General features: G+C 58.8%; 50 protein-coding genes and 2 pseudogenes (2 of these 52 cut by a window edge). 36 read left to right on the top strand and 16 right to left on the bottom strand.

The window, feature by feature from the left end; all coding sequences use genetic code 11:
• The 13 genes and pseudogenes from DevBK_RS00485 to DevBK_RS00425 all read left to right on the top strand — a co-directional run.
• Window positions 1-33: the 3' portion of an ABC transporter permease gene (locus DevBK_RS00485; protein WP_317184057.1), read on the top strand. Its footprint begins 762 nt before the window's first position; only the last 33 of its 795 coding nucleotides appear in the window; the start codon falls outside the window, past its left edge; the stop codon is at window positions 31-33.
• Window positions 30-779, top strand: a complete 750-nt coding sequence (locus tag DevBK_RS00480) for an ABC transporter ATP-binding protein (protein WP_317184056.1) — start codon at window positions 30-32, stop codon at window positions 777-779. Before DevBK_RS00485 ends, DevBK_RS00480 begins: the two co-directional genes overlap by 4 nt.
• A 3-nt stretch (window positions 780-782) precedes the next feature.
• Window positions 783-1,790, top strand: coding sequence for an ABC transporter substrate-binding protein (locus DevBK_RS00475; protein ID WP_317184055.1), 1,008 nt, complete (start codon window positions 783-785; stop codon window positions 1,788-1,790).
• Window positions 1,787-3,088 carry an LLM class flavin-dependent oxidoreductase gene (locus tag DevBK_RS00470; protein ID WP_317184054.1) on the top strand — a complete coding sequence of 434 codons (1,302 nt, stop codon included), beginning with the start codon at window positions 1,787-1,789 and terminating at the stop codon, window positions 3,086-3,088. The genes DevBK_RS00475 and DevBK_RS00470 overlap by 4 nt, the downstream gene beginning before the upstream one ends.
• A gap of 341 nt (window positions 3,089-3,429) precedes the next feature.
• Window positions 3,430-3,801 carry a PRC-barrel domain-containing protein gene (locus tag DevBK_RS00465; protein WP_061909885.1) on the top strand — a complete coding sequence of 124 codons (372 nt, stop codon included), beginning with the start codon at window positions 3,430-3,432 and terminating at the stop codon, window positions 3,799-3,801.
• 164 nt (window positions 3,802-3,965) lie between these two features.
• Window positions 3,966-4,949: a glutaminase A gene (gene glsA / locus DevBK_RS00460; RefSeq protein WP_317184053.1), complete on the top strand. Its 984-nt coding sequence runs from the start codon at window positions 3,966-3,968 to the stop codon at window positions 4,947-4,949.
• A gap of 463 nt (window positions 4,950-5,412) precedes the next feature.
• Window positions 5,413-6,579, top strand: a complete 1,167-nt coding sequence (locus DevBK_RS00455) for a glycosyltransferase family 4 protein (RefSeq protein WP_317184052.1) — start codon at window positions 5,413-5,415, stop codon at window positions 6,577-6,579.
• 100 nt (window positions 6,580-6,679) lie between these two features.
• A complete protein-coding gene (gene glf / locus DevBK_RS00450) occupies window positions 6,680-8,881 on the top strand; it encodes a UDP-galactopyranose mutase (protein ID WP_317185567.1) in 2,202 nt (733 codons plus the stop codon).
• Window positions 8,882-8,937: 56 nt separating this feature from the next.
• A pseudogene (locus DevBK_RS00445) lies at window positions 8,938-12,049 on the top strand (glycosyltransferase).
• Window positions 12,046-14,268, top strand: coding sequence for a glycosyltransferase family 4 protein (locus DevBK_RS00440; protein WP_317184051.1), 2,223 nt, complete (start codon window positions 12,046-12,048; stop codon window positions 14,266-14,268). The pseudogene DevBK_RS00445 and the gene DevBK_RS00440 overlap by 4 nt, the downstream one beginning before the upstream one ends.
• Before the next feature lie 68 nt (window positions 14,269-14,336).
• Entirely contained in the window at window positions 14,337-14,645 is a 309-nt protein-coding gene (locus tag DevBK_RS00435; protein WP_317184050.1) for a hypothetical protein, read from the top strand.
• A 10-nt stretch (window positions 14,646-14,655) separates the two neighbouring features.
• The gene (gene xth / locus DevBK_RS00430) at window positions 14,656-15,429 is read left to right on the top strand and encodes an exodeoxyribonuclease III (protein WP_317184049.1); all 774 of its coding nucleotides are present in this window, start codon (window positions 14,656-14,658) and stop codon (window positions 15,427-15,429) included.
• Between the two features lie 136 nt (window positions 15,430-15,565).
• Window positions 15,566-15,799 (top strand): DUF378 domain-containing protein, encoded by a 234-nt coding sequence (locus DevBK_RS00425; RefSeq protein ID WP_317184048.1) that lies wholly within the window; start codon window positions 15,566-15,568, stop codon window positions 15,797-15,799.
• 380 nt (window positions 15,800-16,179) lie between these two features.
• Here DevBK_RS00425 and DevBK_RS00420 read toward each other — a convergent pair whose 3' ends face one another.
• The 3 genes from DevBK_RS00420 to DevBK_RS00410 are packed head-to-tail and all read right to left on the bottom strand — an operon-like array spanning window position 16,180 to window position 19,719.
• Entirely contained in the window at window positions 16,180-16,743 is a 564-nt protein-coding gene (locus DevBK_RS00420; RefSeq protein ID WP_317184047.1) for a DUF4142 domain-containing protein, read from the bottom strand.
• 16 nt (window positions 16,744-16,759) lie between these two features.
• Window positions 16,760-17,899, bottom strand: a complete 1,140-nt coding sequence (locus DevBK_RS00415) for an alpha/beta hydrolase (protein ID WP_317184046.1) — start codon at window positions 17,897-17,899, stop codon at window positions 16,760-16,762.
• Window positions 17,900-17,934: 35 nt separating this feature from the next.
• Window positions 17,935-19,719 (bottom strand): YbhB/YbcL family Raf kinase inhibitor-like protein, encoded by a 1,785-nt coding sequence (locus DevBK_RS00410; RefSeq protein ID WP_317184045.1) that lies wholly within the window; start codon window positions 19,717-19,719, stop codon window positions 17,935-17,937.
• Window positions 19,720-20,108: 389 nt separating this feature from the next.
• On the opposite strand from DevBK_RS00410, the gene DevBK_RS00405 reads away from it, so the two are divergent.
• Both DevBK_RS00405 and DevBK_RS00400 read left to right on the top strand, forming a co-directional pair.
• A complete protein-coding gene (locus DevBK_RS00405; protein WP_317184044.1) occupies window positions 20,109-20,333 on the top strand; it encodes a hypothetical protein in 225 nt (74 codons plus the stop codon).
• Window positions 20,334-20,594: 261 nt separating this feature from the next.
• A complete protein-coding gene (locus DevBK_RS00400) occupies window positions 20,595-20,846 on the top strand; it encodes a DUF2188 domain-containing protein (protein WP_062629567.1) in 252 nt (83 codons plus the stop codon).
• A gap of 186 nt (window positions 20,847-21,032) precedes the next feature.
• On the opposite strand, the pseudogene DevBK_RS00395 reads toward DevBK_RS00400, so the two are convergent.
• Window positions 21,033-21,122, bottom strand: a pseudogene (locus DevBK_RS00395) (DUF3606 domain-containing protein); the annotation flags it as partial.
• Window positions 21,123-21,522: 400 nt separating this feature from the next.
• Here DevBK_RS00395 and DevBK_RS00390 point away from each other — a divergent pair.
• A complete protein-coding gene (locus DevBK_RS00390; protein WP_317184043.1) occupies window positions 21,523-22,065 on the top strand; it encodes a nucleoside deaminase in 543 nt (180 codons plus the stop codon).
• A 236-nt stretch (window positions 22,066-22,301) separates the two neighbouring features.
• On the opposite strand, the gene DevBK_RS00385 is transcribed toward DevBK_RS00390, so the two are convergent.
• Entirely contained in the window at window positions 22,302-23,327 is a 1,026-nt protein-coding gene (locus tag DevBK_RS00385; protein ID WP_317184042.1) for an aldo/keto reductase, read from the bottom strand.
• Window positions 23,328-23,555: 228 nt separating this feature from the next.
• On the opposite strand from DevBK_RS00385, the gene DevBK_RS00380 reads away from it, so the two are divergent.
• The gene (locus DevBK_RS00380) at window positions 23,556-23,795 is read left to right on the top strand and encodes a DUF6894 family protein (protein WP_317184041.1); all 240 of its coding nucleotides are present in this window, start codon (window positions 23,556-23,558) and stop codon (window positions 23,793-23,795) included.
• A gap of 404 nt (window positions 23,796-24,199) precedes the next feature.
• On the opposite strand, the gene DevBK_RS00375 is transcribed toward DevBK_RS00380, so the two are convergent.
• On the bottom strand, window positions 24,200-25,033 hold the full coding sequence (locus DevBK_RS00375; protein WP_317184040.1) for an aldo/keto reductase: 834 nt from the start codon (window positions 25,031-25,033) through the stop codon (window positions 24,200-24,202).
• Between the two features lie 156 nt (window positions 25,034-25,189).
• On the opposite strand from DevBK_RS00375, the gene DevBK_RS00370 reads away from it, so the two are divergent.
• The 7 genes from DevBK_RS00370 to DevBK_RS00340 all read left to right on the top strand — a co-directional run bounded on the left by DevBK_RS00370 (window position 25,190) and on the right by DevBK_RS00340 (window position 31,926).
• Window positions 25,190-26,107, top strand: coding sequence for a siderophore ABC transporter substrate-binding protein (locus DevBK_RS00370; protein ID WP_317184039.1), 918 nt, complete (start codon window positions 25,190-25,192; stop codon window positions 26,105-26,107).
• Window positions 26,108-26,168: 61 nt separating this feature from the next.
• The gene (locus DevBK_RS00365) at window positions 26,169-27,128 is read left to right on the top strand and encodes an ABC transporter permease (protein ID WP_317185566.1); all 960 of its coding nucleotides are present in this window, start codon (window positions 26,169-26,171) and stop codon (window positions 27,126-27,128) included.
• On the top strand, window positions 27,121-28,128 hold the full coding sequence (locus DevBK_RS00360) for an iron chelate uptake ABC transporter family permease subunit (protein WP_317184038.1): 1,008 nt from the start codon (window positions 27,121-27,123) through the stop codon (window positions 28,126-28,128). Before DevBK_RS00365 ends, DevBK_RS00360 begins: the two co-directional genes overlap by 8 nt.
• Window positions 28,125-28,883, top strand: a complete 759-nt coding sequence (locus tag DevBK_RS00355) for an ABC transporter ATP-binding protein (protein WP_317184037.1) — start codon at window positions 28,125-28,127, stop codon at window positions 28,881-28,883. The genes DevBK_RS00360 and DevBK_RS00355 overlap by 4 nt, the downstream gene beginning before the upstream one ends.
• A 9-nt stretch (window positions 28,884-28,892) precedes the next feature.
• Complete coding sequence (locus DevBK_RS00350; protein WP_317184036.1) at window positions 28,893-29,681, top strand: siderophore-interacting protein; 789 nt, start codon at window positions 28,893-28,895, stop codon at window positions 29,679-29,681.
• A gap of 213 nt (window positions 29,682-29,894) precedes the next feature.
• A complete protein-coding gene (locus tag DevBK_RS00345; RefSeq protein ID WP_317184035.1) occupies window positions 29,895-30,182 on the top strand; it encodes a DUF6894 family protein in 288 nt (95 codons plus the stop codon).
• A 310-nt stretch (window positions 30,183-30,492) separates the two neighbouring features.
• Window positions 30,493-31,926 carry a PAS domain-containing protein gene (locus tag DevBK_RS00340; protein WP_317184034.1) on the top strand — a complete coding sequence of 478 codons (1,434 nt, stop codon included), beginning with the start codon at window positions 30,493-30,495 and terminating at the stop codon, window positions 31,924-31,926.
• A gap of 133 nt (window positions 31,927-32,059) precedes the next feature.
• Here DevBK_RS00340 and DevBK_RS00335 read toward each other — a convergent pair whose 3' ends face one another.
• On the bottom strand, window positions 32,060-32,239 hold the full coding sequence (locus tag DevBK_RS00335) for a hypothetical protein (protein ID WP_317184033.1): 180 nt from the start codon (window positions 32,237-32,239) through the stop codon (window positions 32,060-32,062).
• Window positions 32,240-33,035: 796 nt separating this feature from the next.
• On the opposite strand from DevBK_RS00335, the gene nhaA reads away from it, so the two are divergent.
• Complete coding sequence (gene nhaA, locus DevBK_RS00330) at window positions 33,036-34,232, top strand: Na+/H+ antiporter NhaA (RefSeq protein ID WP_317184032.1); 1,197 nt, start codon at window positions 33,036-33,038, stop codon at window positions 34,230-34,232.
• Between the two features lie 452 nt (window positions 34,233-34,684).
• Here the strand turns inward: nhaA and DevBK_RS20990 are convergent, their stop codons facing one another.
• Window positions 34,685-34,885: an efflux RND transporter permease subunit gene (locus DevBK_RS20990; RefSeq protein ID WP_410494018.1), complete on the bottom strand. Its 201-nt coding sequence runs from the start codon at window positions 34,883-34,885 to the stop codon at window positions 34,685-34,687.
• Here DevBK_RS20990 and DevBK_RS00325 point away from each other — a divergent pair.
• The 3 genes from DevBK_RS00325 (at window position 34,865) to DevBK_RS00315 (ending at window position 36,880) form a co-directional block, all read left to right on the top strand.
• Window positions 34,865-35,287: an SDR family oxidoreductase gene (locus tag DevBK_RS00325; protein WP_410494017.1), complete on the top strand. Its 423-nt coding sequence runs from the start codon at window positions 34,865-34,867 to the stop codon at window positions 35,285-35,287. The genes DevBK_RS20990 and DevBK_RS00325 overlap by 21 nt on opposite strands.
• Window positions 35,288-35,408: 121 nt before the next feature.
• Window positions 35,409-36,119 (top strand): DUF1428 domain-containing protein, encoded by a 711-nt coding sequence (locus tag DevBK_RS00320; protein WP_317184030.1) that lies wholly within the window; start codon window positions 35,409-35,411, stop codon window positions 36,117-36,119.
• Between the two features lie 608 nt (window positions 36,120-36,727).
• Entirely contained in the window at window positions 36,728-36,880 is a 153-nt protein-coding gene (locus tag DevBK_RS00315) for a hypothetical protein (RefSeq protein ID WP_156351751.1), read from the top strand.
• Between the two features lie 831 nt (window positions 36,881-37,711).
• Here DevBK_RS00315 and DevBK_RS00310 read toward each other — a convergent pair.
• The 7 genes from DevBK_RS00310 to DevBK_RS00280 form a co-directional block, all read right to left on the bottom strand.
• Complete coding sequence (locus DevBK_RS00310; protein ID WP_317184029.1) at window positions 37,712-38,326, bottom strand: hypothetical protein; 615 nt, start codon at window positions 38,324-38,326, stop codon at window positions 37,712-37,714.
• Window positions 38,327-38,602: 276 nt separating this feature from the next.
• A complete protein-coding gene (locus DevBK_RS00305) occupies window positions 38,603-40,267 on the bottom strand; it encodes a Na/Pi cotransporter family protein (RefSeq protein WP_317184028.1) in 1,665 nt (554 codons plus the stop codon).
• A gap of 180 nt (window positions 40,268-40,447) precedes the next feature.
• Window positions 40,448-41,425, bottom strand: coding sequence for a Gfo/Idh/MocA family protein (locus tag DevBK_RS00300; RefSeq protein ID WP_410494016.1), 978 nt, complete (start codon window positions 41,423-41,425; stop codon window positions 40,448-40,450).
• A 15-nt stretch (window positions 41,426-41,440) separates the two neighbouring features.
• Complete coding sequence (locus DevBK_RS00295; RefSeq protein ID WP_317184026.1) at window positions 41,441-43,525, bottom strand: ABC transporter ATP-binding protein; 2,085 nt, start codon at window positions 43,523-43,525, stop codon at window positions 41,441-41,443.
• Between the two features lie 5 nt (window positions 43,526-43,530).
• Window positions 43,531-44,679, bottom strand: a complete 1,149-nt coding sequence (locus tag DevBK_RS00290; RefSeq protein WP_317184025.1) for an ABC transporter permease — start codon at window positions 44,677-44,679, stop codon at window positions 43,531-43,533.
• A gap of 9 nt (window positions 44,680-44,688) precedes the next feature.
• Window positions 44,689-45,681, bottom strand: a complete 993-nt coding sequence (locus tag DevBK_RS00285; protein ID WP_317184024.1) for an ABC transporter permease — start codon at window positions 45,679-45,681, stop codon at window positions 44,689-44,691.
• Between the two features lie 281 nt (window positions 45,682-45,962).
• Window positions 45,963-47,954: an ABC transporter substrate-binding protein gene (locus DevBK_RS00280; RefSeq protein WP_317184023.1), complete on the bottom strand. Its 1,992-nt coding sequence runs from the start codon at window positions 47,952-47,954 to the stop codon at window positions 45,963-45,965.
• A 249-nt stretch (window positions 47,955-48,203) separates the two neighbouring features.
• On the opposite strand from DevBK_RS00280, the gene DevBK_RS00275 reads away from it, so the two are divergent.
• The 3 genes from DevBK_RS00275 to DevBK_RS00265 all read left to right on the top strand — a co-directional run bounded on the left by DevBK_RS00275 (window position 48,204) and on the right by DevBK_RS00265 (window position 51,486).
• On the top strand, window positions 48,204-49,235 hold the full coding sequence (locus DevBK_RS00275) for a LacI family DNA-binding transcriptional regulator (RefSeq protein ID WP_317184022.1): 1,032 nt from the start codon (window positions 48,204-48,206) through the stop codon (window positions 49,233-49,235).
• Window positions 49,236-49,409: 174 nt separating this feature from the next.
• The gene (locus DevBK_RS00270; protein WP_061912025.1) at window positions 49,410-50,660 is read left to right on the top strand and encodes an HAD family hydrolase; all 1,251 of its coding nucleotides are present in this window, start codon (window positions 49,410-49,412) and stop codon (window positions 50,658-50,660) included.
• Window positions 50,661-50,706: 46 nt separating this feature from the next.
• Window positions 50,707-51,486, top strand: a complete 780-nt coding sequence (locus DevBK_RS00265; protein ID WP_061912024.1) for a metallophosphoesterase — start codon at window positions 50,707-50,709, stop codon at window positions 51,484-51,486.
• Window positions 51,487-52,936: 1,450 nt separating this feature from the next.
• On the opposite strand, the gene DevBK_RS00260 is transcribed toward DevBK_RS00265, so the two are convergent.
• Entirely contained in the window at window positions 52,937-53,416 is a 480-nt protein-coding gene (locus tag DevBK_RS00260; RefSeq protein WP_156464186.1) for a hypothetical protein, read from the bottom strand.
• Between the two features lie 257 nt (window positions 53,417-53,673).
• Between DevBK_RS00260 and DevBK_RS00255 the strand changes: the two genes are divergently transcribed.
• From DevBK_RS00255 to DevBK_RS00235, 5 genes are all read left to right on the top strand, one after another.
• Window positions 53,674-53,910, top strand: coding sequence for a hypothetical protein (locus DevBK_RS00255; RefSeq protein WP_061912022.1), 237 nt, complete (start codon window positions 53,674-53,676; stop codon window positions 53,908-53,910).
• 1,118 nt (window positions 53,911-55,028) lie between these two features.
• Window positions 55,029-55,232 (top strand): hypothetical protein, encoded by a 204-nt coding sequence (locus DevBK_RS00250; RefSeq protein ID WP_156464185.1) that lies wholly within the window; start codon window positions 55,029-55,031, stop codon window positions 55,230-55,232.
• 927 nt (window positions 55,233-56,159) lie between these two features.
• A complete protein-coding gene (locus tag DevBK_RS00245) occupies window positions 56,160-56,285 on the top strand; it encodes a hypothetical protein (RefSeq protein ID WP_274532539.1) in 126 nt (41 codons plus the stop codon).
• A 206-nt stretch (window positions 56,286-56,491) separates the two neighbouring features.
• The gene (locus DevBK_RS00240; RefSeq protein WP_156464184.1) at window positions 56,492-57,223 is read left to right on the top strand and encodes a class I mannose-6-phosphate isomerase; all 732 of its coding nucleotides are present in this window, start codon (window positions 56,492-56,494) and stop codon (window positions 57,221-57,223) included.
• On the top strand, window positions 57,220-57,671 hold the start of the coding sequence (locus DevBK_RS00235) for a glycosyltransferase family 4 protein (RefSeq protein ID WP_317184021.1). The gene runs 1,897 nt beyond the window's last position; the window shows 452 of its 2,349 coding nt (coding positions 1-452); it begins with the start codon at window positions 57,220-57,222; its stop codon lies beyond the right edge, outside the window. The genes DevBK_RS00240 and DevBK_RS00235 overlap by 4 nt, the downstream gene beginning before the upstream one ends.

Raw genomic sequence — 57,671 nt, 5'->3', positions numbered from 1 at the left:
CCGTGGGCCCGGCTGACGGAGGCCCGTCCATGAGCCGGCCACGTCTCGACCTCAAAAACTTGCGCAAAGGCTTCGGGCCCACCGACGTTCTCGCCGATATCAATCTCAGCGTTCAGCCCGGCGAATTTGTCTCGATCCTCGGCCCTTCCGGGGCCGGCAAATCCACCATCCTGCAATTGCTGACCGGCGCCATCGCGCCCGATGGCGGCCAGATGCTGCTCGATGGCCAACCGCTCACGCCAGCGCAGCATCGCTTCGCCTTCATGCCGCAAGGCGATGCGCTCATGCCCTGGCGTCGCATCATCGACAACACCACGCTTGGTCTTGAAGTCCAGGGTCTCGGCCGCCAGGCCGCCCGTGCCAGGGTTATCCCGCTCTTTGCAGAATTCGGCCTTGCCGGGTTCGAAAACCATTATCCCGCCCAGCTATCCGGCGGCATGCGCCAACGCGCCGCCTTGCTGCGCACAGTCGTCCAGCAACGCCCAATGCTGCTGCTCGATGAGCCCTTCGGCGCTCTAGATGCCCTCACCCGCGCCCAGATGCAGCGCTGGCTCGCCGACATGTGGACCCGACATCGCTGGACTGTGCTGCTGATCACCCATGATGTGCGCGAGGCCGTGCTGCTCTCGGACCGCATCTATGTGCTGTCGGCCCGCCCGGCCTGCGTCGCCCACCATTTTCAAGTGCCCCTTGATCACCCACGCCACAGCGTCGGGTCACCCGAGCTTGCGGCCCTCGAAGCTCGAATTTTGCAGACCCTGCTCAATCCGGAGGACTAATTCATGCCCATTTCCCGTTTGATGATAGCGCTCGGCCTCGCCGTCAGTCTGGTCGCAACCCCGGCCCTTGCCCAGGGCACACCCGTCTCCATTGCGCTCGACTGGACGCCCAATACCAATCACATCGGCCTTTATGTTGCCAAGGCCAAGGGCTTTTACGAGGAGGCTGGGCTCGCCGTCGAGATCCTGCCCTATACCGATACATCTGCTGGTACGCTGGTCGCCAATCAGGTCGCCGATTTCGGTATTCTGGGCTCTATCGGCCTTTTCACGCAGCGCACCGCCGGGGCCGATCTGGTGGCAACCTATGCCCTGGTCCAGACCGAAACCGGCCGCCTCGTCTTCAATGCCGCCCAGCAGGACATCCAGTCTCCCAGAGATCTCGATGGCAAAATCTATGGCGGCTTCGGCAGCGCATGGGAGAGCGCCCTGATCGACACGATCATCCGTCATGATGGCGGTAAGGGCGAGTTCGAGACCGTCACCCTTGGCACCTCCGCCTATGAAGCGCTTGCCAATGGTGCCGTCGATTTCACCCTCGAAGTCTACACCTGGGAAGGCATTAAAGCCGAGCGCGACGGCCCCGCCCAGCGTTCCTTCCGCTACGCCGATTTCGGCGTGCCCGACCAGCACACCAATTTCATTAGCACCAGCAATGCCTACCTTGCCCGCAACGCGGACACCGCCAAAGCGTTCATCACGGCCAGCCAGCGCGGCTATGACTATGCCATCGCCCATCCCGACGAGGCTACTGACATTCTCGTCGCAGCCAATGCCGATATGTTGCTCGACCGGGACTTTGTCCGGGCCTCGCTGGAGGCCTTGATCGATGGGCACTATATCCGGAGTGAAAATGGCGCGATCGGCACCATCGATCCTGCCAAAATGGAAGCTATTGGCACATTTCTCTTCGATGCCGGCATTCTCAAGGATGGCAATGGCGCTCCGGTAACTGCCAAGCCCGATTTCACCGCCTATTACGCCAACGATTATCTCGACGCTGCACCATGAGCAGAGGCCGGCGCATGGGCCTCAATGCCGTCATCTTCGGCATCGGTAGTCATGAGGCCGGCTGGCGCATGCCCGAAAGCAATGCCCTGGCCTCGACGGATCTCAACTATTGGATCGACATTGCCCGGCGCGCCGAAGACGGTGGCTTCGACGCCTTGTTTCTGGGCGATGTGCTGGCGCTCCAGCACAGTGCGGACCGGCATCTCTGCGATGCCATGGACCCGCTGATTATCCTCTCGTCACTTGCGTCAGTGACCAGCCGCATCGGCCTCATCGGCACCGCCTCGACCAGCTTCGACCACCCATTCCATCTCGCCCGGCGCTTTGCCTCCCTCGATCACATCAGCAAAGGACGCGCGGGCTGGAACATCGTCACCTCCTCCAACCCGCTCGAAGCCCATAATTTCGGGCTCGATGCCATGCCCGATCACGCCGCGCGCTACGCTCGCGCCGCCGATGTCACCCAGGCTGTCATTGCCCTGTGGGATTCCTGGCAGGCCGACGCCCGAATTGCCGAGAAACAATCGGGCCGCTACCTCGATCTCGCCAAGGTGCAGCCTATCGATCATAAAGGTCCCTTTGTCCGCAGCCGTGGTCCGCTTAATGTGCCGCGCTCCCCGCAGGGTCGCCCCATCCTTGCACAGGCTGGCGCCTCCGAAGCCGGGCGAGACTTTGCCGCCCGCTATGCCGACATGGTTTTCACCGTACAGTCCGACCTTGGCGATGCGCAGGCCTTCTATCGTGACATGAAGGCGCGAGCCGTCCAGCATGGCCGAGCCCCCGAAAGCCTTCTTATCTATCCCGGCATTGTGCCCATCGCCGCTCCCACCCTGGGTGAGGCTGAAGACCGCCTTGCGCAGATGAACAGCTTCATGGTCATCGAACACGTCCTCGCCAAGCTTTCCGAATTCCTTGGCACCGATCTTTCCCATGCGGATCTCGACGCACCCTTGCCCGACACCGTTCGCGCTCATGCTGCGCCAACTCAATCGAGCCAGAGCCGTGTCGCTGTGTTGGTCAACATCGCCTGCCGCGGCAGCATGACCTTGCGCCAATTGTTGATGCGCATGGCAAGTGGACGGGGGCACCTGCTCGCAGTCGGCACCGGCTCGGACATTGCGACGACGATGCAGTTGTGGTTCGACAATGAAGCGGCCGACGGTTTCAACGTCATGGCCCCAATTATGCCCGCTGACCTGCAGAGCTTTATCGATCTGGTAGTCCCGCAACTCCTCGAGCGCGCCGTGTTTGCAACAGACGAACAAGCGACCCTGCGGGCCCGTCTACGGCTGCCGTAGGGTAGAGCACTGCTGGAAAAGTCGCTCCATTCTTTAGCACTGACCGGCGCCTTTCGGTCGCTCGACGGAGCTTTACGCGTTCCTGGAAAGGGAGATCACGCGATGGCGCGGTGCGTAGCGGCAGGAGCCCTAACGGCTAATGATCATCGGCTATGGCCCGCGGCCGTGCTGACGGCATGGCGACCCTAGTCGCACGAGACTGAGTCGCGATCAACCATCGTACCTGCCAACGGCCCACGAGCGGCGGCAGGTACACTAGCGGTCGGGAATCGCGACATTTTGCCCGGCAACCATATGCGATGCCTGGGGCGTTCCTCTCCGGTAGCAAACGGAGTTTCTGAATGAAAAAAGCAAATTTCGCCTTGGTTCCTGCCGTCGCTCTGCTCGTTGCAGCACCGGCATTGGCGCAAGCACCGACCCAGTGGGTCGAGCTGGAAGACACTGCGCAGGTAGCTGCATTCAATAGCACGGTCGATCAGATCGAAGACTGGGATCTCTACGACGCAGCAGGGATCAAAATCGGTGAAGTCGAAGCCGTCCTCGGTACCGATGCGACCACCGCGACAGCTCTGGTTGTCGATTTCGAAGAGGCCGCTGGTTACGTTGACGGCGACGTGATCGTTCCAATCGACCAATTTACGTGGGAAGCCAATCGTCTGTCCCTTGCGATCGAACCCACCGCCGCCCAGCAGCTCGAGCTCTGGAACGACTAACACTCAACGCTACAACGCAGAAAAACCCGCGCTACGGCGCGGGTTTTTGATTGGGTCTTACGCTTAGAACGCGTTGGAGCACGCAAAAAGCGTCGACATTTATTCTTCCAATTCTTGTCACTCAAATCTTCGCCGCACGTTGACCAGAAAATGGGAGACTCTGAGTGAAAGACCGTCAGCACAGCGTATTCGAGTTACAAACAATTCTTGATGAGACGGTTAAGGACGTAAAGGACCATGCTGAACGGATCTATATAGACGCAAAAAAGGTGGCAGACGAGCACCACAAACCGGCGCCCCGCAAAGCGGACTTTGCGAAATTTGGTCTGTCTGTGTTTACCCGCGAAGGCGATCTTATAAAGGCCGGCGATGCATCTAATGCATTTCCGATCCAGTCTATTTCCAAAGTATTCGCGCTTGAAGTGGCGCTGCAAAGACACGGTGACAAGCTCTGGAAGAGAGTCGGCCGAGAGCCATCTGGAGACGCGTTCAATTCCATTATTGATCTCGAGCGCTTCAAAGGAGTGCCGCGAAACCCTTTCATCAATGCTGGCGCGCTCGTCGTGATCGACTCGCTTCTCGATGCAAAAGGGGAAGATGCGAATGGCTCGGTGATGAACTTCGTCAAACAGCAAATGGACGACGAAATCGTCACTGTCGACGCGGACGTACTGGAAAGCGATCAGGCTAGGGGTGATCTCAACCGATCATTGCTGTTCATGGCCAAGCACCACGACAATCTGCGCCATGCGGTCGATGACGTTATGAACGCCTATGTGCATCAATGCGCTATTTCCCTCGATTGCATTGGGCTCGCTAAAGCGGGGCGGTTTCTTATGCAGGAGGGTCCAGACGAACGATCGGACCGAGGTTTGCAAGCATCCCGACGCGCCCGGCGCATCCTCTCCATAATGATGACATGTGGTATGTACAACGGGTCCGGAGACTTCGCTTTTCGGGTTGGCCTGCCGGCAAAATCAGGTGTTGGCGGCGGCATCCTGGCTGTCGTGCCGCACATCGCATCCATAGCGGCATGGTCTCCTGCGCTGGACCCGTTTGGGAATAGTTGGCTTGGTGTTCTGGGGCTGGAGTACCTAACGAACCGTACGGATTGGTCCGTGTTCGGAAATATCCTGAGCAAACCCTAGTGGTTAGTTGACCGTCCATATATCTGCGCTGGTTGGATTGGGCCGAGGTTTCATGGTGTTGCGTGAGACACGAAAACCCATCCTAATAATTGGCTATGGCAACATTACCTGCCTGCACCGTCGCCAGGAACGACGAAACGCAGAGCGTTGGTCCCGGTGCGGCCAATCGAAATGCGTGAAACATCACCTCAAATCCTGCGCCCGACAGGGTCGGCAGTAATGTACTCGTCCCGGAGAGTGCGACGAATTTCCAGTGACCTAGCGAGGGCTCGCGCTGGGCTCTTGTAGGGGTGTCCGGGTCCGCTCCCGTCTCTGATCTTCTATGCAACGCGTGACATGTGACGGAACTTAACGCGAAAGGCGCGGTTCATGCAGGCAACCTTAGTGGCTGCTTGGCCATAAAAGCCAAATCTTTTCATAGTTTTGACCCACGCCACTCGTGGCGGGAACGGCGGAGCATAATTTGTTCAGCGAGGGCTTGCGCACGTCCATTGTGGTGATCAGCGACCGCGTCGAAAACAGTCATCGGCCTGGTGAAAAGCCTTTTGACGCCGCGCCGAGGAAGCTTTTGGTTAGCGAACCCGCTCCCTCCGTCGTAGGCAGTTACCTTGAGCGCCTACCGCTAACTGCCATTCGCAGCGGTCTCGTCGAATTCGCCGAAATCTGGCACCACAGCATCGGACACGGCTCCTTCCACGAGGACAGCCCGCACCTCGCGCGCCGGATCTTTCCCCTCAGTGACGACACTGCGCCCTTCCATTCCGAGACCATGCTCGACTTCATCCGCATGCATGGCGCACCGCGCATTCTCTGCATATGGGGTCTAGGGGTCAGCGAAGCGCTGCTCGACGCGTGCCGCGACAGCATCATCATCTATAATTCGATCGACGCCCCTGCCCTGCGCGTACCACCCGAGATCAGCCGCCATTTCGACATTGTGCTGACAGGTGCCGAGTGGCAATCCGATCTCGTCCATGAACGTCATCCCGATTTGATCACCGCGATCATGCCGATCGGCCCGGAATTCGCCTCCCCCGAAACGTTCTTCCCGACCGGCGACCCGAAACAATACGACATTATCTATGTTGCTGCGGCGCAGGCCTATAAACGCCACGACGTGCTGTTTGATGCGATGGCCCGCGCGCCGCGCCGGCTCACCGCGCTCTGCGTCATGGGCTATGGCGAGGACGCGGCAGCGCTTCGCCAGCGCGCGCATGACCTCGACATCACCGTCGATTTCATCGACCCACCCGGCGTGCCCTATGCCGAGGTCAATCGGTTGATGAACGCGGCGCGTGTCGGCGTCGTGTGTGGTGTCGAGGATGGCGCTCCTGCCATCATCACCGAATACATGCTCGCGGGCCTTCCCGTCGTGGCCAATGCCGACCTCGCCTGCGGCCTCCAGTATATCCTGCCGGAAACCGGCATCGCCGCCCCGGCAGATAGCTTCGAGCAGGCCATCATTGCCGCGATTGATCATCCCGAGCGGTTCAGCCCCCGCGAAGCCGTCCTCGCACGCTGGGCCTGGCCCCACACGGCCGGCCGCTTCGAGAGCCTGATCGCTGAGGCCATTGCCAAAAAATCCCGAACAGCCGACCGCCAAGGAGCGTCGTTTGAACCAGCAGCTTAAGCCTGACCATTTCGACGCCCTGCCTGCAGGCCGTGCCGCGCCCCTCATCTGCTTTTCGCACTTGCGCTGGGATTTCGTGCTGCAGCGTCCGCAGCATTTGATGCAAAGGTTTGCCGGTGAGCGGCAGGTCTATTTCTTCGAGGAATACATCCCGACCGACCACCATCTGCCCTATCTCGAATATCACCCTTTCGCCGGCACCGACGTGATTGCCGTCCGCCCGCGCATCCCCCATTGGTGGGTTGAAGCGCAGCGCGAGACAGCACTTAGAGGCTTGCTCGACACCTTGCTCCGCCTCCATGGCGTCTCAAAGCCCGTCCTCTGGTTCTACAGCCCGATGATGTTCGGCTTTGCCAAACACGTCGACGCGGTGGCCATTGTCTATGACTGCATGGACGAGCTGGCCAATTTCCGCTTCGCCCCACCGCAGCTCAAGACCCTCGAAGCAGAACTGATCGACCGCGCCGACGTGGTCTTCACCGGTGGCGAAAGCCTCTTTGCTGCTAAACGCGGGCAGCATGACAATATCCATGTCTTTCCATCGAGCGTCGACGTCGCTCACTTCGCCCAGGCCCGCAAAGGCATGGCGCCTGCCGGCGATCTCAACGCCCTCCCCGGCCCGCGGCTCGGCTTTTATGGCGTGATCGACGAGCGGATCGATCTGGAACTGCTTGAGAAGGTCGCCCGCGCTCGACCCGATTGGTCGCTCATCATGGTGGGGCCGCTTGCCAAGATCGGTCCCGACGATTTGCCCCGCGTGCCAAATCTCCATTTCCTTGGCCAACGAAACTATGCCGATCTCCCGGCCTATCTCGCCGGCTGGGACGTGGCACTCATGCCCTTCGCCATCAACGAGGCGACGCGTTTCATCAGCCCCACCAAGACGCCGGAATATCTGGCCGCCGGCATCCCCGTCGTTTCGACACCTATTGCTGACGTCGTCGCCGCCTATGGCGCGCTCGATGCCGTCAATATCGCTCGGACACCAGCCGAATTCACCGCCGCCTGCGAGGCCGCACTGGCCCTCAAGCCTAGTGACTGGCAGCCGGCCGTCGACGAAAAACTCGCCGCCATGTCCTGGGACAAAACCTTCGATCAGATGTCGCGTCTCGTTGGCGAAGCCATTTGTGGCGATCGCCCCGTCATCCGCTTGCCAGTTATGCGCAGCTCCAAACGCCGCTCGGCCTACGATGTGGTCATTGTCGGCGCTGGCTTTGCCGGATCGGTCCTCGCTGAACGACTGGCGTCCGACAGCAATCAGCGCGTTCTCCTTTGCGATCGCCGCAATCATGTCGCCGGCAATGCCTATGATAGGCACGATGCTGCCGGCATTCTGGTGCATCAATATGGCCCGCATATCTTCCACACCAATAGCGACGCCATCGTCACCTATCTCTCCCGCTTCACCGCCTGGCGGCCCTACGAGCACCGCGTGCTTGCAGCGGTTGGGGACAAGCGCGTGCCTATGCCGATCAACCGCACGACGCTCAATGCGCTCTATAGCCTCGATCTCGCCACTGACGCTGAAGCCCAAGAATTCCTCCGCAGCCGCGCCGAGCCGATTGCCGAACTGCGGACGTCGAAGGATGTCGTGATCAATCAGGTTGGCGCCGAACTCTACCGCACCTTCTTCGAAGGCTATACGCGCAAGCAATGGGGGCTCGACCCCAGCCAATTGGACAAGGCTGTCACCTCACGTATCCCCACGCGCTGCAATGAGGACGACCGCTACTTCCTCGATACGTTCCAGGCCATGCCGCTTCATGGCTATACGGCCATGTTCGAAAACATGCTCGACCACGACAATATCGATCTCGCGCTTGGTGTTGATTATGCCGATATCCGCGCAGAAAACCTGGCGCCCCGCACGATCTACACGGGCCCGATCGACGAATATTTCGGTCACCGTTTCGGCGCCCTGCCCTATCGCAGCCTCGCCTTCCGCCACGAAACCCTGGATCAGCGCCGTTTCCAACCGGTGGCCGTCGTCAATTATCCAGACGAGGCCGTGCCCTATACACGCATCACCGAATACAAGCACCTGACGGGGCAGGTGCATCGCCAGACCTCGATCAGCTACGAATTCCCCCAGGCCGATGGCGACCCCTACTACCCCATCCCGCGACCGGAAAACGCAGCGCTCTATAAGCAATATGCCGATCTCGCCGGTGCACATCCTGAGGTCAGTTTCGTCGGTCGCCTCGGCACTTATCGCTACTACAATATGGATCAGGTCGTCGGGCAGGCGCTGGCCCACTATCGCCGCATGAATGTCTCCACCGATATGGCGGTAGGCTCATGAGACCGGTCCTGGTTTTGGCGACCGATAGCCACCATCCATCGGGCCTTGGCGAACACATGCTGACGCTCGGCAGCGCCTTGTCGGACGAGTTCGATGTCGTGATTGCCGCTGATGGCAATTCGGGCGGTCGCGATTTGCTTGGCCGCGCCGCTGGCATGGGCCTGCGCATAAAGACGTTAGATCTTTCCGCTCTCAATCCCTTCAAAGCGTGGTTGCGAAACAATGCTGCGCTGCTCCATGTCCATGCCGGCATCGGCTGGGAAGGCCACGAACTCGTGCGGCTCGGCAAGGCCGCGGGCCTGCCGACCATCCGCACCGAACACCTGCCCTATGTGCTGACTAGTCCCGTGCAACAGGCGGAATATGGTGGCCTGCTTCTCTCGGTGGATCGCGTCATCACTGTCTCACGCGCCGCCTATGACAGCTTTGCGAGCCGCCATGGCGCATCTCGTTTTGCTCTTGTGCCCAACGGCATCGCGGCGCGCGCGGCCACAACAGACCGTCAAAACACCCGAACGGCCTTGGGCTTGTTGGCGCACGAACAAATGCTGCTGACCGTTGCGCGCTTTACCGAGCAGAAAGCCTATCCCACCTTGCTCGACGCAGTGCCGGCCGTGCTCGAACATCAGCCCGGGGCGCGGTTCGTCTGGGTCGGCGATGGTCCGGATTTCGCCACGCTGGAAACCGCCGTGCGCGACGCTGGGCTCGATCATGCCGTGACCCTCCTTGGCCATCGCGATGATGTTCCCGACCTCTTGGCGGCCGCAGACCTGCTGGTCTCGCCCTCCCTGTTCGAGGGCCTGCCGCTGGTGCTTCTCGAAGCCATGGCCGCCGGCGTGCCGATCGTCACCACCGCAATCGGCGGCAGTATCCAAGCCGTGGGCGAGGCTCACCCCTATCTCGCCGCCTCTGCTGATCCCATCGCTCTGGCCTCCACTATAACCACAGCCCTCGCCAATCCCGACGCCGCGCAGAAATCCGGCGAAGCCGGACGTGAGCGGTTCAACCAGCATTTCCTTGCCAGCCGGATGGCCGCGCAAACCGCGAAAATCTACGCCTCCGCCATGGTACCTTCCTTATCGCAATTACAGGCCCGTTCCGCATGACCAAGACTCGCATAGGCTTTATCGGCGTCGGCGGCATCGCCCAGCGCCATCTCGGTGTGCTCGAACAATTCGAGGATGTCGAACTGGCAGGCTTCGCTGACGTGGATTTCGACCGCGCCGTTGACGCCGCCTCACGCTTTGGCGCCCGCGCGTTCGCCAACCACGACGACATGCTAGCGCACGGCAGCCTTGACGCCATCTATATCTGCATTCCCCCCTTTGCGCATGGCGCCGCCGAACGCGCCGTGATTGCCAAGGATCTACCCTTCTTCGTCGAAAAACCCATCTCGCTCGACCTCGCATTGGCAGAGGCTCTGGCTGGCGAAATCGAGACCGCAGGCCTCATCACCGCGGTCGGCTATCACTGGCGCTATCTCGACACGGTCGATGAAGCCCGGCGCTTGCTGGAAAAACGCCCGGCACAATTGCTCTCGGGCTACTGGCTTGACCAAACCCCACCGCCGCAATGGTGGTGGCACAAGGATCAATCCGGCGGCCAGATGGTCGAACAGGCCACCCACATCATCGACCTCGCCCGCTATCTTGTTGGCGATGTCACCCAGGTTTTTGGCCTTGCCGGCCACAGCAACCGCGATAATTTTCCCGGCCTCGATGTGCCAACAGTCAGCACGGCGAGCCTTCGCTTTGCATCCGGCGCGGTCGGCAATATCGGCTCAACCTGCCTCCTCAATTGGGGCCACCGCGTTGGGCTCCATCTTTTTGCCGATGGCATGGCGCTGGAACTGACCGATCACGATATCATGGTCGATGTCGGCGCTGGCCGCCCCGTTCGCCATGCAGAAGGCGACCCGGTCTGGCGCGAGGATCGCGATTTCATCGATGCCGTCCGCGGTGAGCCGAGCCGAATTCGCTGCTCCTACGGCGAAGCCCTCAAAACCCATCGAGTGGCGCTGGCCATCAACCAATCGGCCGAGACCGGCCAAGCCGTCGATCTGGTGAACCGCTGATGCCTCACCGTCACATCCGCTCGCTCGGTATCGAACGCGAAGGCCAGGCCTATCATTTCGGCTATGACGAAGGACCACCTGGCGACGGTCAGGTGCAGTTGCAAACGCTCTATTCCGGCTTTTCAGCCGGTACTGAGCTGACTTTCATGAAACACACCAATCCCTATTTCTTCTCGCGCTGGAATGGCGAGCGCGGCGTGTTCGAGCCGGGCGAACCAAGTCTTCATTATCCCGTGCCTTTCCTTGGCTATATGGAATCGGCGCGAGTGCTCGAAAGCCGCAGCCCGGCCTTTGCCAATGGCCAGGTCGTCGCTACCGCTTACGCTCACAAGACTGGCCACACAGCTGATCCTTCGCGCGACGTGCTCGTGCCCCTTCCGCCCAGCCTAGACCCCATCCTCGGCGTCTTCGTCGGCCAGATGGGCCCCATTGCGGCAAACGGGATTTTGCACGCCGACGCGGACATTTTCGGCAGCCAGGTGACCCATCTGGGCCAGGGCATTGCCGGTCGCCATGTCATCGTCGTCGGTGCCGGCACGGTCGGCCTGATGACCGCTTTGTTTGCCCAGCGCGCCGGCGCGGCTGGCCTGATCGTTGCTGACCCCTCGCCCTATCGTCGCGGCAAGCTCGAAGCTTTCGGCATTCTCGCCATGGACGAGGCGCAAGCAGCGCAACATGCCAAGACGCAGTGGCATAGCGGCGGCGATCGCGGCGCAGACTTTGTCTTCCAAACCCGCGCTCATGCCGGCAGCCTTCACACCGCCCTTCAGGCGCTAAAACCCCAAGGCACTGTAATCGACCTCGCCTTTTACCAAGGCGGTGCTGACGCTCTGCGATTAGGCGAAGAGTTTCACCACAATGGCCTGGCGCTCAAATGCGCGCAGATCAATCGCGTTCCCCGTGGCCTCAGCCATCAATGGGATCGGCGCCGGCTGGCAAACGAGACCGTGACTCTCCTCCAATCAGTCGGGGACATCGTCAAACGCGAAGTCATTACCCATGTCGTGCCGTTTGAAGATGGTCCGGCCTTCCTCGCCCAACTGGTGGAGAGGCGGCCCGAATTCATGCAGATCATCTTCAAGGTGGCTGAGTGAACACCGAACCCAAGCGCATTCTTTTTGTCTTTGCCTGGCTTGTTGTGGGTGGCGAAGAGACAGAAGTACGCCTTCTCGCCCAGACGCTAGACCCGCTGCTTTATCGCATCGACGTCGTCGCCTGCTTCCACAAGCCAGGCATGCCTGCCCAAACCCACGAGCAATTGCGTGCATTGGGCGTCGATGTCGACACGGTGCCCTACAGCCTCTCGTTTGAAGACACTGTCGCCTATCTCGCGCGCAAGGTCGCAACTTATGACGTCGTCATATCATGCCAGAATGTCGCCGATATTTATCCAGCCCTCGAACGCGCGCATCAGCGTCCGCCACTGATCGAACACGGCGGTCTCGTCTCTGAAGCCCTGGCTGGACCCAAGCACCTCACCAGCCGCTATGTCGGTGTCTGCCGCTCGATCCGCGATGCCGCCGCGGGAAAAATGCCGGGGCGCGAACACGACGCCATCGAAATTCCATCGATGGTCGACCTGAGCGAGTTTCACCATTACGATCGCCAGCGCATGCGCGCCGAGCTCGGTATTAATGAAACCATCCCTGTCATCGGTTGGGTGGGGCGGCTCGACGAAAAGAAGCGCGTTGAAGATTTTATCACCGCCGCAGCCATCGTCCACCAGCGGCGTCCCGACGTGCTGTTTCTGATCGTGGGCGGTCCGGATGCTTTCATGACGGAATATGCGGAAAAGCTCCAACTGCTGGCGCTGAAAAGCCATCTGCAGCATGCCCTGCGCTTCCTTGGCGATCGCCGCGACGTCCCCGCCCTTCTCGCGGCCATGGATATTTTTGCCTGGCTCTCGGAAGGCGAAGGCATGCCTCATGTGATAGCCGAGGCTGGAGCGGCAGGACTTTCGGTCATAGCAACGCCCGACAACGGCGCCCTGCAACAGATCGAGGATGAGTTATCCGGGCTCTTCGTGCCCCATCGCGCGCCGGAGGCGGCCGCCAAAGCCATGGTGCGTCTCCTTGACGACTCCACCCTTCGCACACGTCTCGGCACTGCACTTCGAGCAAAAGTCGAAAACACCTACAGCGCCGCAGTGGTCACGCCGCAATGGCGCCGCCTGATTGACACGGTCATCGCCGAGCGCCCCTCGGCCCCTCCGCCGACCCTCTTCCAATCCTTCTACCAAGGCGGTTTCGAGTGCTCTACCCATCGGCTGAGCAATGGCAAGCGGCTCGACATCATCGCCTCTAGCCTTCACGATCAACATGCCGAAGCCGACTATCGCCAACTTGCGTCTCTCGGCATGCGTACCTTCCGCGATGGCTTTCGCTGGCACCGCATCGAAACCGCTCCCGGCCGCTACGACTGGTCGAGCATCCTGCCCATGCTCACGGCCGCCCGCACCACTGGCACACAGGTCATCTGGGATCTATTCCACTATGGCTGGCCGGACGATCTCGATATCTGGCAACCGCAATTCGTTGATCGCTTCGCTGCCTTCGCCCGCGCCGCCGCTCGCCTGGTCCGCGACCATAGCGACTCGATCCCGTTTTATTGCCCGGTCAACGAAATATCCTTCACCGCCTGGGGCGGCGGCGATGCCGGCTATCTCAATCCGTTTGCCAGGGGCCGCGGCTTCGAGCTGAAGGTGCAACTCACCCGTGCGGCTATCGCCGCCATGGAAGCGATTCTCGAGATCGACAACCGCGCCCGCTTCGTACACTGCGACCCCGCGATCAATGTGGTGACAGCGCCAGAACGACCGCATGAATTCTGGGCCGCAGAGGGCCACCGCCAAGCACAGTATCAAAGTTGGGACATGCTGGCCGGACTTGCCTGGCCGCAGCTTGGCGGCTCCATGCGGCTGCTCGATATCGTCGGTGTCAATTACTACAGCAACAATCAATGGATACATGGCGGGCCGCCGATCGATCGCCATCATCCGCAATATCTCCCCCTGCACCGGTTGCTGATGGAAATACACGGTCGCTATGGGCGTCCGATATTGCTCTCTGAGACTGGTACAGAATTTGAGGCGCGACCCGAGTGGCTCCGTTATGCGGCAGGCGAGGTCTCTCTCGCTCGCACAAAAGGCGTACCGATGGAGGGGCTATGCCTTTATCCCATCCTCAATCATTTTGGGTGGGACGATGATAGGGCCTGTCAGAATGGATTGCTTGAACACGCTTGGTCCGACAATAGCCGGACAATCTACCAACCCCTCGCGGAAGAACTGGCACAATGGACTGCTAAGCGGTGATAGGGGTTTTTGCCATCGCAACGGCAAGGCTGACGGCTCGTTCCTGTCCAACAAGAGGAGCTCGGATAATGAACACCGCCAATCTGCAACTCGAAGGCCTCCTGATTGCCATAGCAGGCTTGAATCAAATGCTGGTCGCCAAAGGCCTCGTTTCCATCGAGGAAATCGACCAATGTCTTGCTCGATCGGAGCAAATTGTCTTGGGCGACGATCGCGTTTCCGAAGACCTGTCGCCAGCCCATCGCGACGCCATCGCCTTTCCCGCTCGGCTGCTTCGGCTCGCCAATAACAACCGAGATGGCGCAAGTATGCCGTCGTTTACGGCTCTGGCTCGAAAGGTCGGCGAAACAAAGGGCCCTGACAACGATCAGCTCTAGGCCGTTCGAGATGAAGATCGCCACCTACAACGTCAATGGCGTCAATGGCCGCCTGCCGGTCCTTCTCCGCTGGCTTAAAGAGGCGGAGCCCGATGTCGTCTGTTTGCAAGAGCTGAAATCTCCAGATGAGCGTTTTCCCGCTGCCGCTATCGAGGCTGCCGGATTTGGCGCCATCTGGCATGGTCAGAAGAGCTGGAACGGCGTTGCAATTCTTGCTCGAGGAGCAGAGCCGATCGAGACCAGAAGGGGACTTCCTGGCGATCGTGATGACCTTCACAGCCGGTACATCGAGGCTGCGGTCGAAGGCATAATCATCGGTTGCCTTTACCTTCCGAACGGCAACCCGGCACCAGGCCCAAAATTTGACTACAAGCTAAAATGGTTGGAGCGGTTTGCTGCGCACGCGAAGGAACTGCTGGCGACGGACCTGCCTGTGATTTTAGCGGGCGACTACAACGTCATGCCCACCGAAATGGACGTCTACAAACCGGAACGCTGGGTCGACGATGCACTTTTTAGGCCAGAGGTGCGTGACGCGTACCGCAAAATCATCGAGCAAGGCTGGACGGATGCGGTTCGCAAACTTCATCCAGATGAACGGATCTACACGTTCTGGGACTATCTTCGGAATGCCTACGGCCGGGATGCCGGTCTGCGGATCGACCACCTCCTGGTCGCACCGGCTATCGCAGGACGCCTCAAAGCTGCTGGCGTCGATCGTCATGTTCGAGGCTGGGAGAAGTCAAGCGACCACGCACCAACATGGATAGTTCTGAGGTCATGACGCCGAAAACGCCACCTCGATTGCAGGCCATTATTGGCTCAACTTCGCGTCGAGGAGCAGTTCGAAACGGTGGCTTGTTAATCGTCGGAACTGTCGATGAACGGTGAGCTTCTCCAAATGTACATTGGAGAATTTCATGAAAGCCCTCAATCTTATAACGCTGCTACTCGTCATCGTAGGCGGCATGAACTGGCTGCTCGTCGGCGCATTCCAATTCGACCTCGTGGCATCCCTCTTCGGCGGCCAGGACGCCGCCTTGGCTCGGATCGTTTATGTTCTCGTCGGCCTTTCTGCCGTCTACCAACTCATTCCGTTCTTCCGGGCGATGTCCATAGGTGAAGTGCCTGCGGAATCGGCTCGCCGTCACTAATCCCACAGCCTGGCCGGTACGAACGTTTTGGCCAGGCAACTCTTTGTCTCTGTCGACGCACGCTTGTTGTTCGGCGAGGGGACGGCCTGTAACTCGCATATGCGGCAAGGCCGACAACGACTATTGGGGCATCAGCCGGTTCTCGATCCCATAGCGAGCCCACTCCTAGTAATGTCGCCACTACCAACGACGTGCAGCTTTCTAGGCTTGTCTGTTGGCGGCTGTCCGCATTTCCGGGAATTCATAGTCCAAACGCCGACATACGCCGCAAGGCAAACTCTCCTGCAGCGTACTGAGACTTTTAGATGCGTTCGGTCGAGCGCGTTATTCCAGTCACATCGACGAATGTGTGGAATAACGCTCCACATATAGCTACGACCTCAGCGGTGCTCTCCGTGCACAATTGCCGTGACGTGCGCCAAGTGCGTTTCAAGCGCCGGCAAGGTTTCTCGTGCAAACCCGACCAGTGTCTGATCATCACCTGATCCGGCATAGGTCCGGAACAGCGCCACGGCTTCCATGTGCGCTTGCACCTGCATGTCGAGGTAAAGCGCTTTGAAGTCCGCGCCGTCGGCCGCCTCGAGCTGATCCAGCATCTTTTGATGCTTGGGCGCTAGCGCCGGCATATCGGCTGGCTTTGCCGGATGATCTGCAAGGAGCGCGTCGAGCTTTTCGCCCGCCGCCTTGTGATCGGCAATGATCATGTCGGCCGCCTCGTTGATCGCGTCCTCCTGATCCTTTTGCTTGGCCAGTTCGCTCGATTGGATTTCGAACTGGTTGGCGCTCATCGTCTGCATGAGGAAGCTTGGCGTATCGACAACAAAAACCGGCGATGCGTCGCCGGCCGGCTTGGCGAGGACGTCCTGCGCAAAAGCCAAAGGGGAGAGGGCAAGAGAAAGTGCCACGGCTGTGCCAGCGGCAGCGATTTTGATCCGAAGAGTCATTTTGTTTTCCTGGCTGTTACTGGGCAAAAGCGGCGGTCAGATCGGCGTTCGCGGCGTCAACCGCCTCTTTTGCCTCGGGAACGACTTTGGCCATGCCGAAGAATTCGTGGGTCACGCCATCGTAGTGCAGCGCATTGACCGCAACGTCGGCAGCTTCAAGGTCCTCGGCATACGTCTCGCCTTCGGTGCGCAGCGGATCGATCTGTGCGGTGATCACCGTTGCTGGCGGCAGGCCTGCAAGATCGTCGCGGCCAACGAGATTGAGCCTCGGATCGCTGGCCTGTTCGGGGTTTTCGAGAACGTGTTCGAAGAACCATTCCATGTCGGCCTTGCCAAGCGGCTTAGCCTCGGCATTTTCGAGATAGGACTCCGTCTCAGTGTCTGTTCCTGCAATCGGATAGACAAGCAACTGGTAGACCGGCAGCGTTGCTTCACGCTCCTTGGCCATCAGTGCCACATTGGCCGCAAGGTTGGCTCCCGCACTCTCTCCGGCGACAGCGATCCGCGCAGCGTCGCCATTCATGGTGTGGATGTTTTCGACCACCCATTCATAGGCGGTCCAGGCATCATCATGGGCTGCCGGAAATTTCCATTCCGGGGAATGGCGATAATCGACGGAGATCACGATCGCCTTCGAACCAATGGCGAGGGCCCGCGGGGTTGAATCATAGACATTGATATCGGCGACCACCCAGCCACCGCCGTGGAAATAGACAATAACCGGCAATGGGCCTTCGCCAGCATCGGGCGGCATATAGACCCGGGCTGGCAGCGCACCCATGGGGCCCGGAATAGCAATGTCTTTGGTCTCGACGAGCGATTCAGGCTCGGACGGAATTTTCTTGTCCCGCTGCACTGTCCGGGCAGCATCGGCAGGGCTGGCCTGGTTGCGCGCTTCAGGCACGCTCAGCGTATGGAAAGGCTTGGCCTCAAGTTCGGCAAGTGCATCAAGCACGGCCTTCATGTCGGCATTGGGCTGCGCCATTTCAGCCGCGGGCTTCGGCGAAGCGGGCATTGGTGGTGGCGTTGCGGCTTCAGGGTTTGCAGGTGCCGCGGGTGTGGCAGGCGTCGCATCCTGTGCGATGACGCCTGTCATCGCTGTCGTCATCAGGGCTGCCGAAACCAGCCCACCCAAAAGTGTCTTACGGATCGTCATTGTTTGGTCCTTGAAATGATCTTGATGAAAGAAAATTACTGCTTGGGCGGCTCGATGGTCTGCTGATACGTGCCGACAAGCTCGCCCTTGCCGATCACATGCCCCTCGATGGCATCGAGCAGCGCATCGCGATCGGCGGTCGCGGGAAGTTCGAGAACCTTATCGAGCGCCAATACTTGGAAATGGTAGTGGTGTGGCTGATCACCGACGGGCGGCTTGGGGCCAAAATAGCCATTTGTCCCAGCACTGTTGCGGCCCTGCATAACGCTTTCAGGCTCCATCAGGCGGGGTTGCTCCTGCAGACCTTCCGGCAACTGGGTCAGCGAGCCAGGAATATTCCAAGCCAGCCAATGGACGAATGGAGTGATCGGCTCGGCGTCCGGATCTTCCATGATGATAGCGTAGGATGCTGCACCATCGACAGCAGTCCAGGAGAGCGCCGGAGAAACACCATCGGCATAATCGCTATGTTTTTCGGGGATGGCGGCGTCCGCTTCGATCGTTCCCGACATGACATCGAGCACGCCTTCGGCCGCAGTTTCATCGCGTTGGAGCGCGAGCGGCACGCCGACCCCGCGCGATGCCGGCTCTTCCATGACCTTGGCCGGCGGCGTGTCAGTGCCCTCGGCGGCCGCTTCATCGCCCTCATAAGCAATGCGATAAATCACGCCATTGGCGTCGTCGGCCATCAGCAGTGATCCATCCTTGGCAATGGCAAGACCCACGGGACGCGCGATGTGCGTCGTACCGTCATCGGTCAAAAAGCCGCTGACGAAAGGCTCGATCGAAGCCGGCTTGCCGTCTTCGAAATCAATCCGGACAATCTCGTAGCCAGAAGCCGGGTTCCGGTTCCAAGAACCGCGCATGGTTGCGAAGGCATCGCCCTGGTATTCGGCGGGGAACGACGCGCCGTCATAGAATTTCATCTGCATCGGCGCGGCATGCGCCGTATAGCCGATCATCATTGGTGTGCTTTGCTCGCGCCACTGTTCCTTGGTTATGCCACCGGGCGGATTGCTTTGCGGATAGAGATCGCCCTCACCGAACACATGAGGCCAGCCATATTGCTTACCCTGCTCGAGAAGGTTCAGTTCTTCGGGCTGTACCTCGTCGCCGAGAAAGTCGATGCCGTGATCGAGGCCCCATAGTTCGCCTGTCGTCGGATTCCAATCGTAACCGATTGTATTGCGGAGGCCTGACGCAAAAATGGTACGGGATTTGCCATCCGGCGCCATGCGGAGGATCGTGGCATTTTCGGCATTTGTCTCGTTGCAGGCGTTGCAGGTCGAGCCGGCGCTATAATAGATCATGCCATCGGGCCCAAACTCGAGCACGCGGTTAGGATGCTGTCCGGCATCGGGCAAATCGCCGACGACCAGCTCGAGCTCACCAAGCGTCCCGTCTTCCTGGATTTCGCCTGCGAAGATTTCCTTGGCCGTCGCGATGTAGAGCTTACCATCGTGAATGGCGAGGCCGTGCGTCTGCGGACGATTGGCGACGGTCACCGGCGCCTTATCGGCCCGCCCATCGCCATCCTCGTCCCGCAGCACCAGCACGTCACCTTCTTCGCGCCGACTGACATAGACAGTGCCATCGTCGGCGACCGCGATGATGCGAGAATTGCCAAGACCTGCTGCAAAAGGCTTGACCGAAAAGCCTTCCGGAATTTTGAGCTGGGCCAGCTTGTCGCTCGTGGGCAGGACCTTGTTCGGTTTGAAAATGCTGACGGAATAGGACAGATCGGTACCATCGCCCTGCTGAGCCAAAACAGGTGTGACGCCGAGTATTGCCAATGTCGCAAGGGCAGTGCTGAACTTCATGAAAATGCCTCCTCAATATGAGGCTTGAATGTTCAGCGGGTGTGCGTGTTGCCCGAGCCATGATCACTTCGGCAAATGCCAGGAAATCGTGGTGCTTCTTTTGCTGTGAGATCATCACAGGTTATTCGTGACCCCCATTGACCGCTCAGAATGATTTTCATCCGGGCAGTATCTAGCGGCCTAGATTATGGCCCTGAGGGGACGAAGCCATTTCACATACGACGAAGCACGGCAGCTTTTCATGAGTGGTACGAGAACAGATTTTTGGAGCGCGGCAGAGGGGGCTTTTTGTCGAGTATCCTGCAGCGTTACTTGAACATCCGGCCGCTGACCAAAAACTGAGCCTCGGGCTAACCGTCCAGACAGACCGCCGACCGATGGAGCCTTTTATGACTGACTATGACGTGACACCCGAAGAGCTTAGAACCTTGACAATGTTCAAATCTGAAAAGCCTCCTTCGGATGTAGATACAGCTCATCTTGCCAAACTGCTCTCGCTGGCGCTGCTGGTGCAACGCGAGGGTGGCACGGAAATAAGCGAGTCAGGGCGCACTCTGCTTGAAACCAGCGGGACCACGCACACCACACATGTCGAAGGTTCCGGGAGAATTTGACTGCATCACTGGTTGCCTTCTTGCTGTGACTTGTTGAGACCTTCCTCTGAATGCATGCCGGTAGAACGTTCTGCGTTACGCGATTAAGCGCCTAAGGAAACACGCGCTGAACTTTCCGTCGCGCAACGACGTGGAAGTGCATCATGGTCAGGAAGCTCTAGTGCAGTGATCGAGCGGTCCAGTACAAAAACTTTCGCTCCGCGTCCCAGCAACCTCCGGGGGACGATGAAAGTTTTTAGGTCGACACAAAGGAGTTAGAGCATGGCACATGTGACGTACGATGTAGTTGAGCACGATGGTGGCTTTGCCTACAAAGTGGGAGACGTCTATTCGGAAACCTTCCCCACCCATCAGGCAGCCCATGAGGCTGCTGTTTCAGCAGCGCAACGCCAGCAGCTAGCAGGTGAAAGCGAAGCCATTCAATATCAAGACAACCAAGGCCAGTGGCATGAAGAACTCGCCAGTGGTGGCGACCGGCCGCAAACCGATGTCGAAGATTCGCTCGAAGAATAATTCTTGAGCCCCTCGGATGCGCTGGCAGTTGAGTCCGGCGCTGTCCGCCGGGCGTGCGTCCTCAAGCAGCTTGAAGATCTGCATCAATAATTAGCCGACTAAATGTGGTTGTTAAAGGCGAGCTAGCGAATAGATCAATGCTTGCGATCCAACTTCCTCGACCTTGCTCCGGCTATTTCCAGCGTCTTAGAATGCTTTTTTGACCGCCTCTTTGCTTACGTTCTTCTTCTCAGCTTCGTAACAAACTTCTTGATCTTGGTGGCCCGCAACGCGAGCGCGAGCCGGGGATGTGTTCGACGCATTTTACTTCGATAGAATTGTTGAACGTGAAGTTCAATGCGGACTGAAATCGAAAGTTCAATGTGAGGGGCGAGAGATGCAAAGCTCCTATTTCGGACTGACAATGTAGTTGAACTCTCCAGGTCGGCCATATAGCTAGCGCCTCGCGAAAAGCAGCAATGTCGTCAAACTCATGGCTAAGCTCAACTCTTCCGCATCCCATCGTCCACTGTTCCAACACGTCGCATCTCATTTTGCGGGTGATGGATGCCGTTTGAAGAGGCGCTAGCGGCTCACTCCCAAACGGGTGTTTTTAGTTCTCGGATGGAAGGACTGCTTGTGGTGAGCAACTCGAACGAGGTTCGGGGATTTCGCTACGACACCTTCGGAGCCTTACATGCCTTTCGGATCTGATCCAAAGCCTTCTGCCAACCTAGTTCAAGCCGATACCTCCCCGTCGGACACGCCCACCTCCAAGCCAGCGGTTTCGGAGGCTGAGAATGTCTCGATGCGACAGGCGGTCGATCGGGCACTCCAAGCAAGAGCAGAAAGTGGCAAAGCAGGTATCGCAGCAGCGATCGTGCTGAACGGTAAGGTCGTCGGCCAGGGCGAGAATGAGGTTCGCCTGCAGTCAGATCCAACAAAGCATGCCGAAATGGTCGCGCTTACAGAAGCCGCCAAATCCATGGGCACGACCGACCTTTCCTCCTGCGTGATGATTTCAACACTGCAACCCTGCGAGATGTGCCTTTCGGCCATGCGCTTCGCAGGGATCAAAAGGGTTATTTTCGGCGCGACACAGGAGAAGGTCGCTGGCAAATACTTTGTCTTCCCAAACCTGAAGCTGAGCGACTTTCAAGCGGCAGGCCAACCGTTCGAAGCGATCGGTGGCCTTTTCGAGGATGAGCTGCTGCCCCTTTATGAGAATGGTGATGAGTAAAAGGACCGGGTGGCTAATCGCGCCAATCACGGAGGCTCAGCCACTTGTGCCGGTCAGTGAAATGTCGGCAACTGACCTTCAACGTGTCGATGTGCAGATCCGGCACATAGATATCGCGCTGACGGAACCCATCCCGTTCTCTTGTCCTGGAGTCGCCGGATGACCCGCCATGAGCGAATTCGTCACCGCGATATCCACAATCAGCCACACCTATGGCGCGATGCTTTAGCCGTTCTTCATCGCCCTCCTTCGAGCTTGCGATGGCGCTGACCAATGCCGCCTTCGCCGTAGGGATAATCTGACATTTCTGGTTTGCTGACGTCGTTGAGTTTGGTCACCTCTTCTTGGCTAAGCGACAAGTCCGCTGCACCAAGATTGTCTATGAGCTGTTCGGTTGTTCTGGCGCCGATGATTACGGAAGTGACAGCAGGTTGTGCCTCAACCCAGGCCAAAGCGACTTGTGCCATCGTGGCGCCGCGGGAATGAGAAATGTCTTCCACCGCACCGATAACGTCCCAAGTCTTGGCATTGCCGTTCCGCTTGTCGAAGGCTTCCATGCCGCGCTTTGGATTCTCGCCCAGCCTTGTGGCGCCGGTCGGCATTTGATCGCGCTTATATTTGCCACTCAACCATCCTCCGCCGAGCGGAGACCAAGGCAGAAGGCCAATATTGGCATCATGAGCCGCCGGCACGATCTCGTGCTCAATGTCGCGTACCAGAAGATTATACTGCGGCTGCAGAGTTACAGGAGGCTGATAGCCCTGCCCCTTAGCGATCCAGACTGCTTTCGTAAGCTGCCAGCCAAGGAAATTGGAGAGCCCGTAATAGCCGATCTTGCCTGCTACGATTGCGTCGTCGAGGAAACGCAACGTTTCATCGAGTGGCGTCAATGCGTCAAAGGCGTGGACCTGATAAAGGTCGATGTGCTCGACTTGAAGTCTTTTTAAAGAAGCGTCGAGCGCCTCGTTTAGATTCTTTCGCGACAAGCCAAGGTGGTTTGGGCCATCACCCATTGGAAAACGACCTTTGGTGGTGACGACCAGATCGCGAAGCTTCTTGGTCTTGAGCCAGCGTCCGACGATCTCTTCGGATACGCCGGCGCTATAGACATTGGCCGTGTCCAGAAAATTGCCGCCCGCCTCCACATACTGGTCCATCAGCCGGATTGAGGTCGCCTCGTCCGATTCTGCCCCAAAGGTCATTGTGCCAAGGCAATAAGCCGAGACGACTGCACCACTGTTGCCGAGCTTACGATACTGCATGGGAAATCCTCCTGTTCTCGAGCAAACGCCACCGACTAAAACTCGGTTGCTAAAAAGCAAGCCTTTCGCCGAGAAGGTCTCAGGGATCTACATAAGTCGGGCATGCTACGCGTTTGTATGCCCGGTCCATGTCTTGGGGCCACCTTGGTTGCCAGCCGTTGATTAGTCCTAACCGCTTGTGGTGGAACGGCTTCTGACCTTCAACCGTATTGGAGCCGGAGGTTCGCCATGCCGCGGTTCTTTTTCGACATCTCGGAAGATGACAAAACAGTAGTCGATCCAGATGGCCACGAATTGCCGTCAGTTCAGAAGGCGCATGAGGAGGCAGTCAGAACAACCTCGGAACTATCGATGGATACCGCCTGCACGACTAAGGCGCATGCAGTGAAGGTCGCAGTGTCCGACGCGTCGCATCACTTGATCTGCACGACCAATGTGAGCTTTGATCCCGGCGAGATAGACACCTGACCTATCAAGCAATGCTGCTCACTCCTGGTGTTTCTCATCCCTCTGCGCAATCACTTCTCCGGTTTGATTGCCCGATTGGCCGCCGACGGCGACCTTGTCCAGCAAAGCATCGGACAGCTCATCAGATTTTTGCGGCTTAGGTTTATCGGTTGTTCTTGGAGTCTTTGACGTGGGAGTTATCTGTTGAGCTGAGGTTGCTGCCTCTGTCGTAGCAGTTCGACCTCGATCGCTGAAACTTATCGACCCTAAGTTCCGTCCATCGATTCCGCGTTTCCGTCCCGCCTTCAACAGACCGGAAATATCCGGCAGATCAGGGTGGGTAGCGGGACTGGCAGGTTCTGATGCGAGACTGGGATAAGCGGACGCAGCTCCGCGTCCGATTGATACCGCTGCCTCGTCCTGCCCTAAAACTCTTCATGTGTAGATGGGTCGGCATCGAAGATGCGGCCATCGGCGCGGTTCAGGGCTGAGATCGCTGACATTTGCGTCTCGTTGAGCCTGAAATCCTCAATCGTAAGATTTTCGACCTGGCGGGAGGACGTCGCCGATTTCGGGATCGGCAGCACACCAAGCTGCACATGCCAGCGCAGGACCACCTGCGCCGGAGTCTTTTGGAGCTCTCGGGCAATGGCGACGATGGTCTGCTCCTCGAGCAGTGCGGTGTTCTTGCCGATCGGAGTCCAGGCCTGGGTGAGTACGCCGCGCCGCCGGTCAGCCTCGCGCTGTTCTTTCTGGTTGAAGTAAGGGTGAAGTTCGACCTGATTGACGCTCGGCGTCACGCCGGTCTTATCGATCAACACATCGAGATATTCAGGTAAGAAGTTCGATACCCCAATGGAGCGCACAAGGCCCTTCTCGCGTGCCTCGATCATGCCTTCCCACGCTTCGAGATAAAGGCCCTGGTTCGGGTTAGGCCAGTGAATTAGATAGAGATCGAGATAATCGAGGCCGGTCCTGAGGACGGACTCTTCGATGGTGCGAACCACCGCGCTTTTCTTATGGTGGCGGCCTGGAAGTTTGGAGGCAACGCGAATGTCTCCGCGCGGGACACCCGAACTTCTGATGGCTTTTCCAACGGCGCCTTCGTTCTCGTAATTCACAGCGGAATCGAGGAGCCGGTAGCCCCCTTCAAGGGCCGCAACCATCGCTTCAACGCCAGCATGGCCCCAAAGGCTGTAAGTGCCCAAGCCGACCTTTGGCAGAGTGGTCCCGTCGTTGAGGGTGTGGTGATCCGACACAATAATATCCTCCAAGAAAGTTACGCGGAATGTGTCACGCGGATGGGCAAACGCCTAGACAAGCCTTCCAAATTCAAGGGATCAAACACCGCCTGTAACTTGACTGTATGAGTCATAATATCTATGACCGCCCTGTCACCACAGGGAGCCTTGCTGATGAAATCGCCACTACTGACAGCACTCGCCGTTGCTTTTGCGCTGGGTATTACCGCCATATCATCCCACGCTCAGGATATCGCAGTGACCCATGCACAGGGCGAAACGGTTCTCACTGGCGTTCCGGAAAAGGTGTTGGTTCAGGATTGGGCGACGTTCGATAATTTGGCTGCCCTTGGTGTGAATGTGGCGGGCGTCCCGTCTTCGAACGTGCCCCACTATCTTGCCGATGCTGTTCCTGCCGATGCCATCCAGATCGGATCGCTGTTTGAGCCGGATTTCGAAGGCATCGCGGCATCGGAAGCCGATGTCTATTTCGTCAGTGCCCGCTCGGCGCAGGCCTATCCAACGGCCAAGGATATTCTGCCCACGATCGACATGTCGCTGTCGGACAATTCCGACATCATCGGCGGGATCAAGGGGAACCTCACCAAGCTCGGCACGATCTTTGGACGCGAGGACAAGGCAAGCGAACTCAATGCCGCCCTCGATGCCAAGGTGGCCGAGGTCAAGGCGGCGGCCGAAGGCAAGGGGAATGCGCTGGTTCTCGTGACCAATGCCGGCAAGGTCGGCGTCTACGGCCCCGATAGCCGCGTAGCCTGGATCCACAACCAGGTCGGCATTCCAACCGCAATTGCCGAGGTCAAGGATGGTGACCATGGTGGGGATGGCGTGTCGTTCGAATATATTCTCGAAACCAATCCCGACTGGCTGTTCGTCGTCGATCGCGATGCAGGCACCGGAGAATCGAACGGCGCTGCCGCAGCGCTTCTCGACAACGAACTGGTCAATCAGACCAAGGCGGCGCAGGCAGGGAACATCGTATATCTCGACCCCCAGGCCGCTTATATCACCATGCACGGCTATACCGGCGTGATGCTGTTGCTTGACCAGGTGCTGGCCGGCCTCAAGGCCTGACCGGACGAGACTTCTCCGCCCAAGTTATTTGGGCGGAGACCACTCTTTGAAGGCCCCTCCCCTGCGTCTCCTCTTTCTCGCCATTGTCGCCACTCTCGCCCTTGCGCTGATCAGTCTTTTTGTCGGCGTGAGCGATGTTTCCCTGGGCGCACTGTTTTCGACCAGCCCGGAAGATCGGCCCATGCAGGTGCTGCTGATCAGCCGCCTGCCGCGCACGCTCGCCATCATCCTTTCCGGAAGCGCCATGGCCGTCGCGGGTCTCGTGATGCAGATGATCGTGCGCAATCGTTTTGTCGAACCCTCGACGGCAGGAACCAGCGAGTCCGCAAGCCTCGGCTTTCTGCTTGCCACGCTCCTCGTTCCCGGCTGGCCGTTGATGGGCAAGATGCTGATCTCGGCGGGTTTTGCCCTTGCGGGAACGGCGCTGTTCTTGCGCATCCTCAGGGCCGTGCCACTGCGTGAGGTGATGCTGGTGCCGCTTGTCGGCATTATGCTGGGCGGGATTATCGGCGCGGTGACAAGCTTCATCGCCTATCGCTTCGAGCTGCTGCCCTCCCTGCTTGCCTGGAACATGGGCGATTTCTCGGGTGTCCTGCGCGGCCGCTACGAGCTGCTCTGGGTCGGGCTCGGCTGTGCCGTTCTCGCCTACGTCGCGGCCGATCGCTTCACGGTGGCGGGCATGGGCCGGGATTTCACCACCAATCTCGGGCTGAATTATCAGCGGGTCATGGTTCTCGGCCTCATCATCGTATCGCTGGTCAGCGCAGCCGTCCTGGTGACGGCCGGCTCCATACCGTTTCTCGGACTGATCGTGCCTAATCTCGTCAGCTTGATGGTCGGCGACAACATGCGGCGCACCGTGCCCTGGGTAGCGATAACCGGCGCTGCCTTTGTCTTGGCCTGTGATATTCTGGGCCGGGTGATCCGCTACCCCTATGAAATCCCGATCAGCGTTGTGGTCGGTGTCATCGGCAGCGCCGTGTTCCTCTACCTGCTCTTGAGGACACGCCGTCATGCCTGAGCCCGCCACCGCCCTCGTCCCACTGCCTCGGCTTCACGCGGTCGGCAAGCTTTCGCGGCCGACGCTTGTCCTGCTGGTGCTCGGCGCTTTGGCGCTGATTTCGATCCTCTGCTTCATGACGCTCGGCGCCAAGGGCAGCTGGAGTTTTATCCTGCCCTTCCGGGGGCGGAAGCTCCTCGCTCTTTGTCTTGTCGCCTATTCGGTTTCGGTGTCGACAGTGCTGTTCCAGACCGTCACCAACAATCGCATCCTGACCCCATCAATCATGGGTTTTGATGCGCTCTATCTCCTCGTGACGACGGCCACAGTATTTTTTCTCGGCGCGGGCGCACTCACGAGCATCGATCCCCAAATGCAGTTCGGGGTGCAAGTGGTCTTGATGGTTGTCTTTTCCGGCCTCTTGTTCCGCTGGCTGTTTTTGGGAGAGGAGCGCAGCCTGACCTTGCTGGTTCTGGTCGGCATCGTCTTCGGCATTCTCTTTCGCAGCCTCAGCCAGTTCATGCAGCGCATGCTCGACCCCAATGCCTTTCAGGTGCTGCAGGACTCTTTTTTCGCAAGCTTTGCGACGGTCGACACAACGCTTCTCGCCGTCGCAACCGCGATTGTCGCCCTCGTCAGCTTGATTGCCTGGCGTCTCGGACACACGTTCGACGTTCTGGCGCTCGGCCGGGCTCATGCCATCAATCTCGGCGTCGAATACAAGCGTACCGTCGTTCTCATTTTGATGCTGATCTCAGTTCTGGTGGCGATCTCGACAGCACTTGTGGGACCTATCACCTTCTTCGGCCTCCTCGTTGCGACCCTGGCGCATAGCCTCACCGGCAATAGCCGACACCGCTATATCCTGCCGGCCGCCGTCTTTCTCGCCATCACCTGCCTTGTCGGCGGGCAGACCATTCTCGAACGCGTCTTTGCCTTCGATACTGCGCTCTCGATCATCATCGAGTTTTTCGGCGGCGTGGTGTTCATCTTTCTTGTTCTGCGGAGGGCCGCGCGTTGATTGAAGCCCAGAATGTGACCAAAGCCTATGGCGAGACCTGCGTCGTCGATGGCGTCACCGTCACCCTGCCCAAAGGCGGGATCACTGCCATTATCGGGCCGAATGGCGCCGGCAAGTCGACGTTCCTTTCCATGGTCAGTCGGCTCATGAGCATGGACAAGGGAACCGTCAGCGTCGATGGGCTCGATGTCACCAAGACCCCGAGCAACGTCCTTGCGCAGCGGCTCTCCATCCTGCGGCAGGACAATCACTTGACCGCGCGCCTCACCGTGCGCGACCTCGTCAGCTTCGGCCGCTATCCCTATAGCAAGGGCCGCCTGACGCCCGAGGATAAGGTTCACATCGAAAAGGCGCTCGGTTACCTCAGCCTGACCGAGCTGAGCGACCGTTTTCTCGATGAACTCTCCGGCGGACAGCGTCAGCGCGCCTTTGTCGCCATGGTCCTCTGCCAGGACACAGACTATGTGCTGCTCGACGAGCCGCTCAACAATCTCGACCTACGCCATGCCGTGGGCATGATGAAACAACTGCGCCGGGCCGCCCGCGAGCTCGAAAAAACCGTCGTCATCGTCCTACACGACATCAATTTCGCCTCGGTCTATGCCGATCACATCGTCTGCATGAAAAACGGCAAGCTGGCGCATGAGGGTGCGCCCGAGAGCATCATCACGAGCGATGTACTGAGCTCGATTTACGAGACGCCCGTGCGGGTTGAGCTCGTCGAGGGCCGACGCATCGGCATTTATTACGAATAGGAGCCTTTCATGGACCGTCCCGTTGCCGAGCGTGTGCGCCACGAGCTGAAATTCCGCCTTGCCGAAGTAGTGCGCGCCGAGCGAATTACCCCGCACATGGCCCGGATCACGTTCACCGATCCGAGCTTTGCCGAGTTTCCCTCGCTCTCCTATGACGACCACGTCAAGATTTTCATAAACCCCGAGGGCGGCGACCCCGCTCTGCCGGTCCTGGGCCCAAATGGTGTCGAATGGCTGGCCGGTGCACCCAGGCCGGAAGGGCGGGATTACACCCCGCGCAACTTCGACAAGCAAAAGCGCGAGCTGGTCATCGATTTCGTCCTCCATGAGGGCGGGGTGGCGGCAGAATGGGCGGCACATGCAAAGCCGGGCGACAGAATCGGCATCGGGGGACCGCGTGGCTCCTTTGTGGTGCGCAGCGATCTGGATTTCTATGTGCTGATCGGGGACGAAACCGCCCTGCCCGCGATCGGCCGCCGCATCGAGGAACTGCCGGCAGGAACGACAGTAAACGCGCTCGTCGAAGTGGCGGACGCTGGAGAATGCCAGACGTTCGACACGACGGCAGATTTGTCCATCACCTGGGTCGACCGCTCCAAGGGAGCGTCTTTGATCAACGCAGCAAAAGAGATGGCCTTGCTGCCCGGCCGCGGCTACATCTTCATTGCCGGCGAAGCGAGTACTTCAACGGCACTGCGCGAGCACTTCGTGGACCAGGGCCATGACCCCGACCTCATCAAAGCCGCCGGCTATTGGCGCCGTGGCGAGGCGGACTTCGACGATGGCCACGCGCACTAACATCTCGACGAGAATTGGTGCTGCAGGAATACGAACTGGATAAATCACATTCGTTCCAAGTTAACATTGGATTGCCAGCGCGAGGTTTGAGATCGGAGAGAGAAGCGGTTGCTCAGCGATAGCGTTTAGTCAAGCGACTCTCACGTCCGAGGACCTGAACTAAAGTTCCTGTCCTGCGAAGCACGCTCCAAGCTAAATGCGGTGCGGGTTGTGATGGAACGGCTTGTGGACCTTGCCCGTATTGTGGCCGGAGGTTTCGCAATGCCGCGGTTCTTTTTCGACATCACGGAAAATGAAAAGACAGTCGTAGACCCGGATGGCCATGAGTTGCCATCCGCTCAAAAGGCGCATGACGAGGCCGTCAGAACAGCGACCGCACTTTCCATGGATGCGGCGACAACCACTTGTCCACACGTCGTGGAAGTAGCCGTTTGCGATGCAAAACATCATGTCATTTGCGCCGCGACGGTGACGTTCGATCCTGGTCAGTTAGAACTGTAAAGTCAGCGCGTGTACGGCGTCCGCTACTCAGCGTACATCCGACCATGTTTTTAGGCCTGCCGGGGATTTCCTAATACACACGCGCCTGCAAGTTCTTGCTCGGTCCACAGCGGATGAGACTAGCCCCCAAGGCTAGCTCAACGGCTCGTTCTGGAGTGTTGGCCTCAACCAAACGCTGTGATTCGAGTTCGACGTCGTTTAACTTCGACATGTGGAAAGAAAATTGTCTTCGCGTGGCATACTGGACAGGACGCGGTACCGCAGTATTTTCCGAATGGAAACCTAACGCGAACGTGCAGACAAGAGGCGAATGAGCCAGCAAGAAGAAGCCCGTATCGACCGCGAAATCCATCGGTCGAAAAGCGGGTCTGATCCATTCGCTGCAGCGATGCGTGCCACCCGCATGCCGATGCTGATCACCGATCCTCGGCAGCCCGATAACCCGATAGTTTTCGTGAATGAAGCGTTTGCACGTCTCACCGGCTACAGCCGTGAGGAAACACTCGGTCGCAATTGCCGCTTTCTGCAGGGTCCAGGTACGAGCCTCGACGACGTGGCAAAGGTACGCCAGGCTGTCGCTGACTTGACGCCGATCGAAATTGACCTCTTGAACTATCGTAAAGCCGGCACCCTCTTTTGGAATAGGCTACTGGTTTCGCCGGTCTTCGACGAAGGCGAACTCACCTATTTCTTTGCCTCTCAGCTCGACGTGACCCGCGAGCGAACAGCGGGCATTTCCCCAGTCCGAGACGAGATCGAAGCCAATATGGAGCAGCGGATCGCTGACCTGACGGCAAGCGAGGATCGCCTTCAGTTCACGCTGAAGGCCGGCGGTTTGGGCACGTGGACACTCGAGCTGCCACAGCAACGGCTTGTCGCCAGCCCTATCTGCAAAGCAAACTTCGGTCGGTCGGCTGCCGATACGTTTACCTATGAGGACCTAGCGGCATCCATTCATCCTGACGACGTCGAGCGTTGGGGCGAAACGGTTCAGCAGGCGTTGGACACCAACGGCGACCTTCACGTCGAATACCGATCGATCTGGCCGGACGGTTCACAACATTGGATCGAGATCCGTGCACAGACCCGCTATGATTCAGATGGCAATCCCATGCTCATGAGCGGCGTATCGATCGACATCACCGAAGCAAAAGAGGCGGAAGAATATCGCACTCTGATGACCCAGGAGATGGGACATCGGATCAAAAATATTCTGGCAACGGTGCAGTCCGTTGTCAGCCAATCGCTGCGGTCTGACGGAAACATCGAGGATATCCGCACGACAGTCATCGAGCGCATCAATGCGCTCGGCCGATCTCAAGATATTCTCACAGGGAAACGGTGGGACATTGCCGGTATACGCGACACCGTCACACGCGCGATCGAGCCATTCAATCAATCGGGTCGGATTCATTTCTTCGGACCGGATATCGAGATTGGGCAAAACGCGAGCGGTGCTCTGACGATGGCACTGCACGAGCTTGCCACGAATGCCGTAAAATATGGTGCTCTATCGAACGATAACGGTCGAGTCCGCATCGAGTGGGCGCAGACGAGCCATGAACTTGTTTTCACTTGGACAGAGAGCGGCGGACCGGAGGTTCAATCGCCAAAGCGTTCAGGATTTGGTTCGCGAATGATCGAACGTGCGCTCGCGTCAACGATCAGAGGCGAGGCAACGATCGACTACCGGACCCCAGGTATAGTCTTCACGATGCGTGCACCGGTAGAAAATTTCGGCTAACCAAACCGATGTCTCAACGGCTCTGGCTTGGTAGCATCAGATAAGATTTGTTGCAGTCGTTCGCAGACCACCTCGGCGCTGAAAGGTTTGCGAACGAACACAGCGCCATCTGGGAGATCGTCCTTCTGTGGCTTCACATGCCGGATGCGATGAGAGTATTGAAATGCGGCCATTGGTTGGCGCAATACTGTGCCAAGGGAAAGCTGTTCATTTCGCCAGGCGGCATTTGCACGTCGGTGAAGAGCAGTTGAATGCTATCGGCGGCTTCTTTTAGGATGGCCAGCGCCTGGTCATATCCCGCATCCTCATGCACTCGGAATCCGGCAGCAGCTCAGGTGGTCGGTTCCATCGCTTCATCTGCATTTGAAGCGGCACTGCTACTATCGTCATCTCCTCGTCTCGAGAATGCAGACGTTGCTGTGAAGGCGGAGGCACGATGAGCGGGAAACTAAACGGGATGGACTATTTCAGTGTCCAGCGTATTGACCTCAGTGGAGTGGAAGTCTCAGCCTGCATACATGTCGAGGCAATGAGCGCCAAGCATGCGGCTGAAGTGGCCTTGGGTAAGCTTTGACACTATTCGGTACGCCTGAACGTTTACGTGCCAAGGTTTGGAGACCATCGGAAGACTTCACGCCCGTCATCGTCCTGCTCTATGAACGGTCAGAAGAAGCTTAGGCCCCCAGAAATCGGCTCCAATACCACCCGGAGATAGGCTTCGAAACAGCGACTTCGGGGGCGCTTTTCGATACGCGCCACAGGGGTGGTTTGCTGACAGGCAGTTTTATATTCACATCCATCATAAGCCGACATTGGTGCAGAAAGCGATCTGGCACGCTGACCGCATCCCCAACATTGCTTGAAATTTCCGACACAGGTCGCTAGACCATGCTTGGGTGCCCTCGTCGGGCAGGATTGCGCTGGTCGGGCCGCCAGCGGAACACAATCTCGAAAGAGACCCATGGCCGTTTGTGCTTGGCTGATCGCAGCCAGTTTATCCCTTTTTTGAGTACGGTTTGTCCCAGGGCCGCCTGTAAGCAGCCACGCGCTTTGTCGCGTCCGATCTAAACCACTTTTCCGAACATCCGTGTCTCAAGGAGCTGGCGACAATGTCTGCTGCGCCCACGCGTCCCGTTTCTCTTCTTCGCGCCTTTCTCGACAACGCCTCTTCGGGCGGTATCATTCTCATGGTTGCCGCGGCGCTCGCCATCCTGGTCGCCAATTCGCCGCTTGCCGCCGCTTACTTCGATGGGCTTCACGCCTATGTCGGCGGCCTCTCGGTGCACCATTGGATCAATGACGGGTTGATGGCGCTGTTCTTTCTGTTGGTCGGTCTCGAGATCAAGCGGGAGGTCATTGATGGGCAGCTTTCGACATGGCCGAGGCGCGTTCTGCCCGGCTCTGCTGCCATAGGCGGTATGGTCGGGCCTGCGCTGATTTATCTGGCGTTCAATATGGGACCAACAGGTCACCCCAACGGCTGGGCCATCCCGGCAGCGACGGACATTGCATTCGCGCTTGGCGTACTATCGCTTTTGGGATCGCGCGTGCCCACAACGCTAAAAGTTTTCCTGACCGCTCTCGCCATCATCGATGACCTTGGCGCCGTCATCATCATTGCGCTCTTCTATACGACCTCAATTGATATGATGAACCTTGGTCTTGCCGGCGGTCTCATCGTTGCGCTCGTTGCCATGAACCGGATTGGGGTGCGTGTGCTGTGGCCCTATTTGCTGATCGGCGCGGTGCTCTGGTTCTTCGTCCTGCAATCGGGCGTTCACGCTACGCTTGCTGGCGTCGTTCTCGCGCTGACGATCCCGCTGCGCCCCAGTCCCACGCGTCCCGACGACATGGATTCCCCACTTCACAAGCTCGAGCACAGCCTGCAGCCTTGGGTGACCTTCCTGATCCTGCCGATATTCGGCTTTGCCAATGCCGGGGTGTCTTTTGCGGGCATGTCGATCGGCCAGCTCGCAGATCCGGTGCCGCTGGGTGTCGCAGCTGGTCTCGTCATCGGCAAGCAGGTCGGCGTTTTCGCGGCGGCGGCACTCGTTATTCGTGCGGGCTGGGCCGAATTGCCGATGTATGCAACATGGCGGCAGGTCTATGGCGTGTCCCTTCTTTGCGGCATTGGCTTCACCATGAGCCTCTTTATTGGCTTGCTTGCCTTCCCTGACTCAACGCTGCTGCAGGACGAGGTCAAACTCGGCGTTCTCTTGGGATCTCTAATCTCGGCCTTGCTCGGCGCGCTCGTGCTTGGCACGTCGCAAGCGCGCGCGCCCGAGCAGCAGGCAAAACCAGTCTGATGAGGGTGGAAAAGAAGCTCTACGGCGTGCAGCGTGTGCTTCCTAGCTGTAGAGAACCCGAGGCAGAAAGTGTGCTCGTCGGTGCATCCTCCCCGGTGGCTGCGGCTAAGCTGGTCCTTGGCAGCCAGCTCATACCGGTCGGGGCGCCTGCAAATCTGCGGGCTCTCGTGTGGCACATGCAATCCGACTTCACTCCAACCTGTATCAGCCTCTACGAGGCTGAGAAATTAGAGCAAGGTATACGCGCTCACAGGCTCAACGGGCTCGCCAAATTTGGATCAAAGCAAGAGCGCAAGGTACATTTCCATGTTTGGCTCATGGGGATTGTCGTAGCCCTGGCAGTGGCGACCTTGATCCTGCAATCCTAGGGGAAATCACTGTGCCGCCGACCTAGATCCTTTATTGGCGCGGCTGAATCGATTTCCGATCGCACTGTCGCATGTGCTAAAGTCTCATTCGAGAGCATGGCCGCAGGTCAAATGGCCATCAGCACACCAGGTAGCGCGGATGCTGATCGTGGTCGGCGCGATTTCGGGATATTGAGAGATCGGCAGCGAATAAATACCGACGACGCCCGCGAGGCATGTGACGATTGCCAGAACAATGGCGAAAACCGGTCTGGCAATTTTGCGATGCAGGAAGCGGCTCGGCATATGCGCGCCGGCGGTCGCATCATAAACATCTCGAGCAATGGCGCGGTAAGCGCACCTGTGCCCGGTTCAGCTATCTATGGCATGTGGAAGTCGGCTCTGACAGCGATGACGCACGCTTTGTCTCGGGAGTTCGCGCCGGAAGGCATTACCGTCAACGCTATCCAGCCGGGACCAACCAAAACGGACGAGGCATTCGACATGGAAGACCTACTGATCGCGCAGGTGCCTGCCGGAAGGCTTGCTGACGTCGCGAAACTGGCGTCCCTTGTTGCGTATCTTGCTGGACCAGATGCAGGTTTCATCAATGGGGCTGCCGTAAACAATCGATGGCGCGATGACCGCATAAAATGGGAGCCGGAGACGAAAGGAGTCTGCTTTCGGCGGTATCGCTTCGAGCTCTGAACGGCCGAGATGGGGTCGGATTCTGACCCAGGCGATTGGAATAAAAACTACTTACAGATGTCGAAAGCGGGATTTCCCATTCGTTCAATAGGAAGACGCAACTGGATAAAGGGTAATTTTGATGTCCTACATTGATGGCTTCGTGCTGGCCGCTCCCGCCGCCAACAAAGAACAATACATCGTTCATGCCCGCGCCGGGGCTGACTTGTTCAAGAAGTTAGGCGCTACACGTTTGGTAGAGGGTTGGGCAGATGATGTGCCGTACGGACAGCAAACCGACTTCTATCGTGCTACCAAGCTGCAAGCGGGCGAAGTGCCACTCTTTTCATGGGTCGAGTATCCAGATCGTGCCACCCGGATGAAGGCCGGTGAGGACATGATGAACGATCCTGACGTGCAGACCATGTCTGAAATGCCGTTCGACGCCACGCGCATGATCTATGGCGGTTTCGAAGTGATCAATGACACCGGAGCCGGGGCCAAGCCGGGATACATTGATGGCATGATCTCCCCGATCCCGATCGCCAACAAGGAAGCGTATCTTGCCGCGGCCCGGGCCCAGGCACCCCTGCTTATTGAACAAGGCGCCTTACGCGTCGTCGACACTTTGGGCGATGATGTCCCTCCAGGTAAGACCACCGACTTTCAACGAGCCGTCGCCACCAAAGCCGACGAAACCATCGGCTTCTCCTTTATCGAGTGGCCGTCACGGCAAATACGGGACGCCGCTTGGACTATTCTTATGAAAGATCCTCGGATAGCCCCCGCCCCCTCAATCTGGGACGCCTCCCGTTCAATCATGGGCGGCTTCGATCCGGTTGTTGATCGGTAGCAAGTAGATTGACCCTTCTGCCTTATTAAGTAAGCCAGCGGCATGGCGCTTCAGGTGCCAGCCGCTGGCGTGCGATCTGCCAGATGTTTGCCGATACGGCCGCTTTCAAGATTAATAGCCAAACTGTCCGATGTCCGAATAGGGTCATTCCCGGAAACAACCATCGCCGACTTCGGTACTCGTATTGCCTAAGCTGCATCTTGCCACGCTACTGTTGACGACCGCTGCGGTGAAATCTCCCACATGGGCGTGGAGCAGCACCGACCTGACCCGCATGGCGGAGAACAACGGCCTCATCAGCGTAGTGACCACAATTCCCAAGTTCGACATTGCCAGGCCTGCTTCTAGATCGACCGTTTCCAGAATGGTTCAATTGCGAGACGATTGGGCCCTGGATGACACGCACATGGACGCGACAGAAAATTCTGCCACCGGCGCTCTGTTGCAGGCGTGTATCGAACCAATACTTCCAGTGCTCGCCTGAACCCTCCCCCCCAACTGTCTGGGCTTTGAGACACTAAAGCCGGAGATTGGGACACTTTGACCTTACGGGAACACGCAGACTTTTCGTTTGAATGATAAAGAGGCTCTCGTTCAAGAAGCCTCGCATGACCAAGCAGAACAAGCATCCACGTTCAGTCGTCAAAAAACCGTCTGATGAACTTCCGGACAGCGCACTTGATAAGGTTGCGGGTGGCGGAAACAGCGGAGTCCAAGGCGAGGGCATGACGGAAAACCCGCGGTACGATAAGCCGCAGTAGCGTCATGGGGCGTGAATTACCACCCTAACTTCCTAAGTGTCGTAAATGTCGCCATGGTGCGTGGTGTTTGCACGGCTAAGCGAATGCTTAAACACCGCTGCCGCGCCCAAAACGGCGCCGACATTGCTTGGAAAGAATGTCCTCATGCTCGCTCTCCCTTTATGGGAAGAACGGTAGGCTTTCTGGCCAAGTTTCCAATCTATCCGATTGAGCTAGACCCTTCCGCCTCATCATCAAGTGGGCGTAAGGCTGGCCCAAAAAAGAACCCCTGCGCCAAAGAGGGATCGCAGGGGTCTAGATAGGTCGGGGATGCTACTCCAACGTAGCGACGATCAATGTCCTTAGTCTTCCGCCGTTCCATGACGCTGAGGGGCACTCAGTTCGCTTAATCTAAGTGATGGCGGCAGCCAAAAAGGCTGGATATTAGCGCACGGTTTCGAAGATGTAGCGAGCATCCATTCCATGAAGGTCCGTGCCTACCGCCTAGAGTTAGAGGGGTTGCTTTGGGTCTTGCTGGTTGATCCAGCAAGGTTCAACGAGATTCCTGAAGTCCAGTGCGAATACAAGTGGCGATCGGTCGGAGACATAGACATTGGCCAGCGCGCACCCCGTAACGCTCTCCACGCAATGAGCGACCTTCGGGACATGGGTTACGCTGTGATCAGGAGCGCGTCGGACTCGGAGATGTTCAGTTAGGTGCGGTCTAACCTTTCAAGGCGGACGGGTGGACCTTCTTGCCGCCGCTTTTAAACGCAAAAATATGTTTGACGTTCAAAAGCGCAAAATGAGCAGAGCTTGCGGCTGCCAAATGCTGGCTCTCCACGTCGATTGCTAGTTTGCAGGCGTAACGACAGTGCCCTTGCTTTTGCTAGGAGCATCCTTTGAGCTCCAGAGCACCGGATTGTAATAGATCGGGAAGTTGGCTTCGGTCTCCTCGCCTTCCTCATAACGGTAATTACCGCGATACCCGACCGAGACCAGTTCACTGTCCTTGGGAACCAGGAAGAGAACACAACCCTCGTGACTTGCGCCTTTCGTCAATGTCGATGGAGCGGGGTTTAGACAGGCGGTGAATGGTTCGCTACCGCCCATGGTCGTTGAGGGCATAAGTTCGGACCTATCCGCGTCCAGGCCCACAAAGCCTGCAACCTGATACCCGCCAAGGTCATCGTCGCCTTCATTGGTATAGCTGAAGCGTACGTAATAGGGCGTTGCTTCATTAAGCTCAGCCGGAACATCGAAATTGGAAAGATCGGCGATATTGCCAGCTTCGATATCGGTGACGGTCAACGTGATCGGAACTTCAGGACCATTGGGCAGAAGGAAAGGCACAGCGGCCTCATCGCCCACACTCAACGTGCTCCCCGCAGCCACAAACTGTTGCGCCTGCACCGCGCTGGCCGAGATGAGCGCGAAAATGGATAGAGTGGGCAAAATCCTGAACATGGCAGAACCCTCACGATTGAAACGTCTGAGTTTGCGCTGGTCGAAGCGCGATGAAGCGGCCGGAAATGAACGTCCACCACAAGTAGGGCTAGAAGCCAAATGTGCTGAGTTTACGGCCACGCGACGACAAATCCGATGGCCATAATGGGCCGCATTTTGTCTTGATGCTGAAGTGGTGGGCCATAGGGAGAACCGCTCGAGCTAAAACGACGCAAGAGTTGTTACGCGCGTTCATCGCGAATGCCCGGATGATCAGCTGAATCCAGAGAGGCGCGTTTAGCGTGCTGAGCGGCTGGCAAGCTTGGAACCCAGCAACTCGCCCTGCTCGCTCAGGATCGAGTAAGCAACGCTACATAGCAGCGAGTTGATGTGCCGCAGCGAGCGTAGTGTTTGCAGGTGCAGTTCGCTGGTTTCAAAACTGTTGGGATCGCCGGTCCGCAACCGCGCAAAATGCCGACTGACACTGTTGCGTTCCAGAATGCCCACTTCGTCCTTTTCCGCAACAAGGTGGCGTGCAGATTCAATATCTTCGGAAACCAGCACGTTGAGCGCCAATTGGAGATTGCCCAGCACGCGTGTGTGGAGGTCCAGCAGTTCCTCCCAGCCCTGCGCCGAAAAGGTCAGGTGGCGGTCGTTGAGCTGGTCGGCCACCCGCAGAAGCTGGCGCGAAATGATGTCGCCGGCCTGTTCAAGGCTGATGGCAAAGGTACTGAGATCTGACGCGCGGCTCGTCTGCCCCTCGTCCATATTGTCCCAGTCGAGTTGGGAGAGAAAAAGCTTGATCTCGGCATTGGCGCGATCGACCTCCGGCTCCAGCGCCTTGACCCGGCGGATCGCGGCCTTATCGCCCCCCTTGAGGATTTCCATAGTGGGCTGCAGCATCACCTCGACCAGTTCGCTCATGCGCAAGAGTTCGCGGGTGGCGCTCGCAAGATCGGCATCGACATTGCCGTGGCTTGATGCCGTCAACGCGGGTCGGCGCAGGCGCGCGAGATCTGTTGACTCTTCACTCGCCCCTGCTTGCACAAAACGGTCGAGAAGTCTTGATGCCGGTCCCACCATCGGCAGGCCGAGGATCATGACGAGGAGATTGAAGCCGCTATGAAAGAGACTCGCCTGCAGCCCAACATCCCCCGGCAGGCCCATCGAATGCACCTGGAAGATTTCGATGATGGCCAGCGCCAGGACCGCAGCGCCACCCCGAAACAACAGCGCGCCAATCGCAATCCGGCGCGCCCGCACGTCGGCGCCGCGCGTCATCCCGAGCGCTATCAGCGTGCCGCCGAGATTGGCGCCGAGAACCAGTGCCGCGGCCACCTCGAACGGGATGACGCCTGAAGCGCCAAAGGTGATGATAACGAGCACGCTCGCCACTGAAGAATAGGAAAACCAGGTCACGAGCGCCGCGATGATGAAGCCGGTCCAAGGGTCCCCCCGCAGATAGTCGATCCCCATCAGCAACACGTCGCTCTCACGCCATGGCGCGGTCGCCTCAGATACCATTTCGAGCGACAGGAGCACAAAGGCAATGCCGAGGATCATGCGGCCCAACTGCTTCATCTGCCGCTCATTGGCGCGCAGGAACAGCGCACCGCCCACAATGATCAAAGGCGCGGTCAGCAGAGTCAGGTCGAAGGAGAGCACTGAGGCCACCAGCGCCGACCCAAAATAGGCGCCCAGCATCAGCGCCAGCCCCGTGCTCCCGGCGAGTAGACCCCCCGAAGCAAAACTCGATGCCAGCGCTGCCACTGCCGTCGAACTCTGGAGCGCGACGGCCATGCCGACGCCGACCGTCGCCGCGGAAAAGGCGCTGCGCTCGGCATGGGCAAGCGTACGTTTAAGCTGTGCCGAGTAAGCACGCTCCACTGCGGTCCGAACCATGCGCACGGCCCAAAGGAGGAGCACGATGGCTGCCACGAGATGAACGATAATGAAGTACATCAGGCCTCCTCTTTACCGCAAAGCCGCCGAACAACGATCATGGACACAGGGCGGGGGGCGACGCAACAGAACTTTGCACGCGTGTGCAATGCTGTCCGCACTTTTGCGTTTTGTGAGCCAGAAGATCGATGACCGAAATAGGCGAGAACGTGCTGCACAAATGTGCAGCACAAAGCGATCCTAGACGTCGACCGCGGTGCCGTCCTGCGCCGCCGATGCCTTGATGGCATCCCAGAGCTTGGCGAAACGCAGGCCATTGGCTACCGTCGAGGGATTGTCGAGCCGCCCCTCGCGCACTGCCATGAATGTCTGGATCGGCGTGTCCCGCACCTCGCCTTCCTCGCGTATATCGGCGATCTCGCGCCACTTGCCCCAGGCATCAACCCGCACGATAGCTTTAGAATAGAAGAACGTGATCGCTGAGGCGCAGCCCGGCGGGCCTTCACCAGCCGCATTGAAGGTCACGAGCGCGCCATTTGCCAACCGCGCTGCCACGGCCGTTGCCAGATCGACGCGCAGTCCGCGATTGTTTGCAAAGGCCGAAAGCCGGACGAATTCGCTATCGGCCAGCACGCAGACCGTATTCATCATATGCGCGCCGGTGTCGAACATGAAGCCGCCGCCCGAGATCGCCGGGTCCTGCTTCCACTGCCCGGCATAATTGTCCTTCCAGCCCTCCCAGATCGAGGCATTGACGCTGACCAGTTCCCCGAATTCGCCGCGCCGTGCCCGGTCGCGCGTGTCGTGGATCAGCGGGGACAACCCGCCCTGGAAGGCAATGACGACGGTCCGTCCCGTGCGCTTTTCCGCCTCAGCCAGCTTGAGCGCCTCGTCCTGCGTCGTCACCATCGGCTTTTCGAGCAGCAGGTCATAGCCCGCCTCGACCACCGCCAGCGCATTGGCGCCATGGAAGACGTGCGGGGTAGACACATAGACCGCGTCCATTTTGCCCTGCATTGCCGCCAGCATTGCATCGGCGTCGGCAAAGCCCTCGGGCCGCGCCGCGCCGGCCGCTTCGCAAACGCCAGCAAAGCGCTCGAGTGAGCCCGTGCTCACTTCCGCCGCCGCGACGATCTGCACCTCAGGCATGGCCGCCCAGCCACGCGCATAATCGGCCGCCTTGAGACCGGCGCCGATCACGCCAAGACGCAAAACCATAAACACTCTCCTCGCTTACGCCGGCACCAGCGCCTCATTGGACGCGACCGGCCGCAGATGCAGTTCATCGGAACGGATGCAGGCGTCAAGATGCCCCGGCGATCCCTTGAGTTCGGGCCGGACCTGCCGACAGGCCTCGAGCGCATAGGGGCAGCGATCGGCAAAAGCGCAGCCCTCGATCCGCCCCGCCACATCCGGCACATGCCCACCAAGGCGTATGCGCCCGCCAGCCGCCTCCCCGCGCCCCGGAATGGCCGCCAGAAGAGCCTCGGTATAGGGGTGCTGCGGATTGCGAAAAATCTCTTCGGTCGATCCCAGTTCGACGATCCGCCCGGCATACATCACCGCCACCCGATCGCTGATATTGGCGATGACGCCGAGATCGTGGCTGACAAAGAGATAGGTCAGCCCCATCTCGGCCTGCAACGCCTTCATCATATTGATGATCTGGGTCTGCACCGACACATCGAGCGCCGATACCGCTTCATCGGCAATCACCAGACGCGGGTCCGACGCTAGCGCCCTGGCAATGGCGATGCGCTGCCGCTGGCCGCCCGAAAATGCATGCGGGTAGCGCTGCGCATAATCGGGGCTTAGCCCAACCTTGGCGAGCAGCGCCTGCACCTTGGCTTCGATCTCGCTTTCGCTGAGATCGCCCTCGACCTGTAGCACTTCACCGATGATATTGCGCACCCGCATACGCGGATTGAGCGAGCCCGTCGGGTCCTGAAAAATCATCCGTATATCAGTGCGCAGCCGTCTCGCTTCGGCGCCGCGGGCCGTCAGTAGATCGACCGCAGGTTCGCTGCCATCGGAAAAGTGCATGGCGCCGCTATCAGCCCGATGCAGCCCGACAATGGTCTGTCCCAAAGTCGATTTCCCGCAGCCGCTCTCGCCGACGAGCCCCAGCGTCTCACCGGGAAAAATATCGAGCGAAACCGCGTCAACCGCCCGCACCGCCCCGGTCTGGCGCTGGAAAAAACCCGAACGGATGGGAAAATGTTTCTTGATATCGCGCACGCTGAGAAGTGGCGTTGCACTCTCCTCACGCACTTTCAGCGCGGCAGCAGCCGCCGCTGCCGCCACAGGCCGATCCACGCGATCGAACTTGTGCGCCTGGGGCCCATAGGCATGGCAGGCGACCATATGATCGTGCCCGAGCTCGGTTTCGAGCACCTGGACATGCCCACACATATCGGCCCGCGCCCAATCGCAGCGCGGATGAAACGGACAGCCCGCGGGCCGCAATGCCGGCGGCGGCACCATGCCGCGAATAGCCTGCAGCGGCGCCTTGAAATCCCCGTCGAGCCGCGGCATCGAAGCAAGCAGCCCACGCGTATAAGGATGCTTGGGATGCTCCAGCACCTCGCGCACTGGCCCACGCTCGACGATCTTGCCCAGATACATGACCGCCACTTCGTCGGCGATCTCCGCAACGACGCCAAGATCGTGGGTGATGAACAATACGCCCATGCCCGTGTCGCGCTGCAACCGCGCCAAAAGGTCGAGAATATTGGCCTGCGTCGTCACATCGAGCGCCGTTGTCGGCTCGTCGGCAATGAGCAGCCGCGGCTTGTTGATCAACGCCATGGCGATCATCGCCCTCTGCCGCTGACCGCCCGAAAGCTGGAACGTATAGCTGTCATAGCGCCGCGCAGGATCCGGCATGCCGACCTCTTCGAGCATGCGAATGCCCTCGGCTCGCGCGGCCTTCTCGCCAACCTTACGGTGCAGCATCAGCGCTTCGCTGATCTGGTTGCCGATCGTATAGAGCGGGGACAGGAAGCTCATCGGCTCCTGGTGAATCATGGCGATATCGCCGCCTCGCACATGCCGCATTACCGGGCTTGTCGGCTTGGTCTTGGCGATATCGAGCACCGAGCCATCGGGCTGCCGCAGGTTGATCGACCCGCCAGACACGCGCCCGGGATGATCGATCACCTGCAGGATAGCCTTGGCCGTCACCGATTTGCCGCAACCACTTTCGCCCACAAGGCACAGCGTCTTGCCCGCCGCGATATCGAGATCGAGCCCGTTGACCACATCGATCGCCCCGGCAAAGGTGACGCGGAGATCGCGAATTTCAATGAGATTGTCCATGCGCCTCAGTCCGAATAGGGGTCGGCCGCATCGCGCAGCCCATCGCCGAGGAAATTGAGCGCCAGCACCGCCACCACCACAGCCGCGCCCGGCAGCAGGAGCCAAGGCGCCGAAGCGATCGTGCGCACATTCTGCGCCTCTTGCAGCAGGACGCCCCAGGAAACGATCGGCGTCCTCAAGCCAATGCCGAGATAGGAGAGCGCCGTTTCCGCCAAGATCATGCCCGGAATGGCGAGAGACACCGTCGCGATGATGTGGCTCAGGAAACTCGGCAGCATATGCCGGAAAATAATCCGTACGGGCCCGCACCCATCGAGCCGCGCGGCCTTGACGAAATCCTCGTTGCGCATGGCGAGAAACCGCCCGCGCACCACACGCGCGAGGCTTGTCCATCCAAGCACCGAGAGAATGATGGTGATCAGAAAATAGACCTGCAGTGGCGGCACGCTTGCCGGAATGGCCGCCGCCAAGCCGATCCAAAGCGGGATCGCCGGCACCGATTGTATGAACTCGATCAGCCGCTGAATAACATTGTCGGTCACCCCGCCAAAGAGCCCGGATATCCCGCCGATCAGGATGCCGAAGACGAGGCTCAGCGCCACCCCGATCAGCCCGATGGTCATCGATATCCGCGTGCCATAGATCGTGCGGCTCAGAATATCCCGCCCCAGCCGATCCGCCCCAAAAAGGAAAAATGGCTGCCCTTCGATGACCGGGCCAAAGAGATGCCGATTTGTCGGAATGAAGCCGAAGAGGTTGTAGCTCTCGCCCTCGACGAAAAGCCCGAGATCGACCGGCTGGCTTTCGTCATCAACAAAGGTCCGCCGCCCCGAATTGTAGTCGATTTCGGATTTATAGGCGTTCACATGGGGCCTGAATTGCCAGCCCTCGCCCTCGTCCCGCCCTAGATGTAGCGTCTGTGGCGGCGCGTAGCTATAGGCTGGATTATAGGCTTCGAGCGTCACCGGCGCCAAAAACTCCGGGATCGCGGCGACCACATAGGCAAGGATCACAACGACCCCGCCCGCAACGCCCAGCCTGTGTCGCAGAAACTTCTGCCAGACCAGCGCCCAATGCCCATCAAAGCCGCGCCCGCGTTGATGGGTTTTGGCGACGGGAGCGACCTGGCCAGTAGTTTCGTCAAACGTGCTCATGCCTGCCTCCTAGCCCTGCTGATACCGAATGCGCGGATCGAGCCAGGCCAGCAACAAATCGCTCAGCAGCGTCCCGATCACCACGAGCACCGACAGCATCAGGATAAAGCTTGAGGCCATATACATGTCCTGCGTCCTCAGCGCGTCGAGCAGCAGCGGCCCCGTCGTCTGCAGCCCCATGACGATGGCAACGATGGTGCCGCCCGAGACGATGTCGACGAAAATATCGTTCTGTCCGGACACAAACGGATTGAGCGCGTGCCGGACCGGATATTTCATCAAAAGCGAAAACTCGCCCTTCCCCTTGGCCCGCGCCGCAGTCACATAGGGCTTGTGCAGCTCATCGAGCAGGTTAGCGCGGATCACCCGAATGACGCTCGCCGTGCCCGCTGTTCCCAACACGATCATGGGCAGCCAGAGATGGCCCAGGAGATCGAGCACCCGCTCCCAACTCCACGGCGCCTCGACATATTGCGGCGAGAACAGCCCACCGACATTCACGCCAAACCAGGCAAAGGCGATATACATTGCCGCCAGCGCCAGGAGAAAATTGGGAATGGCCAGGCCGAGAAAGCCGAGGAATGTCGCGAGATAATCGCCGGCCGAATAGCGCTTCACCGCCGAGAAAATCCCGATCGGAATGGCGACAACCCAGATGAAAAGGAGGCTCGCGACTGACAGGACGATCGTCAGCCCGAGCCGCGGCCAGATGACGTCTTTCACCGGCAGATTGAACGAAAACGAATAGCCAAAATCGCCGCGCAGCACGACGCCGCTAATCCAGTTCCAGTATTGAACCATCAATGGCAGATCGAGCCCATAGGCCTTACGTATCGCCTCCTGCTCTGCCATCGGCATCACGTCGCCAGCCGCCGCCGACATCTCGGCGAGCCGCGTGACATAGTCGCCGGGCGGAATGGCGATGACGAGAAACGAAATCAACGACACCGCGATCAGCGCCGGGATCGCATAGATGATCCGGCGTATCATGAACGAACCCATCGCGGTCTCCTTTCAGTGCCACGCCCATAGCCCGACGCGCGTAGCGCTCTGGGCGTTCTTCCCGGCAATAGCTCCACTGGAGCTATTGCTACCGGTGATCACGGTTCGAGGCTTTGCTGTGCAAAGCACCTCACCATGAGGACTACTCGTGCCGCCGCGCCCCAGTAGCCCTCATGGTGAGGCGGGAGCGTAGCGACCCTCGAACCACGAGGGCGTGGCACTGCAATTGAACATCGGACAGCCGCAGTCTCCCGCGGCTATCCCGCTTGCAGGGAGTGAACTTACTTGAAAAAGAACGTCGCAAAATTCGCCGGTGCCGGACCCGGATAGAGCCAACCTTCGATCAGCTCAGCCGGCACATTGTGCAGGTTGTTTTTGACCGAGCGGTAGTACCCCGCCGGGTTGGCGATGCCGATGGTCAGAAACTCTTCGGCGAGGAGATCGGTGAATTCCTGCATCAGCGCCGTCTGTTCCTCTCCGACCGTCGTCGGGATCAACGACCGCAGTTCATAAAGGCGCTGCACATTGGCCGGCGGCTCGACGACACTGACACCCTCAGCCAGTTCTGCGTCAGGGTTGAGGCGTTTCATGTCCCAGGCGGCCCAACCCGACCAATTGCCGAGCGACCAATAGCCGTAGTCGTTCATGAACCGGCTGAGATTGAGAAGCGGCAACTGACCGCAGCCATTCTCGCCCACCCATACGGCCGCATCGGCCTCGGGCTTGGCCCGCGCATTTCCGAAGAGTTCATCGGAGTGATAGTTGACCGTCACATCGAGCCCGGCCTGTTTCCAGGTTCGCTCGATCAACTGGAATGCATCGACCGTGTCCGGCTTGAAGTCGGCATTGATCTCGACCGAGAACTTGAACGGTTTTCCATCCGGCCCGACGCGCACGCCGCTGGCGTCCTTGGGGATGATTTTGTCGAGATGCTCCTGCGCCTTGGCGAGATCGAATTCGGTGAATTCCTTGGCGAGCTTTTCGTTGTAGAACGGCGAATTCGGCAGTGGTGCGGGCTGGAATGGCTCCCCCTGCCCCAGATAGATCGTGTCGATGATTTCCTGCCGGTTGATGGCGAGCGATACGCCGGCGCGGAAATCCCTCGAGCCAAACACCTGCGCCTTGACCGGATCGGGATGGGTCACGGAGAACCCGAGAACAGCCGTGTTGTAGTCGCAGCTTGAAGCGGGCACGAGCCGATAGTCGCCGGCCTGCTGATTGTCGAAAAACACGGCCCGGTTCTGCGGCGTCGACACGTTGCGCGGCGACATGGTGATCTGGCCCTGGATCGACTGCAGCAGCGTGACCTCCGGATCAGCCGCCACCGCCCAAACGCGTTCGTCGATATAGGGCAATTGCTGGCAGGACGGATCGACCGCAAAATAATAGGGATTACGGACGTATGTGACACGCTCCTTGCCCAGCAGCGTATCGGTCCCGATCCAGGCATGGATAGAGGGGCGCTTGGGGTCATTGAACTGCGCGGCATCATTGTAGGAGCCGACATTGCCCTTCCACCACGCCGCATAATCGGTCGCCCCAGCCGCTGCCATCTTCTCGGCCACACCATCGGGGTTCAGGTCGATATCGAACTGCTCCATATAGTGCTTTGGAAACTGCACGGCGCGCTGGCCATAGGGCCCGGCCATATTCTGGAGAAAGAGCCCGTTCGGCTCTTCATAGGCAAAGGTGACCGTATAATCGTCGACCTTGGTCACGGTTGGCACAGCGCCATTGTTCTTGAGCTCGGCCCGCGGTCCGCCGGTCATCACCTTCGGATTGTTCTCGACGCGGTCCCACCAGAAGATGATGTCGTCAGCGGTAAACGGCTGCCCGTCCGACCACTTCATGCCCTCGCGCAGATGAAAGGTATAGCTTCGCGCGTCTTCCGAAACATCCCAGCTCTTGGCGATCCCCGGTACGACTTCGGAGCCATCGACACTCCAGCGCACCAGCGGTTCATAGCCGAACTGGCGCATATCGGCGATATTGCCGCCGCCCCAGCTATCGATGAACTGCCCGCCATAGACACCGACTTCCTCGGCCGGCTGGATCACCAGCGGCTCGGCCGGCAGGCGCTCGGCCACGGGCGGCAAGGTGCCGGCATCAACCATAGCCTTGAGCTGCGGCGCCTCGGTAAACCCGCTGGCGCAAACTGCCGCCGCTTGTTCCTGCGCCGCCACAGGCAGCACCATCGCGCCGGGCATAGTTGCCACGCCGAGCAGCAGCGACGCTGCCATCAGCCGGGTCACGCCATAACAAACCATCTGCATTTGCTTCCCTCCCACGAAATGAACACTTCGCATCCTCCGAGGTCCGGCCGGTGGGTTTGGAGCCGGAAGCCTCACCTTCCTGAGGGTGCTTTTGCCCCTCGTCACTAGTTCCCACCTCTATCGGTTTGGTGACGCTATCTTGTAAACGTTTTCAATACAAGCTAGGAAAATCGACATGGTTCAACGCGGTGCAAAATGCTATCGCAAAGGGCCTTAAGCTGCGCTCGATGCTAACGGAATGCTAACCAAGTGGTCACCATCAAGGACGTTGCAAAGCTCGCGGGCGTGTCGATCGCGACCGTCTCACGCGTCCTCAATGGCTATGCCCATGTGCGGCCGGAAGTGCGCGAGGCGGTCAATAAAGCCATCGACAGCCTGGGCTATCGCCGCAATGGCCTCGCGAGCTCCTTCCGCACCCAACAATCCAATATCGTCGGCGTTCTGCTGCGCCAGCAGCGCACGCCTTTCTCGAGCGCCCTCGCCTATGCCATCGAAACCACCATGTTCGATCAAGGCTATCGCGTGCTGCTCTGCTCGACCAATGGCGACGCCGATCGCGAAGAGGCCTATCTCGAGACCATGCTCGACATGCGTGTCCAAGGCGTCATCATCCGGCCATCCGGCACGAACGCCCGCACGGTAAAACAGGTCAAACTCCTGCAGGAGCGCGGCATTTCCGTCGCCTTTGTCGACATGAAGCCCAAGATTCCCGCCATCAGCTCGGTGGTCTGCGACAATTTTTCGGGCGGCTATCAAGGCATGCGCCATTTGATCGAACTCGGCCATCGCAAGATCGGCATCGTCGCCGGCAGCGTCGCCCAACGCGGCGGCAGCCAGGATGTCGGCAGCGAGCGCGTCCGCGGCATTCGCCAAGCCGCCCAAGATCTCGCAACCGATGTGGAGATCATCTTCTCGCCGCCCTTTGAAAGCGCCAGCTTCGATGTCGGCCGCGAAACCGGCGCCGCCATGATCACCGGCAATCCCGGCATGACGGCCGTTTTCGGCACCACGGATATGCTAGCCATCGGCGTCATGCATGCTGCTCACAGCCTTGGATTAGAGCTGCCACGCGACCTCTCGATCCTTGGTTATGACGGCGTTCTCGAATCTGCCGTCACCTTCCCTACGCTCTCGACCATCGCCCAGCCGATCCACGAAATGGGCCAGATCGCCGCTATGACGCTGATCGACCACATGACCAGCACCAGCAAGTCGCCGCGCCAGGTGGTCCTCGAAAACACCCTTATCGCCCGCGCCTCGACCATTCCGCTCGCCGACTAATCCTCGTTGCGGCCGCAAGCGCTATAATCGACGGGCTCCACGCCAAATTTCGGCGAAACGGAAAAACTCGGGATAAATGCACCATCGCAAAAATATCCGTCACACCACCTTGCCGCATAAGTTTGAAAACGATTACAAGACTGGAAACTGCTTAAGAGCGCCGGAGGAAGTTCTATGTCACCATCCAATAAGGTCGCCACCAGCGCCGATCTCGAACTCGCTCGCCACCTCGCGCCCATCGTCCGTTTTGGCGATAACGAACCTTTTCTCCCAAGCCGCATCGGCGTCACGGTCTTTACCGAGCCCGGCTCCTCGCCCTCAGCGAACCACGCGATCACCCTTGGCGCAGGCATCGCCAAGGTCATCGAATATGCCATCTGGTGGGATTGGGATATCCAGCACCTCTATGAGCTCGAACATATCTGGCTCCACCTCAATGCCGAAAATAGCGTGGTCGCGGTCGAAGCCAGCGCCCATGGTGGCGTGTTCCCAATGACTCCCCCCAACGGTACCCTGCCCCTCGAAGAGGGCCGCGTCACGTTGTTTTCCGCGCCGGGCAAGCACGCCTTCACCGCCACGGCCGACGCCCAGCGCGCCGTCGCCACAGACATCACCCTCGCCTGCCAGAACCTCGCCGGCTACGGCGCCATTCTCATCAACGATATGTTCGGTGAGGCACTCCACGGCTTGACCGCCGAAGACCACCGCGCCGTAAAGCGCCACCTGCAGTCCCGCGCCTTCCTGCCGTCTTTCCAGTTCCACCAGCGCTTTGATCTGTCCACGGTCGAATTCACCTCCTGGACCGAACTCGTTGCCTGGATTCCGGGCCGCGTAAAAGCCGTGCTCGCTGATGTGCGCGCCCAGCAACCCCTTCTCAAAGCGGTGTTTTTGGATAGCGGCGACACCCTCGTCAATGAAGCGACCGAAGTTTTCGACGCCGAAGGATATGTCATTGAAGCTGGACTTATCCCCGGCGCCCTGGAGATGATCGACGCCCTCACCCGCGAAGGCTATCGCCTCGCCCTCGTCGCCGACGGCCGCGTCCGCAGCTTTGCCACCATCCTCGGTGGCCACGGCATCGAACCGCACTTCCACGCCCAGGTCATTTCCGAAGCCGAAGGCTGCGAAAAGCCCGATCGCCGCATGTTTGAAAAAGCTATGCACTCCTTAGGCTTAGGACCGGACGACGCGGACGCAATCGTCATGGTCGGCAATCATCTCGAGCGCGACATTGGCGGCGCCAACAAACTTGGCATCATTAGCATCTGGCAGAGCTGGTCCAAGAAGCGCAGCCACATCCCCGAATTCGCCCACGAAGTGCCGCGCTACACCATCCGTACTCCCGGCGAACTCCCTGCTTTGCTTGAAGAAATCGAATTGGCCATGGCCCGCGCGAGCCAAAATCCGGCGCTGTCCTCTCCCTGACATTAAACTGCGTCAGACTGCCTAAAACCTAGCGGACCGCTCAGCCATGACCCTCAAATTCATCGTCCTCAGCGACCTTCACGTCATGCCGGAGGGCGAGCTCTCGATGACGCTCGACACCGGCGCCAGGCTTGAGCAAGCCGTCCAAACCATTGCCACCCGCTACAACACTGTCGATTTCTGCGTCCTTGCCGGCGACCTTACCGATCTTGGTCAACCCGCCGCCTATGAACGCCTCAAGTCACTGATCGACCGGATAGAAATCCCGGTCCACCTGACCCTCGGCAATCATGACGATCGCGAGACTTTTGTCTCTGTTTTCGGCGAGGAATACGTTGCCGAAACCGGCAAGATCGACAAAGCCTTCGACGCCAAAGGCTATCGCATCATTCTCCTCGATTCCTCCGAGCCCGGACGCGTCGACGGCGTCCTCACCGAGGTTCAGATCGCTTGGCTCAAGGCCCGACTTGCCGAGGCATTGGACCGCCCGGTCATCGTGATCCTCCATCACAACGCCAATGCGCTCCACATCAATTCCGATGATATCCGCATCCGCGACGCTGAACCGTTCATCGCCGCGCTCAAGACCCATCCTGATAGTCGCCAAGTCATGGCCGGCCATGTCCACCTGACCTCGACCGCCCTCTGGCGCGGCATCCCCTTCACCACCCTCGCCGGTGGCCATTATTACTGCACGGTGGACCAGGACCACGTTCCCATGCGCCGCCTTGCCGGTCCGGCGCAGATGGCCTTCGTTATCGGCGAAGAGGACCAGACGACGGTGCATTTCGACAGCTATATCGACGGCAATCCCGAAATCGTCTGATCGAGAAAATCTATACCAAGCGCACGACCTGCCCGCGGGGAGCGCCACGGATCATCACATGGCAAAGAGTGGCTGATCATTTGGCGGACATGGGCCTCAACGACCTGCCGTGAAAGCTCAATCCAGCTTAGACCTGGAATCTAAGCGTCAGCTCACGATAACTCCAAGTCGATTGGCGAAGCCGGGTCGAAACTGACCACTTCGAGGTGCGATGGCTGAGGCAACCGGCGTTATCGGACATTTCCCCTCGTTAGGATGGGCGTTCACACCTAGCACGATTATGTCCGTCACGGCCGGCGCTTTGCCGTCTCTCTGGGTTAGAGCCAAGAGGTGACCAAGGCAGCCAATCTTCATTTCTACCAGCTTTTCAGCATGAGAACGGCATCGTCCCTAGAGAATTAATAATGCCGTCTCGGCCCTGCGCTTCCTGTTCGAGGTAAAGCTCAAGCGCCGTAATTTGTCCCAGACCCTGGTGATCACCCGCTATCAGCGCCAAGTGCCGGACCTTCTCAGCATCGCAGAGGCAGGCAGGCTATGTCAGGCCGTAGCCGGCATCAGATACTGGGCTGCCCTCGGGATCGACTATGGCGCCGGGCGGCGCGTCCCCCGAGGCGGCGCACCACCAGCTCGACGATATTCACAGCACCCGCAGACTGATACGGATCGAACAGTGCAAGGGCTCTCGAGGATCGCAGCGCCATGCTCTGGCCTCATCTGCACGGAGCTGCTGGGACTATGGTCGCGCGATGCCAAGCAGCGGGGGGGCATGCGACCCTATTGCTGGCCATTGCCCGGGCGCTCCCCAACCGACCCGATCTCGTTACGGCAACAGGCTCTATCCGACTCGGAAGTTAGAGCCTCCGACCGTCCCAGCGCCTTTCTATGAGGCGCTTGCTGCCGCGCGTGTCATCGCGAGCCAAAGTGCGGCGGCCTGCCGTCAAAATTCTGGGTATTTGAACAGGGCCGGAATTTTGCTCCACTGCCCCTACTTTTGTCGGTGACTGTTGATTGCCACTGAGAAATGACCCGTTAGGCGTGGCTATTTCCATCGAGATTTTCAGTGGAAAGCCAGGGTCACTTCTCGGCAGAAATCAACAATCACCAGTCTAGACGGATTGGTGATCGGATCACCGTTCTTTGGGCGCCAACTTTTTCTGCAAAGTATGGGTCGAGGGTGGGGTCGGCGCCACTCGCAGACCATCTGCTCTCGTGCGATGCGCGAAATGCATTTTCGACTACCGACTATTCTGGAAACGCCTGCCGACGAGCGGAGGGAACGAAGTCCGCTTTCGTCCAGAACAGCCAGCTTTCTGCGCCCCAACTCTTGCGCCGAAGCGCTTTAGCGACCCCGGGCTTGCGGGGACCGCCCGGTTCGGGAGGGGAGGTGCTTTCAGTCCATGCTCAAAATGCCTGAATGTTCGCCATCGGTCGATGGCCGACAAACAGGTTGCTATGGAGCGATCATATCCTGGTTAGCGATGATCGATCCTGACTCGCAATATAGACGGGCTTGTTCCACATCCTTCTTATCGTTGAAAAAGTCATCGGATGAACTATAGACGCGCACCTCGGCATCCCGAATGTCACCGCCAATTCGCTCGTCTTCCGTAATCACAAACGCATAGACCCAGTCGTTCCGCATGTAGCCCATTGACATGGTCAGGTCGGTCGGATGGTCAATATTCGTGTCCTTGACCGAGAAACCGATTGTGTCGGTCTCGAAGTAGAGTTCAGCTGGCTCAGCGCCGACCACATAGGAATAGTAGCCTTCCTTTTTGCCCGGATATAAGTTGGTGTCGGCGATGCGGCAGAACTCCGCGTGAGCGTTCTGCTCCGGAATGTAGCAGGAGAAATGCGTCTGCCACGGGGGTACGCAGTTCGCCATCGCTGGCATTGGCAGAATGATGCAGAGGGCTAGGATGCGCTTCATGGACGAGTTCCGTGACGAGGATGTGGTCAGGCAATGCTTCCTACTGAAGCTGCCAGCGCGCAAGCTGAACATGCCGTTAGAGGATGGTGACCGCCACGAAATACCATTGGTGCCGATAGTTGAAAAGGATCGAAGGCGCTGACTATCTTTGTGTCCGGAGGCGAATCCACAGAGCGCTGGTGCGCTTCTTTTGTCGGCGACTGGGTAGCTACAGACGAACCTTGCTTTAAGTGATATCATACTCCCCTGGAGCCCTTATGACCGACGCGCCGCTGCAGCAATTTCAAGTCGAGTCGTTTAACACCGACCCAGAAGGGCGTTCACAGCAATCCGATGTCTGTCTGGTCTTTGCGCATAGCCCAAAGGCCGCAGCCATGAAGGCATTGAACGAGGATCTGCATGAGATCGGCAACGTCCGACGACTTCGTGCCCGAGTCACAGGGCTAGATGCGATTGGCCAACAACGAGTGACCACGCTTTACAGCCAGCTCTGACGGATCGGAGTATATGCGCCTTCAGGTGCCTGTTGCTGTTCATCCAAGCGAGGACTGGGTTGAAGGGGTTGGACCATCAACTCTGTCGCGATAGTTTTATATTGGGCAAGAACCTTCATGGCTGGTTTGCCCTTTCGAGACAAGGGCGATTGCGTGACGGGAACGAGCCAGACTTTGGGACGGATCGAGCACTGATCTTGAGGTGTTACTGCTGCGCTGGACTGATAAACGACATGATCAATCGATCACTGCGCTCCGCTCATTAAAATAGCTCTAAAAGAAAACTCAGATCGTGAAGCCCGGCAAAACACCATTTTAGAGAGCTTTTGAACTGGCGGACGAGAAACGGGTTTTGATAACCGAAGGCTATTCTATCGAACAAATTGAGGGACCTGCCCTGATCCGTCAACTCAGAGAAGACCTCAAAAGACCAGATACCGATACGTCTTCAAACGACCCTTGCGGGCTACCAACCCGAGTCTTTGGGGTTCAGAACGACAACGCCGACCAGCACAAGCAGAAGCAATAAAGCCGACACCCGGCGCGCAGTGATTTAACATGCGCCCGGTCCATCGTTGCTACGCCTTAGATTGCAGTCTGCATTAGAGGCCGGCGCTGGCAGTTCGGACTAGAACGAACGTTCCGGGTTTATCCAAACATACCGAACTGGCTCGAACAGCTCATCCCGCTTTGAGCCGCTGATCCTGAGATCGTCAATCCAGACCTTTATTCGTGCTCGCTGCTCTTGCGGGATGTTCGCAAGAACCCATTTTCGGAGGTCGCCAAAGCACTCGAAGTGCATTTCGGACTGCTTTCCCGCCGAGCCAGAATGCCCGCCCGTTTGCGGTGCGAGGTAGGTGATGACTATTTCCATGACAGTTTGGCAGCGCGTTAAACGCAGCTCTCCTGACCTGCCTTGTATCACACCCCCCATGCTTCTCCTAATTGTCTCGGGAGATCATGGTAAGATCCTGGCTATCGGCTTGTTTAGCTCGCGGGTCGCTGCAGCTCCAAAACCTTTCGAGAATGGCCGACCTTGTAGGCAATTGCGATGGAGCCGTTACTCATGGGAACCATTCCCATAGCTATCCGCTAGCCTTCTTTGAAGGAGAGACGCGATGACCAACAAAAGACCTACAGATGTTGAACCTGGCAGCGATGCAGATGCGACGCCTGCCCCCCCGGTGGGCGAGACGCCACCCGACCCGAACCACAAGCAAAAACCTGCTCCCGTAGAAACTGGTGACAGTGGACAGGACGACGACAACATTGACGATCAAGGCAATAAGGCAGGAGGCGGTCGCCAAGATCAGCCAACCTAGCCATCTAAGTCGTGGCAGGTGCGGGCAGTAGCAGACGTAGATCGTGCTTGCCGCAGGTGGCCGCAACGGGGTGGTAATGGTCAGGAGGCAACGAGCCACTTGTCGATAGAAAGGTCGATCCGAGAGTTCCGAGAAGCAGTTTGTTCGATCGTCTTTGCGCCTTTGAAAGGGTGTCGAAAAACCCGCTGTCTATACCCGACAGTGTGATGTTCAAGCAGCTAATCCTTGGCACAATAACATTCGGATTAGCGGAGGCGGGTCCGGGGTAAACGCCCCTCTCAGGGCGTGTGGGTTTCCGGTTCACTCGTGTGGTTGCGCTCAGTCAATCCATGTCTGCCTATCCAGATGCACGTGTGCAGAGCAAGTTCGGGTCGGACATACGAAGCCATTTGCTATATGAACAAATAGAGCGCACAAAGGTTTATCGCTAGATGCGCCACAGTGTGCGACCGGCCGCAAGTCCCTCCCTTATTCAATTGGTGGGGGCGGACGCATCGTGTGCGCCTGATTTTTCTAAACCGATCGTCTCATAAGTCCGTGAGACCATGAAACCGATGGCACCAGGTCATCGGACGCGTCTTCGCTACCGCACTCTCTGAACGTTTAACTTCGCCCTCACGCTCGCCAAGGGACGCTGGGTTCAGTGAAAGAACAAAATAGCAACGGACTATTTGGTTCAAGGCCTCCGGCTCAAGGCGAGCAGGCTCGTCGCGGACGTGGTCAAATCGTGCAAAACGCACGAAGCGGCAATCTCGACGGCAGAACGGCTCGGCCCCATTCACGCCGGAGTGGTCGCCTTTTCCCAAGGAAGTAGACGTCGCAATCGACGCCTATGACACCCCAATCGTGTTGCTGACGAATTGAATCACACCACCAGGCCTTTTCAACTACCGGCGCTGATGCCGCGCCTCAACAAAGGATGATCCCATGTCAGGTAATCGCAAGAACGGCAATCGTGAAGCCAAGAAGCCCAAGGCCATCAAGCCCGTCGCCGAACCGGCGGCGAACAAGGGTACGGTGACTGGCGTCATGGCCCGTAAGGGCAAGCTTTGAGTCGTGATACGGAGCCGGCAGGATCAGTCGGCCCGCATCGTTCTCGCGCCCGGGTCCAGGCTGCGCAGCGGGCGGCCATCAGGGCGGTTGGCAAGCCCTGGGGTGCGCAAAGCCTGCACCCTTGGAACGGCAGCGTCGTCGCACCCGGAGAGCCGATCGGCGAACTCTGGTTTGACCCGGCCGGCGGCGCGCCAGACCAATCAGATTTGCTGCTCAAGCTCCTTTTCACCGAACAAATCCTCTCGGTCCAAGTACACCCGGACGACGATTACGCCCGCGCGCTTGGGCAGCCGAACGGCAAGTCCGAGGCTTGGTATGTGCTTTCTGCCCGCCCAGGCAGCCGCGTTGCCATCGGGCTGATCACAAGGCTCAGTCAACGGGAGTTGCGCGCCGCAGCGCTCGACGGATCTATTGCCAACCTGATCGCCTGGCGCGAAGTCGTGGCCGGCGATGTGGTCAACGTGCCGGCTGGCACCATACACGCCATCGGGCCAGGCATTGTGATCGCCGAGATCCAGCAACGCAGCGATGCCACCTTCAGGCTCTTCGACTTCGGGCGGCAGCGCGAACTGCATCTCGATCATGCCTTGGCTATCGCTGATGCCGGACCGCTGCCTGATCAGGCGCCGATGATTGCACTCGATGCGATAAGAACAGTGCTCGTGGCCTCCGAAGCCTTTGTGCTCGAACGCTTACATCTTCCGCCTTTCTCACGGCACCGGATAACCGTTGATCGAGAAGGTTGGATCCTTGCCGTGGCCGGCAGCGTGGGCGTTGATAACGTGCATCTGGATATCGCCGAAGCGGCCTACCTTTGCGCGACGAGCACTATCCTCACCACTGGCGCCGTACCCTGCGTGGTGCTGTTCGTCTATCCCGGTCCCTCCCCTGCCTTAGATCTTGTTGTGGGCGCTGAGCTCCAGGAGAATTTCCCATGACCCGCCTCAAACGCATCGCATTTGTCGGCAATTCCCTGCCGCGTCAGTGCGGCATTGCCACATTCACCACCGATCTACAGCAGGCGGTGGCTGCCACGGCCCTACCCCTCGAGACAACGGTTGTCGCCCTGACGGACCCGGGGCGGGAATACAGCTATCCCAAGGTGGTCGGCTTCGAGGTGCAGCAAAATCGCCTGGAGGACTATGTTCGAGCGTCCGAATTCATCAACAAGGGCGGCTATGACGTGATGAGCCTGCAGCATGAGTTCGGGATTTTCGGGGGGGAAGCTGGCAGCCACATCCTGGACTTGCTCGAGCGAGTGACCATCCCGGTCGTGACTACGCTGCACACCGTGCTCGCCGATCCCGAGCCGGCTCAGCGCCGGGTCCTCGATCGCATCCTTGCGCTATCCTCGCGCGTTGTGGTGATGGCCGAAAAGGGGCGCAG

The organism is Devosia sp. BK, assembly GCF_032907385.1.
In the GTDB taxonomy this organism is placed as follows: Bacteria; Pseudomonadota; Alphaproteobacteria; order Rhizobiales; family Devosiaceae; genus Devosia.
Note: the sequence above shows the minus strand (reverse complement) of the source record. Positions and strands in the feature narration are given on the sequence as shown.

Bases quoted from the DNA above. Each gene is read 5' to 3' on its own strand.
- DevBK_RS00465 (WP_061909885.1), top strand. From the start codon at position 3,430: ATGAAAAAAGCAAATTTCGCCTTGGTTCCTGCCGTCGCTCTGCTCGTT.
- DevBK_RS00340 (WP_317184034.1), top strand. From the start codon at position 30,493: ATGAGCCAGCAAGAAGAAGCCCGTATCGACCGCGAAATCCATCGGTCG.
- DevBK_RS00405 (WP_317184044.1), top strand. From the start codon at position 20,109: ATGACTGACTATGACGTGACACCCGAAGAGCTTAGAACCTTGACAATG.
- DevBK_RS00380 (WP_317184041.1), top strand. From the start codon at position 23,556: ATGCCGCGGTTCTTTTTCGACATCTCGGAAGATGACAAAACAGTAGTC.
- DevBK_RS00270 (WP_061912025.1), top strand. From the start codon at position 49,410: ATGTCACCATCCAATAAGGTCGCCACCAGCGCCGATCTCGAACTCGCT.
- DevBK_RS00345 (WP_317184035.1), top strand. From the start codon at position 29,895: ATGGAACGGCTTGTGGACCTTGCCCGTATTGTGGCCGGAGGTTTCGCA.
- DevBK_RS00280 (WP_317184023.1), bottom strand. From the start codon at position 47,954: ATGCAGATGGTTTGTTATGGCGTGACCCGGCTGATGGCAGCGTCGCTG.
- DevBK_RS00390 (WP_317184043.1), top strand. From the start codon at position 21,523: ATGCCTTTCGGATCTGATCCAAAGCCTTCTGCCAACCTAGTTCAAGCC.
- DevBK_RS00470 (WP_317184054.1), top strand. From the start codon at position 1,787: ATGAGCAGAGGCCGGCGCATGGGCCTCAATGCCGTCATCTTCGGCATC.
- DevBK_RS00400 (WP_062629567.1), top strand. From the start codon at position 20,595: ATGGCACATGTGACGTACGATGTAGTTGAGCACGATGGTGGCTTTGCC.
- DevBK_RS00285 (WP_317184024.1), bottom strand. From the start codon at position 45,681: ATGGGTTCGTTCATGATACGCCGGATCATCTATGCGATCCCGGCGCTG.
- DevBK_RS00415 (WP_317184046.1), bottom strand. From the start codon at position 17,899: ATGACGATCCGTAAGACACTTTTGGGTGGGCTGGTTTCGGCAGCCCTG.
- DevBK_RS20990 (WP_410494018.1), bottom strand. From the start codon at position 34,885: ATGCCGAGCCGCTTCCTGCATCGCAAAATTGCCAGACCGGTTTTCGCC.
- DevBK_RS00300 (WP_410494016.1), bottom strand. From the start codon at position 41,425: ATGGTTTTGCGTCTTGGCGTGATCGGCGCCGGTCTCAAGGCGGCCGAT.
- DevBK_RS00265 (WP_061912024.1), top strand. From the start codon at position 50,707: ATGACCCTCAAATTCATCGTCCTCAGCGACCTTCACGTCATGCCGGAG.
- DevBK_RS00325 (WP_410494017.1), top strand. From the start codon at position 34,865: ATGCAGGAAGCGGCTCGGCATATGCGCGCCGGCGGTCGCATCATAAAC.
- DevBK_RS00305 (WP_317184028.1), bottom strand. From the start codon at position 40,267: ATGTACTTCATTATCGTTCATCTCGTGGCAGCCATCGTGCTCCTCCTT.
- DevBK_RS00370 (WP_317184039.1), top strand. From the start codon at position 25,190: ATGAAATCGCCACTACTGACAGCACTCGCCGTTGCTTTTGCGCTGGGT.
- DevBK_RS00295 (WP_317184026.1), bottom strand. From the start codon at position 43,525: ATGGACAATCTCATTGAAATTCGCGATCTCCGCGTCACCTTTGCCGGG.
- DevBK_RS00250 (WP_156464185.1), top strand. From the start codon at position 55,029: ATGACCAACAAAAGACCTACAGATGTTGAACCTGGCAGCGATGCAGAT.
- DevBK_RS00310 (WP_317184029.1), bottom strand. From the start codon at position 38,326: ATGTTCAGGATTTTGCCCACTCTATCCATTTTCGCGCTCATCTCGGCC.
- DevBK_RS00290 (WP_317184025.1), bottom strand. From the start codon at position 44,679: ATGAGCACGTTTGACGAAACTACTGGCCAGGTCGCTCCCGTCGCCAAA.
- DevBK_RS00410 (WP_317184045.1), bottom strand. From the start codon at position 19,719: ATGAAGTTCAGCACTGCCCTTGCGACATTGGCAATACTCGGCGTCACA.
- DevBK_RS00420 (WP_317184047.1), bottom strand. From the start codon at position 16,743: ATGACTCTTCGGATCAAAATCGCTGCCGCTGGCACAGCCGTGGCACTT.
- DevBK_RS00260 (WP_156464186.1), bottom strand. From the start codon at position 53,416: ATGAAGCGCATCCTAGCCCTCTGCATCATTCTGCCAATGCCAGCGATG.
- DevBK_RS00425 (WP_317184048.1), top strand. From the start codon at position 15,566: ATGAAAGCCCTCAATCTTATAACGCTGCTACTCGTCATCGTAGGCGGC.
- nhaA (WP_317184032.1), top strand. From the start codon at position 33,036: ATGTCTGCTGCGCCCACGCGTCCCGTTTCTCTTCTTCGCGCCTTTCTC.
- DevBK_RS00350 (WP_317184036.1), top strand. From the start codon at position 28,893: ATGGACCGTCCCGTTGCCGAGCGTGTGCGCCACGAGCTGAAATTCCGC.
- DevBK_RS00385 (WP_317184042.1), bottom strand. From the start codon at position 23,327: ATGCAGTATCGTAAGCTCGGCAACAGTGGTGCAGTCGTCTCGGCTTAT.
- DevBK_RS00475 (WP_317184055.1), top strand. From the start codon at position 783: ATGCCCATTTCCCGTTTGATGATAGCGCTCGGCCTCGCCGTCAGTCTG.
- DevBK_RS00245 (WP_274532539.1), top strand. From the start codon at position 56,160: ATGTCAGGTAATCGCAAGAACGGCAATCGTGAAGCCAAGAAGCCCAAG.
- DevBK_RS00320 (WP_317184030.1), top strand. From the start codon at position 35,409: ATGTCCTACATTGATGGCTTCGTGCTGGCCGCTCCCGCCGCCAACAAA.
- DevBK_RS00480 (WP_317184056.1), top strand. From the start codon at position 30: ATGAGCCGGCCACGTCTCGACCTCAAAAACTTGCGCAAAGGCTTCGGG.
- xth (WP_317184049.1), top strand. From the start codon at position 14,656: ATGAAGATCGCCACCTACAACGTCAATGGCGTCAATGGCCGCCTGCCG.
- DevBK_RS00315 (WP_156351751.1), top strand. From the start codon at position 36,728: ATGACCAAGCAGAACAAGCATCCACGTTCAGTCGTCAAAAAACCGTCT.
- DevBK_RS00255 (WP_061912022.1), top strand. From the start codon at position 53,674: ATGACCGACGCGCCGCTGCAGCAATTTCAAGTCGAGTCGTTTAACACC.
- DevBK_RS00435 (WP_317184050.1), top strand. From the start codon at position 14,337: ATGAACACCGCCAATCTGCAACTCGAAGGCCTCCTGATTGCCATAGCA.
- glf (WP_317185567.1), top strand. From the start codon at position 6,680: ATGCAAAGGTTTGCCGGTGAGCGGCAGGTCTATTTCTTCGAGGAATAC.
- DevBK_RS00360 (WP_317184038.1), top strand. From the start codon at position 27,121: ATGCCTGAGCCCGCCACCGCCCTCGTCCCACTGCCTCGGCTTCACGCG.